We start from the raw sequence: 44,111 nt of genomic DNA, 5'->3' as shown, positions 1-44,111 counted from the left end.
CCCCTCCCCTGAAGGGGAGGGGCTTAGGAAACGTCAGCCGCCCAGTTTCACCAGCAGCGCTGCTGCCGCGGCCGTTTCGGCTTCCTGCTTGTTGCTGCCCTCGGCACTCGCTTCGGCCAGCTTGCCGATCGACACCTTCACCGTGAAGCGCGGCGCGTGGTTCGGGCCGGAGCGATCGACGATCTCATATTCCGGAGGGCGACGGTTGCGCGCGGCGGCCCATTCCTGGAGCGCCGACTTGGGGTGCTTGGGTGCCTTGGCGTGTTCGTCGATCCGGTTGCCCCATGCCTTACGTACGAAGGCGCGTGCAGCATCGAGTCCGGCCTCGCGATACCAGGCGCCGATCAGCGCCTCCATCACGTCGCCCAGCACATTGTCGCTGTCCGCGGCCCCGTCATCGCGCGCCTGCTTGCCGAGGCGGAGATGCGGCACCACGCCGAGCTCGCGCGCGACATCGGCGCAGACCGGGCCGGTGACCAGCGAGTTGAGCCGGCGCGACAGCGCGCCTTCCGGCTCCTCCGGAAACCGCTCGAACAGCCATTCGGCGATCACGAGCCCGAGCACGCGATCGCCGAGGAATTCGAGCCGCTGGTAGTTGCCGGCCGCCTGGCTGCCATGGGTCAGCGCGCGCTGGAAGGCAGGCAGGTCTTTCGCGGGGCGGCCGAACGTCTTCTCGACCCAGCCGCCCAGATCGGCGACGCTCAGAAGCCTTCTCCAATCCGGCTCCAGCGCGCCGCGGTGAACCAGGTCCAGGGAAGCAGCCAATTGGCGCTGCCGTCCGTCGACCAGAAGTTCACGACGGCCTTGCCCTCGATATTCTCGATCGGCACGAAGCCGATGCCCGAGCCATAGGGCGGTTGCTGGAAGCGGCTGTCGGTCGAGTTGTCGCGGTTGTCGCCCATCAGGAAGACATGGCCGGCGGGGACGGTGTACACCTGCGTGTTGTCCTGTGGCAGGTTGTCCTGGTCGAGCACGTTATATTGCTTGCCGTTGGGCAGCGTCTCGCGGAACTGCGGGATGCGGCAGATCGGCGCGCCCTTGGCATCGGCGGTCTGGAACTGCGTCGGGCAATGGGTGAAGTTCGGGGTGATCGGCAGCACGAAATCGGCGATGCGCTGCTTCGGCACCGGCTTGCCGTTCAGGATCACCTGGCCGTTGACCATTTCCACCGTGTCGCCGGGCAGGCCGATGACCCGCTTGATCCAGTCCTCGCCATTATGATTGGGCGCCTTGAACACCACCACGTCGCCGCGCGCGGGCGTGCCGGGGAAGATCCGGCCCGGGATCAGCGGCAGACTCCACGGCAGCGAGTGCTTGGAATAGCCATAGTTCCACTTGGTGATGAACAGATAGTCGCCGATCAGCAGCCGCGGCAGCATCGACTCGCTCGGAATGCTGAATGGCGAGAAGATGAAACTGCGCACCACGAACACGATCAGCGCCAGCTTCAGCAGGAACGTCGCGAGGTCGCGCCACTCCGACTTCGGCTTTTCCGGCTTGGCGGCAGGCACTTGCGCGGGATCGGGGCGCGTTGCGCCGGTTTCGGTCGAGGCGGGCGTTTCCATGGACACTGCTCTGCTAGGGCGCGGCGGGGAGGTCAAGCGGCGGAATGAGGCTGGAACGGGCCGGTGTGGGACGATAGGGGAACCCCTGCCACCAAGGAGATGAACATGGCCTTGCCCGACTGGACGCCGATCCAATCCCTCCCCGCCACCAAGCTGACCGACCTGTTCGCTGCCGACGCCGAGCGGCTGTCGCGGCTGAGCGTCGATGTCGCCGGCATCCATTTCGACTGGTCGAAGACGCATCTGACGCCGGAGGCGGTGTCGGCGTTCGCCGCGTTGGCCCAGCAGATGGACTTTGCGGGCAAGCGCGACGCGCTGTTCGCGGGCGAGGTGGTCAATGTGACCGAAGGCCGTGCCGCCGAGCACACCGCCGAGCGCTATGAGGGCGCACCCGACAGTGTCGCCCGTGCCCGTGGCCAGCACGAGCGCATGCGCGCGCTGATCGACGCGATCGAGGCGGAGGCGCTGGGGCCGATCCGCCACATCCTCCACATCGGCATCGGCGGTTCCGCGCTGGGCCCGGACCTGCTGGTCGACGCGCTTGGCCGTGACATGGACCGCTATGACGTGGCGATCGTCTCCAATGTCGACGGCGTCGCGCTCGAGAACGCGATGGATGTATTCGATCCGCAGGCGACGCTGCTGGTAATTGCCAGCAAGACCTTCACCACTACTGAGACGATGCTCAATGCGCAGAGCGCGCTCGCCTGGATGGCCGAGGGCGGGGTCGAGGATCCCTATGGCCAGGTCGTGGCGCTCACCGCCTCGCCCGACAAGGCCGTGGAATGGGGTGTCGACGAGACCCGCGTGCTGCCGTTCTTCGAGAGCGTTGGCGGGCGCTATTCGCTGTGGTCGTCGATCGGGTTCCCGGCGGCGCTGGCGCTAGGCTGGGAGGCGTTCGAGGAACTGCTCGAAGGCGCGGCCGAGATGGATCGGCATTTCCGCCTGACCGATCTTTCGCAGAACGCGCCCGCGCTCGCGGCGTTCGCGGACCTCTATTACACCCAGGCGCGCGGCTGCGAGACCCGCGCCACCTTCGCCTATGACGAACGGCTGAAGCTGCTGCCGAGCTATCTCCAGCAGCTGGAGATGGAATCGAACGGCAAGCGCGTCACGGCCGAGGGCGAGGTGGTGACCTACCCGACCGCGGCGATCACCTGGGGCGGCGTCGGCACCGATGCGCAGCATGCGGTGTTCCAGCTGCTCCACCAGGGCACGCACCTGGTGCCGCTCGAGTTCGTCGGCGTGATCGAGGCGGGCGATGCACTTGCGCCGGAGCACCACCGCCAGCTGCTGCTCAACATGTTCGCGCAGGGTGCCGCACTGATGGCCGGCAAGGGCCATGAGGATCCGGCACGCAGCTATCCGGGCGATCGGCCGTCGTCGACGCTGCTGCTCGAAAGCCTGGACCCGCGCACGCTGGGCGCGCTGATTGCGTTCTACGAGCACCGGGTGTTCGTGAACGCCGTGCTGCTCGGCATCAATCCGTTCGACCAGTTCGGCGTCGAGCTGGGCAAGGAAATGGCAAAGGCCGCGGACAAGGGCGGCCTCGATTTCGATCCTTCTACCAACGATTTGATTCAAAGGGCATTTGGCGAATGAGCGACGAAGAATATGTGTATGACGAGGCGAGCGGGGAGTGGATCCCCGCCGCTGAGGCCGCGGCTAATGCAGCGGCAGCGGACACGGTGGAAGTGCGCGACTCGGTGGGCAACCTGCTGCAGGACGGCGACCAGGTTACGCTGATCAAAGACCTGACCGTGAAGGGCGCTGGTCAGACGCTGAAGCGCGGCACGCTGATCAAGTCGATCCGCCTCACCGGCGACGCGCAGGAAATCGACTGCAAGTTCGACGGCATCAAGGGCCTGGTCCTGCGCGCGGAGTTCGTCCGCAAGCGGTGAGTCCTGCCTGCAGCCGTCATCCCCGCCTTCGCGGGGATGACGGTGGATCGGTGACGAGGCTCTTGTTTTGCCCGCTGACACCCTATCTTTGGCTCGACCCGTTCTTCCCGGCCCTCCCGCGCCGACACACCTCCGGAGTGACCCATGTCCGACTATGACTTCGACCTGTTCGTGATCGGCGCAGGGTCGGGCGGCACGCGCGCCGCGCGGATGTCGGCGGCGTACGGCGCCAAGGTCGCGGTGGCGGAGGAGTATCGCGTCGGCGGCACCTGCGTGATCCGCGGCTGCGTGCCCAAGAAGCTGCTGATCTTCGGCGCGCATTTTGCCGAGGACCTGAAGGACGCCCGCCGCTTCGGCTGGGACGTGCCCGATTGCCGGTTCGACTGGCCGACGCTGCGCGACAACGTCCTCGCCGATGTCGATCGCTTGAACGGCCTCTACACCCAGGGGCTGGAGAACAACGGCGTCGAGATCATCCTCGATCGCGCGACCGTCACCGGCCCCAACGAAGTGATGCTGGGGAGCGGCCGCAAGGTCACCGCCAGGACGATCCTGATCGCCACCGGCGCGCACCCGCATGTGCCGAGCTTCCCGGGCAGCGAGTTTGGCATCACCTCGAACGAGGTCTTCCACCTGGAGACACTGCCGAAACGCGTGCTGATCGCCGGCGGCGGCTATATCGCGAACGAGTTCGCCGGCATCTTCAACGAGTTCGGCTCCAAGGTCACGCTGGTCAACCGCACCGACGTGATCCTGCGCGGTTATGACGCGCAGGTGCGCGACCGGCTGCTCCAGATCTCGATGACCAAGGGCATCGAGTTCCGCTTCTTCGCCGAGTTCGAGAAGATCGAGAAGCAGGCGGACGGCAGCCTGCTCGTCTCGATGAGCGGGCACGATCCGATCGAAGTCGACTGCGTGCTGTTCGCCACCGGACGCGTGCCGAACACCAAGGGGCTGGGCCTGGAGGCTGTCGGCGTCGAACTCGACAAGGGCGCGGTGAAGGTGGATGCCGACAATCGCAGCTCGGTCGACAGCATCTATGCGGTCGGCGATGTCACCAACCGCGTGCAGCTGACTCCGGTGGCGATCCGCGAGGGCCAGGCCTTTGCCGACACGCTATTCGGCGGCAAGCCGCACCAGGTCGACTATCACTGCGTCCCGAGCGCGGTGTTCAGCCACCCGCCGATCGCGGCGGTTGGCATGACCGAGGGCGAGGCGCGCAACAAGCTGGGTTCGGTGAAGGTCTATACCTCGGACTTCCGGGCGATGAAGAACGTGCTCGCCGGCCGCCACGAGCGCGCGCTCTACAAGATGATCTGCGACGGCGTGACCGGCCGCGTCGTGGGCCTCCACATGATCGGACCTGACGCGCCGGAGATCCTTCAGGCGGCGGCGGTGGCGGTGAAGGCGGGGTTGACCAAGGACGCGTTCGACGCGACGGTGGCGCTGCACCCGACCATGGCCGAGGAACTCGTGCTGCTCAAGTAACCGACTGGAGGCGCCGCGCCACCCAGCGGGCGAGCAGGGGGCCGGCGCCGAGCACCGCGAGGAAGCGGAGCGTCTGCATCGCCATCACAAAGGGCTGGTCGACCGGTACCGAGGTGGCGATGATCGCCACCGAGTCCAGCCCGCCGGGGCTCACCGCCAGATAGGCGGTGACCAGGTCGAGATGCGTGAACCGCGCCAGCAGCAGCGCGAGCCCGGTCGAAAATCCGATCAGGATGGCGACCGACAGCAGCACCCGCGGCAGCGCGCGGGCGGCGAGGTGGAGCGTCTCACGGGTGAAGGCTAGGCCGATCCGCCAGCCGATCAGCGCATAGCTGCATGCGAGCACGGGTTCGGGGAGGCTGAGGCGGACGATGCCGGTCAGGTGCAGAGTGACGCCCAGCGCAAGCGGGCCGAGCAAGGCGGGTGCCGGGAGGCGGAGGGCCAGCGCACCGGCCACGCCCGCTGCTGCCACCGCCAGCGTCGCCAAGGTGGGGAGCAAAGGCGCCGGCGTCACCAGCGTGTGCAGCCACGATCCGCCGTAATGCGCGCCGAGCCCGGCCGCGAGCGCCGAGGTGGCACCCGCCACGCAGACGACGCGCGTATAGGTCATGAAGGCGACGAGGCGGGCATCGGCGCCGAACGCCTCCGCCATCACCACCATCGCGCTGGCCGCCCCGGGCATCGATCCCCAGATCGCGGTGGTACCGGGCAGCACCTGCCAGCGGCTCAGCCCATAGCCGAGGAAGCTGCTTGCCCCGAGTGTAGCCGTCGTAACGCCGAGGAACAGCGGCCATTCGCGCAGTACGGCGGTGAAGATCCCGGCCGAGAGCGTGCCGGCGATCAGGCAACCGATCACCGCCTGCGCGCAGAGGAAGCTCCAGCGCGGCAAACCAAGGCCTGACCCGCCGGCACCGAAGGCGATGCCGGCCAGCATCGGCCCCAGCAGCAGTCCGGCAGAAAGTCCGATCGTTTCCAGCAGCGCCGCCAGCAGCAGCGAGAGCAGCGCGAGCGCAGCCCAGCGCAGCGGCGTCGGGAAGGGGGTCTTCAATGGTTTGGCCTGACGTCCGTTTCCGCCGCCTTGGCGTTGCGCGACAGCCAGATCGTCGTCGCGAGATCCCAGGTGACGTTGCCGACGGTGCGCATGATGTCCGGCAGCGTTTCGACCGCGACGAGGAGGCCGAGTGGGGTGATCGGCGCACCGATCGTCGCGGCGACCGGCGAGATCGCGCTGACATAGCTCACCGTGCCCGGCAGGCTCACCGAGCCCAGCGAGGTCAGCGTCGCGACGATCGCGCCGACAAGCAGCGTGGTGGGGTGCAGCGGCACACCGAACCATTCGGCGACGTAGATCGCAACCGCGAAGTTCATCGCCGGCCCGGTCGCGCGAAAGATCGCCACTGCCAGCGGCAGAGTCACGCCCGATACCGCGACCGGCACGCCGACTTCCTCGGCGCCCTCGATCATCACCGGCAGCGTGGCGAGCGAGGACTGGGTGCTGATCGCGACCGCCTGGCTCGGCAGTGCGGCGCGCAGCATGCGGCCAAGCCCGATCCGGCCGCCGATCACCGCCGCCGGATAGGCGAACAGCGTGATCACCAGCCCGACCGAGGCGACGATCAGGATGTAGTGGAGCAGCGCGCCGAATGCGCCGGTGCCGGCCTTGGCGCCGACGCCCAGCGCCAGCGCGAATACGCCCAGCGGGCCGATCCACAGCACCCAGTCGATGACGATCAGCATGACGTCGCGCACCGCGACGAAGAAATCGGTGAGCAACTTTCGCGATTCCGGCGCGACGCGGGTGACCGCGAAGGCGAAGACCAAGGCGAAGATGATCAGCGAGAGGAAGGCGCTGTTGGCCGCGGCCTGCACGATGTTGGCTGGCACGATGGCGGCGAGGAACTCGCCCATCGGCGGCGACGGTCCGATCTTCTCGGCCCCGACCAGCGCCGCGCGCAGGCTGTCGGCCGAGCCTTGCGGCAACGGCGCGATCTTGAGGAACAGCGGCGTCAGCACGGCGGCGAGCAGCGCCGAGAGGAACAGGAGCGTTACGTACAGCGCGATCGCGCGACCCGCGAGCCGCCCGGCCTGCGCGGCCTCGGCGGTAGCGGTCACGCCGGTGATCAGCAGCGCCAGCACCAGCGGCACGATCGTCATCTGCAGGCCGTTGAGCCAGGCCTGGCCGACGGGCTGCGCCCAGGTCGCCGCGGTCAGCGCGCTTTGGGGCGACCAGGCGGCCAGCGCGGCGCCGGCTGCGAGACCGACCAGCAGGGAAAGAAGAATACGGGTAGGTTGCGACATGCTCGCCCTTTGAGAATTTCGCCGCTATCACGGCGCGCATACAACGCCACAAGGGCGCGAGATCGAGACGCATGGCAAGAAAATATTTCGGCACCGACGGCATCCGCGGCGCGACCAACCTCTCCCCGATGACTGCGGCGATGGCGATGAAGGTCGGCATGGCCGCCGGCGCGCATTTCCGCCGCGGCGATCACCGCCATCGCGTGGTGATCGGCAAGGACACCCGGCTTTCCGGCTATATGCTGGAAAACGCGATGGTCGCGGGCTTCACCAGCGTCGGCATGGACGTGGTGCTGGTGGGGCCGATGCCGACGCCGGCGGTGGCGATGCTCACCCATTCGATGCGCGCCGATCTGGGCGTGATGATCTCGGCCAGCCACAACCCCTATTTCGACAACGGCATCAAGCTGTTCGGGCCGGACGGGTTCAAGCTCTCCGATGCCGATGAGGAAGCGATCGAGGCGCTGATCGACGGTGAGGTGCCGCTGGCGCCCTCCGCCGATATCGGCCGCGCCCGCCGCGTCGAGGACGCACGCGGTCGATATATCCATTTCGCCAAGTCGACCTTCCCGTCGGACCTGACCCTCGACGGCCTCAAGGTCGTGGTCGATTGCGCCAACGGCGCGGCATACCAGGTCGCCCCCTCGGCACTTTGGGAACTGGGCGCGGAGGTCGTCTCGATCGGCGTCAGCCCCAACGGCAAGAACATCAACGACGGCGTCGGCTCGACCGCGCCCCAGGTGCTGAGCGAGACGGTGGTCGGCTCGGGCGCGGCGCTGGGCATCGCGCTCGACGGCGATGCCGACCGGCTGATCGTGGTCGACGAGACCGGCACGGTGATCGACGGCGACCAGCTGATGGCGCTGATCGCCACCGGCTGGGCGCGGCAGGGCAAGCTCGCTGGCGGCGGACTGGTCGCCACCGTCATGTCCAACCTCGGGCTCGAGCGCCATCTCGCCGCGCAGGGGCTCGGCCTGGTGCGCACCAAGGTGGGCGACCGCTATGTGCTCGAGAAGATGCGCGGGTCGGGCTACAATGTCGGCGGCGAGCAGAGCGGGCACATCATCCTGTCCGACTATGCGACCACCGGCGACGGGCTGGTCGCGGCGCTGCAGGTGCTGGCGGAGATCGTCCGCGCCGGCGCGCCGGCAAGCGAGGTGCTGCACCGTTTCGAGCCGCTGCCGCAGCTGCTCAAGAACGTTCGCTTCGCCGGCGGCAAGCCGTTGGAGGACGACCGCGTCAAGGACGTGATCGCCGCTGCCGAGGCCGAACTGAAGGGCCGCGGCCGGCTGGTGATCCGCGCGTCGGGTACCGAGCCGGTGATCCGTGTCATGGCCGAGGGCGACGACAAGGCGCAGGTGGAAGTGGTGGTCGACCGGATCTGCGACGCGGTGCGCGCGGCGGCGGCCTGATTCCGCTATCGCGAGCGCGTTTCGCTCGCGTTCAGCCATTGCGTCGGAAAAGGCTGGTCATGGATCGCTCTCCCCATATCCTGGGTGCCGCGTCGAACCTGCTCGGGATCGCGCTGCTCATCATTACCGGCCTGAAGCTCACCAAGATCGCCGACAAGACGATGGCGGACGAGGTGGCGGTGGGCGCGTGCCTGTTCTTCGCCGTCAGTTGCCTGCTCTCCTATCTCGCGATCCGCTCGCCCGAGGCGACGCGGACGGAGCACATCGCCGACAAGGCTTTTCTCTGCGGGCTGGGCGCCCTGCTGATCGCGGTGCTGATCGTAGCCTTCAATCCGCCGAACTGAGCGACGCTTGCCTCCCGCGGCCAGCTGACTAGAAGAGACGCGATGCTGGAGATGCGCCCCGACTGCGAACGCTGCGGCGTCGACCTCCCCGCCGATTCCGGTGGCGCGTTCATCTGCTCGTTCGAATGCACCTTCTGCGCTGAATGCGCGGACGACCTAGACGAGCGCTGCCCCAATTGCGGCGGCGAACTGCTCGACCGCCCCGCGCGCGTCGGCGATGCGCTACGACGACACCCCGCATCCACCGAGCGCAAGCACAAGGGATAAGGCCATGGGCGCACGCGTGCTGATCATCGCAGGCTCGGATTCCGGCGGCGGCGCCGGGATCCAGGCGGATATCAAGACCGTCACCATGCTCGGCGGCCATGCCATGACGGCGATCACGGCGATCACCGCGCAGAACACGGTCGGTGTCCAGGCCGTCCATCCGGTGCCGACCGACATGGTGCTTGCGCAGATTGATTCGGTGGTGCGCGACATCGGCGTCGATGCGGTGAAGATCGGCATGATCGGCTCCGCCCGCACCGCGCTCGCGGTGGCCGAGCGGCTCGACGAGCTGCCCGGCGTGCCGGTGGTGTTCGATCCGGTGATGGTGGCCACCAGCGGCGCCCGGCTGGCCGATGAGGCAACGGTCGCCGCGTTCGAGCGGCTGATGGACCGCGCGACGGTGGTGACGCCCAACCTGCCCGAGCTGGAGGCGCTGGGCCGCGACCCGCAGGAGATCGTGTCGGCGCATCGCTGTGCGGTGCTGGTCAAGGGCGGGCACGGCGAGGGCGTCGAGGTGGTCGACACGCTCTATTCCGCCGACCCGGAGGACCCGCCGCGGATCGAATGGCGCGATCCCAGGATAGACACCCCGAATACCCACGGCACCGGCTGTACGCTCGCTTCCGCCATCGCCTGCGGCCTGGCCTGCGAATGGGACCTGCCCGAAGCGGTCAGCCGGGCGCGCCGCTTCGTGCGCATCGCGATGCGCGAAGGCGAGGGGCTCGGCCGTGGCCATGGGCCGATGGCGCAGCAGGCGGTGCGGCTCGACCTCAATATGAGCTTTTTCGAGCCGATGCTGAACCAGGTGACGGTGCCGGCCAAGGACCTCGGCGCCAGCGAGCGCTTTTACCGGCTGCTTGGGCTGCGGCAGGTGGTGCGGGCATCGCCGCGCTATGCCCGGTTCGAGACCGAGGGCGGCGCGACTTTCTCGATCGCGACTGACGAGGCGTATACCGCGCCGGTCGTCTATTTCGAATGCGGCGATCTCGACGTGACGGTCGCCTATCTCCAGCAGCAGGGCTTCCGCTTCGAGCAGGAGCCCAAGGACGAAAAATGGGGCTGGCGCGAGGCGCGGCTGCGCGATCCTGCCGGCAATGCGATTCGTCTCTATCAGGCTGGCGAGATGCGCCGCTTTCCGCCATGGCGGATCGAGGACGATGCCTGACCTTTCCTACGAGACTCGCTATTTCCAGCTCCATGCCGGTCCGGTCGCCGGGGTGGACGAGGCCGGGCGGGGTCCGTTGGCCGGCCCGGTGGTCGCTGCCGCGGTGGTGCTGGACCCGGACTGCATTCCCGAAGGCATCAATGACTCCAAGGCGCTGACCGCGGCCAAGCGGGCGAAGCTGTGCGAGGAGTTGCTCGCCTGCGCCAAGGTGGGGGTGGGGATCGCCAGCGTCGAGGAGATCGACCGGCTCAACATCCTGTGGGCGACGATGCTGGCGATGACCCGTGCGGTGGAGGCGCTAGGCTTCCCGCCGGCCTTCGTGCTGGTCGATGGCAACCGCTGCCCCAAATGGGATCACCGAAGCGAGGCGGTGGTCAGCGGCGATGCGCTGTGCCTGTCGATCGCGGCGGCGTCGATCGTCGCCAAGCATCGCCGCGACTGCATGATGATCGAGCTGGATGCGCAATTTCCCGGCTATGGCTGGGCGTCGAACAAGGGCTATGGCGGCAAGGCGCATCAGGAGGCGCTGCGTGCCCTCGGCCCGACGCCGCACCATCGCCGCAGCTTCGCGCCCGTCGCGCAGGCGCATCTCGATTTCGGGCCGATCGCGGCGGAATAGGGCTCGCGGGCAATTCCCTTCGATCGTCATTCCGGCGGAAGCCGGAATCCATTCGCCACGCCGTTACAGCAGGAGCCGTGCCGTAGACCCCAATGGATCCCGGCTTTCGCCGGGATGACAGCGTTGGGGGCAGCTGAAGCTACCCACCTGCCCCGGCAAATTTTGCCTAGTGCGCCGCTCCAGCCCGCCATCGTCCTACAATGAAAGGATCGCAGCGGGAGGAGCTGGCATGGCATATTTGGGCAGCATGATACGGGGGCCGGTCGGCCGGTTCCAGCCGGCGACGCGCTTCGACCCGGTGCTGGCCGAACTGCTGCGCGAGGCGATCATCGGCCCGGCGAGCTTCCACGAAATGGCGGCGATGGTGCGCTATGCCGAACTGCGCGGACTGGGTGCGATCCGCTTCCGCTTCGACCACGGCGCCGCCCTGACCGACCCGACGCATCCGCTCCACGTCGCCTTTCTCGAGACACTGCGCGACCCCGTTCTGGCCAGCGACTATGCCGATCTGGGCGACCTCGCTCCCTGGCGTGCGCGGGCGCTGGCGGTGCGGTTGCCCTCCGACATGCTGGGTCCGCGCCCAAGCCGCAAGACGCTGCGCACGGCGATCCTGGCGAGCGGCACTTCGTGGGAAGTACGCGTCGCCCTGTGCGTCGCGGCGCGGATCCGATTCGCCGCGGATGCCGAATGGTTCGGCCGAGAAGCGCAGGCGCTCTACGAAATGGGTCTGTTTTCGCAGGCCCGTGCGCGGCTCGCGGCGAGCGTCGCACGCGGCGGCGAGGCGATTGCGATCGGCTGAATCGTTTGCGGAACGTTCCAGCTTATCCACAGGCCGGGAAAATTTTCACGAAAACGAAACTGAGTCTTTCGGGCCACACCTACCAGCGCTTGGGCCTGTGGATAACTTCTTGACTCAAGATATGGCGGGTGCCGAAATGTTCCGCCGCGCCAACCACCTGCTTCGGGTCACCACCCGGCGATCCCCCCTCTTGACGGAGGAGTCGCTCGGCCCCGAATAGGGATGCCTTTTGAGCGAAGGGGCAATGATTCATGGGCGTGCTGGAGAAGGTCAAACGGGCAGGTGCGCGCGTCGCGAAGCAGGCGCCGGCCGTGCTGCCGCTGGACACGATCCTGCGCCAGGATTGCATCGAGGCGATGCGCGGGCTGCCCGACAAGTCGATCGACATGATCTTCGCGGATCCGCCGTACAACCTGCAGCTGGGCGGCGACCTCAACCGTCCCGACGGCAGCCATGTCGATGCGGTGACCGACGAGTGGGACAAGTTCGACAGCCTCGCCGCCTATGACAAGTTCACCCGCGAGTGGCTGGCGCAGGCGCGCCGTATCCTGAAGGACGACGGCACGATCTGGGTGATCGGCAGCTACCACAACATCTTCAAGGTGGGTGCGGCGATCCAGGACCTGGGCTTCTGGATCCTCAACGACATCATCTGGCGCAAGGCCAACCCGATGCCCAACTTCAAGGGCACGCGGTTCACCAACGCGCACGAGACGCTGATCTGGGCGTCGAAGGGCGAGAAGTCTCGCTATACGTTCAACTATCGCTCGATGAAGACGCTCAACGACGAACTTCAGATGCGCAGCGACTGGGAATTCCCGATCTGCAGCGGGCAGGAGCGACTGAAGAAGAACGGCACCAAGGTGCATCCAACGCAGAAGCCGGAAGCGCTGCTGTACCGCGTGCTGCTGTCCTGCACCAAGCCGGGTGACGTGGTGCTCGATCCGTTCTTCGGCACCGGGACCACCGGCGCGGTGGCCAAGCGTCTTGGCCGGCGCTGGATCGGCATTGATCGCGAGGGCGTGTATGTCGAGGCGGCGATGGAGCGTATTGCCGCGGCGCTGCCGCTCGACGAAAGCGCGCTGCAGACCATGCAGGCCCCCAAGGCCGCCCCGCGCGTGGCGTTCGGCCAGCTGGTCGAGAATGGCTACCTCGCCCCCGGTACCGTGCTCAGCGACCACAAGTCGCGTTGGCGGGCGACCGTAGGGGCGGATGGTTCGCTTAGCTGCGAGGGGCAGGCGGGTTCGATCCACAAGCTGGGTGCGACGTTGCAGGGCGCGCCGAGCTGCAACGGCTGGACCTTCTGGCATTACGAGGACCAGGGCGCACTCAAGCCGATCGACGCGTTGCGCCAGACCTATCTGCTCGCGACGCAGCCATAAGCTTTTTCTCCTCCCCCTTGACGGGGGAGGATAGCGTAGCTTGGCAGCTTGCTGCCTAGCGAAGCTTGGAGAGGGTGAGCGGCGGCGCAGCCGCCGCGCGATTTGCGTCGCAAATCGCCCCCTCTCCCTCCCACTGCCTTCGGCAGCGGGCCGCTCCCTCCCCCGCAAGGGGGGAGGGGTGCGCTGGCGGCGAGGGCGCGCTTCCCTGGTCGGCGTTCAACCGGTAGCAGTCACGAATGCTCGACCTCCCCGCTACCACCCGCCTGTACCTCCGCCCAATCCAGTTCGTCGACACGCCCGTCGCCCGCGACGGCGAGGTCGCCCGGCTGGCCGGCGGGCTGCTGTGGTTCTCCGGCTATGAACTGATCGCCGTGGAGAATGGTCGGCGCATCCTCCAGCGCACCGTCTCCATCGCCGAAGCCGAGGCCGATCCCCGGCTCGCGCCCATCGCCGCGCGCGTCACTGCCCCCCGCACGCCGCTGACCCTCGGCACGCGCACGCTGCGCTTCGATCAGCCGCAGGTGATGGCGATCCTCAACATGACGCCGGACAGCTTCTCCGACGGCGGCAAGCATCTTGGCGATCCGGCCGCAGCCGCGCAGTCGGGCGTCGACATGAGCATCGCCGGGGCAGCGATCCTCGATATCGGCGGCGAGTCCACGCGGCCGGGTGCGGAGACGGTGTGGGAAGGCGACGAGATCGCCCGCGTCGTGCCGGTGATCGAGCGGCTGGCGGCGAGCGGCGCCGCGATCTCGATCGACACGCGCAAGGCCGCAGTGATGGAGGCGGCGCTGGCGGCGGGCGCACATCTCGTCAACGATGTGTCGGCCCTGCTCTACGACGATCGTGCGCTGGAGGTGGTGGTGCGCGCGGGCTGCCCGGTGGTGCTGATGCACGCCGCCGATCCCAAGCACGGCGCCAAAGGCAAGGGCGGCGCGGCCGACCCGCTGATCGAAGTGTATGACTGGCTGGACGCGCGGGTGGACGCGGTGGTCGCGGCTGGTGTCGAACGGTCGCGCATCGTGATCGATCCCGGCATCGGCTTCGGCAAGTCGCTGGCCGACAACCTCGCGCTGATGAACGGCCTGGCGCTGTTCCACGGCATCGGCTGCCCGATCCTGCTGGGGGCCAGCCGAAAGCGGATTGTCGGCGCGCTGGCCAACGAGGCACCGGCCGAGCAGCGGCTCGGCGGATCCTTGGCGCTGGCGCTGAAGGGCGTCAGCCTGGGCGTGCAGCTGCTGCGCGTCCACGACGCGTTCGAGAGCGTTCAGGCGCTGCGGGTGTGGCGCGGCATGCAGGATGCCGCGCTCACCGCGCCTCACGCGGCGGTCTGATCGATCCCCAGTTCGCCGAGCTTGCGATAGAGCGTCGACCGGCCGATGCCGAGCCGCCGGGCGACCTCGGTCATCCGGCCGCGATAATGGCCGATCGCGAGGCGGATCACGTCGGCCTCGATCTCGTCGAGCGGGCGGAGATGGCCGTCCGGGCGGAACAGGGTGATGCCGCCTGCGCCGCCCTGGCTCGTGATCGGCCCTGCCGACATCGGCCGCCCCTGCGCAATCTGTGCGATCTGCGGGAAGTCGTCGCGAGTCAGCCCGTCCTCGTCGCAGAGCACGGCTGCGCGGAACAGCGCGTTCTGCAGCTGGCGGACATTGCCCGGCCAGTCATAGGCGGTGAGCAGCTGCAGGGCATCCTCTGTGATGCTCAGCGCGCGCAGGCCCGGCTGCTCGGCGATACGGGCGAGCAGGTGCCGCACCAGTGCCGGGACGTCGCCCGCGCGCTCGCGCAGCGGCGGAATCGTGACCTGCACCACGTTCAGCCGATAATAGAGATCCTCGCGGAACCGGCCGGCCTCGACTTCGGCGAGCAGCGGCACGTTGCTCGCGGCGATGACCCGGACATCGACTTCGCGCGGGTGGCGCGCGCCGAGCGGCTGGATCTCGCCGGTCTGCAGCATGCGCAGCAATTTGACCTGCGCCTCGAGCGGCATCTCGCTGACTTCGTCGAGGAAGATGGTGCTGCCGTCGGCATCCTGCAGGCGCCCGATCTTGCGCTCGAACGCGCCGGTGAAGGCGCCTTCTTCATGGCCGAACAGTTCCGATTCGACGAGGTTGGCGGGGATCGAGCCGCAATTGACACAGATCAGCTCGTTGCGCGCGCGCGGCGAGGCGCCGTGGATCGCCTCGGCGACGACATGCTTGCCGACGCCGCTCTCGCCCTCGATCAGCACCGGCACGCGGGCGCGCGCGGCCTTGGCGGCGACCGCCAGCGCGGCGCGGAACTGCGGGGCGGAGCCGACGATCTCGTTGAAGCCGAGATTGGCGGTGAGCTTTTCGGTGAGCGGACGCAGCTCGCCGGCGGTGCTGCCGCCCATCGCGCTCTCCAGCGCAGCGAGCAGGCGTTCCGCGGCGATCGGCTTGACCAGGAAGTCGCTGGCGCCGGCGCGCATCGCGCCCACCGCGGCGGCGACCGAGCCATTGGCGGCGAGCACCAGCACCGGCAGGTGCGGCCGGCGGGCGCGCAGCTCGGCGATCAGGATCGCCGCGTCGGCATCCGAGGCGGGGTGATCGAGCAGGACTGCATCGGCGGCCAGACCGTCCGGCGTGCCGAGCGTGGCAAGCGCGCCCTCCGCATCATCGGCGAAGATCGTCCGCCAGCCACGACGGGAGGCGATGGCAGCCACCAGGCGCCGCTGCGCCGGTTCTGAATCGATCAGCAACAGAAGACGTTGCCCGTTGCGCGTCATGCCGACTCCAGTCCCCAATGTCCCGTTTCGAGCCGCATGCGTTAGAGCATAGGCGTAAAGTTCGGCTTAAGCCTGCACGAACCAGTTCTTGGGCAGCCGGGGTTGAGGGGAACCGAAGCAGCGGTATAAGACATTCGGCACCTTAGGAGAGGAGCGGGTCCATGGTTGAAACAGGTGAGAACGCCGGCGAGATCCAGACACATCTCGAAACCTTCCATGGTTTCACGGCATTGATGAAGTGGGGCACGGTTGCTGTGTTCCTCATCGCTGCTTTCGTCGTCTTCCTGATCGCCCGCTGACGTGAAGATCGCGGTACTGAAAGAGGCGGCGGTCGCCGAACGACGTGTCGCGGTTACGCCCGAGACCGTCAAGAAATTTATGAATGTGCAGGCTTCTGTCGCGGTGGAGACGGGGGCGGGACTTGCTGCCTCCTACACCGACGAGGCGTATCGCGCGGCCGGCGCGACGATTGCGTCGCGCGCGGAAGTGCTTGCCGATGCCGACATCATCCTGGCGGTGCAGGGGCCGGATCCCGACAGCCTTGCAGGGCTCAAGCCGGGGGCATGGCTGGTCGCCGGGCTCAATCCCTTTGGCGAGCGGGCGCGAATCGATCGCTATGCGGCGTTGGGGCTGGAGGCGCTGGCAATGGAGTTCATGCCGCGCATCACCCGCGCCCAGTCGATGGACATCCTGTCTTCGCAATCGAACCTTGCCGGCTACAAGGCGGTGCTGGACGCCGCGGCCGAATATGACCGCGCCTTTCCCATGATGATGACCGCCGCCGGCACGGTGAGCGCGGCAAAGGTCTTCGTGATGGGCGTCGGCGTTGCCGGCCTCCAGGCCATCGCCACGGCGCGGCGGCTGGGCGCGCAGGTCTCCGCCACCGATGTCCGCTCGGCGACCAAGGAGCAGATCCTGTCGCTCGGCGCCAAGCCGATCTTCGTCGAGAATGTCGCCGGGATCGAAGGCGAGGGATCGGGCGGCTATGCTACCGAGATGAGCGATGCCTACAAGGCGGCACAGGCCGAACTGGTCTCGGCGCACATCGCCAAGCAGGACATCGTCATCACCACCGCGCTGATCCCCGGCCGGGCCGCGCCGCGGCTGATCAGCGACGCGCAGATCGCGACGATGCGGGGCGGCAGCGTGATCGTCGACCTGGCGGTGGAGCAGGGGGGCAATGTCGAAGGTTCGTTGCCGGGCGAGATCGTCGAGCGGCACGGCGTGAAGATCGTCGGCCATCGCAACGTGCCGAGCCGGCTGGCGGCGGACGCCTCTGCCCTGTTCGCGCGCAACCTGTTCAACTTCCTCTCCGCCTTCTGGGACAAGGAGGCGGGCAGGCCGGTGCTCGACGAGGAAATCGGCAATGCCGTGCGGGTGACGCAGGGCGGCAAGGTGGTGCACGAGAGACTGCTGCAATAATGCCGGGGCGTCCCCCAATCTTCCCCGTTCCGGGGAGGATCTTTCCGCCCGGGCGCGCGCGGATCAGGAGTAGATCATGGACTTCATCTCGATCCTTTCGGTCTTCGTGCTGGCGTGTTTCGTCGGCTATTATGTCGTCTGGTCGGTCACGCCAGCGCTGCACACGCCGCTGATGGCGGTGACCAACGCGATTTCCTCCGTCATCATCGTCGGCGCGCTGATCGCGGCGGCGGCGGGTAGCGTCGGCAGCGCGGGGGAGGCCTCCAAATGGCTGGGGCTGCTCGCGGTGGTGCTGGCCAGCATCAACATCTTCGGCGGCTTCGCGGTGACCGCGCGCATGCTCGCGATGTACAAGAAGAAGGCGCGCTGAGCATGGAGAGCATCGCACAAAGCCCCTGGGCGGCCCTCGCCTATCTCGTCGCGGGCATCTGCTTCATCCTCGCGCTGCGCGGGCTTTCCAGCCCCAGTACCAGCCAGCGGGGCAACCGCCTGGGCATGATCGGCATGACGATCGCGGTCGTCACCACGCTCGTCACGCACTTCCCGCATGAAGTGGCGCGGACGGGGGCCTTTCCTGGCTCGGCGGTCTTCCCCGATCCTGTCGCTGCCGGGGAGATTTTCGTCGCCATCCTGATCGGCGCCATGATCGGCATCGTAACCGCGCGGCGCATCCCGATGACGGCGATGCCGCAACTGGTCGCCGCCTTCCACTCGCTGGTCGGCCTCGCCGCCGTGCTGGTTGCCTGCGCTGCGTTCCTCAACCCCGCCGCCTTCGGCATCGCCGATCTGGTCGTGCCGCTGATCGGTGCGCCGTTTGAATCGATCCACCCGGTCAGCCGAATCGAGATGGGGCTGGGCGTCGCGATCGGCGCGATCACCTTCTCCGGGTCGGTGATCGCCTTCCTCAAGCTCAACGGCAATATGGGCGGCAAGCCGATCCTCTTGCCCGCGCGCCACGTGATCAATTTGGGGCTGCTCGCCGCGATCCTCGGCTTGGTCGGCTACTTTACCCAGGACCAGAGCCCCTGGATCTTCTGGACCGTGACGGTGCTGAGCTTCGCCATCGGCTTCCTGCTGATCATCCCCATCGGTGGCGCGGACATGCCGGTCGTGGTCTCGATGCTCAACAGCTATTCGGGTTGGGCGGCGGCGGCGATGGGCTTCACGCTGCACAACTCGGCGATGATCATCACCGGCGCGCTGGTCGGCAGCTCGGGCGCGATCCTCAGCTACATCATGTGCAAGGCGATGAACCGCAGTTTCATCAGCGTCATCGCCGGCGGCTTCGGCGGCGATGCGGGTGGCGGCGCGGGTGCCGCTGCGGCCGTCGACCGGCCATGGAAGCGGGGCAGCGCCGAGGATGCGGCGTTCCTCATGTCCCAGGCCGAGCAGGTGATCATCGTCCCCGGCTACGGCATGGCGGTTGCCCAGGCGCAGCATGTGCTGCGCGAGATGGCGGACAAGCTGAAGGGGCATGGGGTACGGGTGAAGTACGCGATCCACCCCGTCGCCGGTCGCATGCCGGGGCACATGAACGTGCTGCTCGCCGAAGCCAACGTCCCCTATGACGAGGTGTTCGAGCTGGAGGACATCAACTCGGAGTTCGCCCAGACCGACGTCGCCTTCGTCATCGGCGCCAACGACGTGACCAATCCGGCCGCCAAGACCGACAAGTCCTCGCCGATCTATGGCATGCCGATCCTCGACGTGGAGAAGGCCAAGACCGTGCTGTTCATCAAGCGCAGCATGGGCGGGGTTGGCTATGCCGGCGTCGACAACGAGGTTTTCTATCGCGACAACACGATGATGTTGCTCGCCGATGCTAAGAAGATGGTAGAGGAAATCGTTAAAGCGCTCGATTGACGGGGGGACGGGTGATCGGATCGATTCTGGGCGGCGCCTTCCGCCTGTTGCGGCAGCATCCGCTGTCGGTGCTGGTCTGGTCGATCCTCTACCTTGTCGGCATCTTCGCGATCGGCATGCTGCGCATCCTGGCGCTGCCGGTCGAGCCGCAGGACCCCGTCACCTTCCTCGTCGCCGGGCTGGTGAGCCAGGGGCTCACTCTCGCGCTGATCGCCGTGCTGATTACCGCCGCGACGCGGGCGACGCTGCACCCCTATAAGCGCGGCGCCTGCTATCTGCGGCTCGGCGCCAGCGAAGGGCGCGTCTTCGTGCTGCTGGCCCTGCTGGCGATCGCGAGCGCCGTCGCCATGTTCCTGATGGTCCTCGCCAACGGCTTCGTACTGTCGCTGTTCGCCTGGCTGGTATCGGGCACCGTGGCAGTGTGGATCGGCGTGGCGCTACTGCTGGCAGAGGTGGCGGGGCTGGTCTTCGTCCAGGTGCGGCTGTCGATCGCGCTGCCGCTCACCTATCTCTACGAGGCGATCACCGTCGACGAGGCCTGGGCGCAGTCGCGCGGGCATTTCTGGGCGATCTTCGGCGCGTTCTTCACCATCGGGCTGCTGCTGCTCGTCGGCTGGGGCTTGCTGATCAGCGCCTTTTTCGCCCCCATCCTCGCCGACCTGTCCCGCACCGGCCTGCACGGCGAGGCGCTGGCGCAGACGCTGGTGATGATCACGATCGCCGGCCGCAGCTTGCCCGCGATCGCACAACTCGCGCTGATCACCGGATCGGTGATCCTCGCCGCGCTGGGATTCGTGCTCACCACCGCAACGCTGGCGAGCGCCGCACGCGAATTGCTGGGCCTGAAGGAGGGCCAGATCGAGGATTTGCGGCGGCGGCGTTGACCATCGCCTCCGGTTCGGAGCAAGGTGCCGTCCCCCGCGGTACATCCCTCCGGAACGGATCTAAAGTGACTCCGCCATTTCGGAGTGACGCGGCATCTTCGAGAACAGATGCCGAACCATAGGGGGAAGTATGTACGAGGCGCCAGTCGTAAGGGATGTTGCCACACTTCGGTATGACATCGATGTGCAGGTCGCGCTTGTCGTTGCGGAACCTGGAGATGCGCGAATCGAAGCTTGCCAGGCGGCGAACCGCGCGGGGTTTCGTCTTCGCGAAGCGGTCGGCGCGACCGAGGCATTATCGGATGCATCCATTCTCGATGGGGTGCGACTGCTGCTGATCGAAGGCGACGGCATCGCCGAGACGATGCTGGAACCGCTGCTGATCCGGCTGGGGGCCATCGCCGAAGACCGCCGCCTTCCGCTGATCGCCACGATGCTGCCCGAGCAGCTCGATCTCGCGGCAAGCCTGTTGCCGGGCCATGCCGCGTTGCAATGCAAGCCGTCCGAGGCGGACCGGGTCGGCGCGGCGATTTTCTCGCGCCCGATGAGCGCCCGGCTGTTCGACATCGCCGCCGAGGACGATGTGATGCGGATGCGCCGCTTCCAGGAGGAGGTCGCGCGGATCGCCGACTCGCTCGCGCGGCTGACGCGCGGCGCCGGTACCGATCGCACGGCGGGGCTCCGCAACGACGCCACCCCGTTCCGGACCGACACCGCCACGGCGGAAATCACCGCGCCGGAGCTCCGCCGAGTGATCCGTGCGCGCCGGCTTCGGTCCGAGTTCTTCCAGGGCGACCTGTTCGCGGACCCGGCCTGGGACATGCTGCTCGATCTGCTGGCAGCGGAACTGGAGGACCGCAAGGTGCCGGTTTCCAGCCTGTGCATCGCCGCGGCGGTGCCGCCGACGACCGCGCTGCGCTGGATCGGCACGCTCAACGAAGCCGGACTGTTCCAGCGCGAGGCCGACCCCAAGGATCGGCGGCGCGCCTATATCGGCCTGAGCGCCAAGGCGCGCGGCGGGCTGCTCGATTACATCGCGGCGGTGCGACGGGCGGGGCTGTCGATCGTGTAAGGCGATCCGTCCGCGCGCGGCAGTGACTGCCGCCCCCGGGGCAGCGCGCGGGCGGTTCACCGAGTCGGCAAAGCCTCTCGTTCACACCGAGAGAAACGAACACCGGTTTCGCGGGCGCCTTTCCGAAGACCGGAATCGCCTCCCTGCGAGCGCGCCGCGGCGCTGCTGGCCATGCGCGGGCCATTGCAGGGCGCGGATCGCGCGACAACCGCAACAAGGCAGAAGGCGGAGCCGCTTCGACGATGGCTCCGTCAGCGAGATTGTGCGCGCAGCATAGGCGCGGTAGTGCCACTGATCCTGCGGTAAGATATTGATTATATTGTCTTATATTCACTTATTCGCAACTCGGGGAGCAACTCCATGAATGACGCTGTCGAAACCGTCCTTGCGATCCTGATCATCGCAGCAATCGTGGGTGGTGCCCTGCTGTTCGCGGATGAAAAGGGGAAGTCGCGCACCTGCGCCGATTGCGGCTACCGTCCGGTGCGCGATGGCGAGCAAGTGTGTGAGCGATGCCTGGCGGACGACTGGACGTGAGCCTCGCCCGGTCGTTGTGCCGGCGACGGGAGATCGGGCCCCAGGCCTGCGCGCAATTCCGCAAAACGAGTGTTGACCCCGATCACAAATCGCGTACATCCGCCGCTTCCGGGCGACCGGGCGGTTAGCTCAGTTGGTAGAGCATCTCGTTTACACCGAGAGGGTCGGCGGTTCGAGCCCGTCACCGCCCACCATCCCGCGGCCCGCACTGGCACAACCTGATACTGGGATTCGCCCACCCTTAAAATGGGATTGAAAGCGCCGTTGAAGAGCCCGGTTCGCTCATCTTCAGGCGGCGTACTCCATTCCTCTCAGACGGTCGCCTTATCAAAGGCGGCGATCCGACTTCGGTTGACGGAGTGATTCGGCTCGATGCAGACATCCTGACGTGCTCCCCTGCAACTCCTCCAGTTTGAGGTAGAGTCCTCGATCAAGGAGGACGGAGATGAAGCGCAGCAGGTTTACGGAAGAGCAGATCATCGGGATACTGCGCGAGCAGGAGGCCGGCACGTCGACGGCGGATGTGTGCCGGAAGCACGGTGTAAGCAGCGCGACGTTTTACAAATGGAAGGCGACGTACGGCGGCATGGACGTGTCGCAGGCGCGCAAGCTGAAGGTGCTCGAGGACGAGAATGCGCGGCTGAAGCGGCTGCTGGCCGATGCGATGCTCGACAATGCGGTGCTGAAGGAAGTTGCCGCAAAAAACTGGTGAAGCCTGCCGCTCGGCGAAGGGCTGTCGAGGATGTTCGGCAGACCTTCGGCATCAGCGAGCGTCGGGCGGAGCAGCCCAAGGTTCCAGCGATGCGAAGCATCGTTGGAAAGGCTGCGGAGGGATGCGCCATTCTGAGCGTGGATCGGTCGTCGATGCGCTATGCGCATCGGCGTAGTGATGATGGCGACCTGCGGTCGCGGCTTCGCGAGATCGCGCTTGAGCGCCGTCGGTTCGGCTATCGGCGGCTGGGGATCATGCTCGCCCGCGAAGGCATCGTCATGAACCACAAGAAACTGCTGCGGCTGTATCGCGAGGAGAATTTGCGGGTGCGTCGTCGGCGCGGCCGCAAACGAGCGATGGGCACGCGGGCGCCGATGGCGCACCCGCAGGGGCCGAACCAGCGGTGGAGCCTGGACTTTGTGAGCGATACGCTGGTGTGCAGCCGGCGCATCCGCATCCTTGCCGTCGTCGATGACTTCACGCGGGAGAACCTGGCGCTGGTGGTGGATACCTCGCTGTCGGGCGCTCGTGTTGCTCGCGAGCTCGACGCGATCATCGCGGTGCGCGGCAGGCCCCTGATGATCGTCAGCGACAACGGGACCGAACTGACCAGCCTGGCGATCCTGCGCTGGGCGCAGGACCGGCAGATCGAGTGGCATTACATCGCGCCGGGCAAGCCGCAGCAAAATGGCTACATCGAGAGCTTCAACGGTCGCTTGCGCGACGAGTGCCTGAACGAGACGCTGTTCGCCTCGCTGAGCCATGCCCGCTCGGTGCTGAGCAACTGGCGAAACGACTACAACCATGTGCGGCCGCATAGCGGCATAGGCGGGCTGACGCCCGCCGATGCCGCCAAGCGCGTTGTGCAAACCCACCCGCCAGGGCATCCTGGCAGCCCCGGACTCTACTTATGAGTGGAGGAGAAAAGGGGAGCACGTCAAGCAATAGACCGAATAAATCTCGCATCGCTCGGGTTTTTACGAGCGTCCCACCAAAATCCTTCGATACGATAGCCGAGGAGTTGGCCTGAATCGGGTCTTTGATTCAGGCGGTGCCGGGGGGTGTCGTTGTCTGAAGACGAAGAGATTGCGCGGTCCGCAAGCGCCGACGCGAGCGGACAGGATCGCCTTGAGTCAGGATTGGCGTGCCTGACGCTGCTCCTCAATTTTCATCAGATTCCCGCCGATGAGGATCAGCTCCGCCACGCGCTTGGCGATATCCCGGCACCCGAGCCGTTCGAGTTTGTCCGACTAGCAAATCAGGCAGGGGCAAAGGCCCGCACGGTGAACGTCTTGCCGGGGAAACTTTCCAGACAGCCCCTGCCGGCGATCGCGCAAATGCACGACGATAGTTATCGCGTGATCGCGCGCATCGACGGTGACCAGCTTCTGATTCACCGACCCGTCGCGTGCGGTGCGGGTGAGGCCGAGATCCTGACGCTCGAGGCGTTTCGTGCGGAATGGCTCGGCGAAGGCGCTGCTCCAACCGCGCGTGGCGTTTTGCTACTGATGACGACCCGGGAGGCCCTGGCCGGTGGTCTGCGCAATTTCGATATTGCGTGGTTCATTCCCGCGCTGGTCCGCTACCGGCACCTCATCGGCCAGGTGCTGCTGGCCTCTTCTTCCTGCAGCTGCTCGCGCTGATTTCGCCGATGCTCTTCCAGGTCATTATCGACAAGGTGCTGGCCCATCGGACGCTCTCGACCCTGGACGTGTTGTTCGTTGCCTTCGTCACCGTATCGGTGTTCGAGTTTTTCATTGGCGCGGGCCGCACCTGGCTGTTCAGCCACACCACTTCGCGGGTCGATGTCGAACTCGGCGCTCGGCTCTATCGTCACCTTCTGGGGCTGCCGATGGCCTATTTTGCCGCGCGCCGCGTGGGCGACAGCGTAGCCCGGGTGCGTGAGCTGGAGACGATCCGGGAATTCCTCACCTCGTCATCGGTGACTGTGGTGATCGACGGCCTGTTCACCGTCGTCTTCCTTGTCGTGATGTACATCTATTCGCCAGTCCTGCTGTTGGTCGTCGTCCTCAGCCTGCCCTGCTACGTCGCGACCCTCTGGACACTCGCACCCGTCCTCAAGCGCCGGCTAGACGAAAAGTTTCAGCGCGGTTCTGACAACCAGTCGTTCCTCGTGGAATCGATCAGCAATATCGAGACGGCCAAGGCCATGGCCGTCGAGCCGGCATTTCAGCAGCGTTGGGAACGGCAACTCGCCGGCTATGTCAGGTCCAGTTTTCAGGCTCTCCAGATTGCGAACTGGGGTTCCGAAGGCGTCCAGCTCGTCTCGAAGCTGTGCAGCGCGACTCTCCTGTTCGTGGGCGCGAAGGCGGTCATGAGCGGCGAGATGACGGTCGGCGAACTGGTCGCCTTCAACATGCTTGCCGGTCGCGTATCCGGACCGGTGCTGCGTCTCGCCCAGCTCGCGCAGAGCTTCCAACAGGTGCGGATCGCGGTCGATCGGTTGGGGGACATCCTCAACACCCCGACGGAGCCGCAATTCGACCCGAGCCGATCGACTCTGCCCTCGATCCAGGGCGCGATCGCGTTTGACGGCGTCACGTTTCGCTATGCGCCCGGCGCGCCCGAGGTGCTGCGTGACGTCCGACTGACCATCGCCCCGGGCGAACAGCTTGGCATCGTCGGTTCGTCGGGTTCGGGCAAATCTACCCTGACGCGGCTTATCCAGGCCCTTCACACGCCCGATGGCGGTCGCGTGCTGGTCGACGGCATCGACCTCGCTCAGGTCGATCCGCGCTGGCTAAGACGCCAGATCGGCGTAGTCCTTCAGGAAAACCGCCTGTTCAACCGAACCGTGCGCGAGAATATCGCGCTGTCCAGTCCAGCGATCCCGATGGCGGCCGTGGAGCGCGCCGCGCGGCTCGCCGGCGCCCATGAATTCATCCTGAAGCTGGAGCGCGGTTACGATACGATGGTGGCCGAAGGTGGCCTCAGCTTGAGCGGCGGCCAGCGCCAGCGGATTGCGATTGCGCGGGCGCTGCTTACCAACCCCAGGATCCTGATCCTCGACGAGGCGACGTCGGCGCTCGACGCTGAAAGCGAGGAAATCATCCAGCGCAACCTCGCTGAGATCGCGCAGGGCCGCACGGTGATCATCATCGCGCACCGGCTCAGTGCGGTGCGCAGCTGCGATCGCATCGTTGCCATGGAGGGTGGCCGGATCATCGAAGAAGGAAGCCACGGCGAACTCCTCTCCCTAGGCGGTCGCTATGCCGAACTGCACGCAAAGCAGATGGGCCTGCAACCGCCGGTTCCGCGGGCAGCAAACGCATGAATGCGCTTTCCCACAACTGGCAGGTGCTGACGGCGAGTTGGGCGCTCGAGTCCCAGCGACGACGGGCCCGGCAGGCCGAAGCCGAGAACCACGCCTTCCTCCCCGCCGCCCTGGAGGTTCTTGAGCGCCCGCCGAGTCCGATCGGGCTCGCCCTCCTGTGGGGTATGCTCGCATTCGTCGCGGCTGCGTTCCTTTGGGCCTGTCTGGGCCGGATGGATGTCGTGGTGAGTGCTCCCGGCAAGCTCATTCCATCGGGCCATGTGCAACTGGTGCAGTCCGCGGATGGCGGCGTCGTCCGCGCCCTCCATGTCCGGGACGGCGAGCTTGTGCGTAAGGGCCAGCTTCTCGCCGATCTCGATCCCACGCAGTCGGGCGCGGAAGCTGCGCAGGCGCAGGCCGCCCTCGCCACGGCCCGCATGGATGCGGCCCGATCGCAGGCGCTGCTCCGCGTCGCGCGCGGAGAGCCCATGGCATTCGCGCCGCCGCCGGGAACTGATCCGGCCGTCGCGGCGACGCAACGCGCGCTGATCGATAGCCAGCTATCGGAGCTCCGCGGCAAGCTCGGCGACCTGGGCCAGCGGCGTGCGGAAGCGTTGGCCCAGGCGCGCGCATCGGAGCTGGAGCGCCGCCGTCTCTTCGACACGCTGCCGCTGTTGCGGGACCGTGTCGCGCGTCGCCGCAAGCTTACCGATCAGGGCCTTAATTCAAAGATCCAGCAGCTAGAGCTTGAACAGCAGCAGCTCGATCATGAGCGCAGCATCGGTGTGCAGGCCGAAGGGGTGGTGCGCTACGCCGCAACGGCAGGATCGCTCGCGCAACAGATGGACGAGGCACGCGCCGCCTTCGTCAAGGATGTCGCGACGGCGCTGGCGAAGGCCGAAGACGAAGTCCGCCTGCGCACCGAGGAGTTGCGCAAGGCAAATCAACGAAGTCGCCTGCAGCAGCTTCGCAGCCCGGTTGACGGAACCATCCAGCAGCTCAGCATACATACGATCGGCGCGGTGGTGAAGCCAGGCGACCCGATCATGGTGGTCGTGCCGGCGGCGGATGGTGTCGTCATGGAGGCACAGCTTCGAAATCGGGACGTCGGGCAGATCCACATCGGTCAGCCGGTGCAACTGAAACTCGAAGCCTTTCCCTTCACCCGCTACGGCACCGTTCCGGGCAAGTTGATCGGGCTCTCGCGCGACGCAATCCAGGACGAGAAGGCCGGCCTCATCTATCAGGCTCGGGTCGCCGTCGATCCGGCCTGGCGGCCAAACGGCGGCATCGTCCTTAGTCCTGGAATGGCTGCGACCGCGGACATCCATACCGGGTCGCGCCGGATCATCTGGTTTCTTCTCAGCCCGATAGCACGCCGCGCGCAAGAAGCGGGCAGGGAGTGGTGATCAACATGCATAACATCGATCCGCCGTTGCCAGAAAGAATGTGCTGAAGTGTCCATAGAGAAGGGAGCAGCGATCCATTCGTGGGGGGACAGGGATGGCGGATGAGGTCGAAAGCCTTTTCGAGAAGTACCGCCGTGACGCCGTTCTGCTTCATAGGCCCTATCCGCCGTATGAAGCGGCGAAGGGTCTTAGTAAGTTTGGCGGCCTCCCTTCGCTTCCCTCAAATTACGCGTGGCCGCGTACCCCGGAGGGATTGCCGCTCCATTTCCTTGCCCAAATTGATTGCCGGGACATCTCCTTCCCGACAATCCTGCCAGACCAAGGGGTTCTGTTCTTCTTTGGACGCTGTGACATGGAGCAGCTATGGGAAACTAACGAGCCGGACCGGAATTGCCGTGTGATTTTCGCCCCCGAGGGGGCGGCTGGAATACGCGAACGGCAGCCACCAGCCGATCTGCCGCCGATCGGCGGGGGCTATCCTCGGCCTCGATGGATATGCGGCGTTCCGCCCACCCAGGCGTCAGGACCGAACCAGCATTTCGAATGGCCGATCACCCCAATTCGAATTCACAGCTGGCCTGATCCGTCCGCTCTGCCCGCCGAAAATTGTCCCCCCCAGCCGTGGCGCGGCTTGGGTCTTTATGGTCTAGTTTACGCCGAGGATCTATATCCGGAGGAATGGAATACCTTCTGCGAGTACCATGACGATCAGCGACAGCTGCAAACTGCCTATAGACTCAAGCTCGAACAGCGGCGCGCGGAGTCGATCTACGCAGCGACGGGTCGTACGCCGACTACCCATGACAAGTGGGACATCCACCTGGACTTGTCGAAAGCGCTGATGGGCCATGACTTCGACGGGGGCATCTGCCCCTGGCGTTGGATCTACGTACGCTTCCTCTGCATGGCCTTGAGCGTAGAAACCGCCGATAGCCCCCTACCGCTCGCCGACCCTCACATCGTTGAGGAAGGCATTCACTACTGGCTCGATCGCGCCAATCGCGCGGATCCCGCGGACGCTCTCCCGGATGACGCCGGTCGGGAACTGAACAAATGGATCAAGAACATTCGAAGCGGCGGCAGGACGGAACGTCTCATCCTGGATGTCGTGGCCACTGCCATACGAAGCTTCGCGGGAACTCCGGAGCTGGCAAGGAAGATCGATCCTGTGATCTATGAGCTGGTGGCTCCTGTTTTCTGCGACAACACCATACCGGAGATGATGTTTTCTCAAATGCTTGGGCATGCACCTTCTGTTCAAACTGCAAAGTTCGTAGAAGATCGAAATATATGCCTGATCAATATTGCCAGCGAACGAGATAGCACCGGTTGGTCCTTTGGGGACCGTGGCTATTGTTCCTTTTGGATTTCCTTGCAGGATTTGTGGAATCGCAATTTCAACAACTCCTGGGGAACGATCATGGGAAGTTGAAGGCGTTCATGCGAGGATATCAAAAATTAAAATAGGATAATACATGTCAGAAAAATTTGAGAAACCGACGGAATATCTTCATGTCGGACCGCGGGCTTATGAGCCCGACACGTCGGGCCGTATTTTCTACGAGGTGATGCCAGACCCAGCCTTTGGGCGCCTCCCTTTTGAAATCATCGACGAAGTGGCGTTTCATTTTTCGAGACCGGGACCGCACCCCGGCGGGAAAGGGTTTCCGGATTATCAGGGCGTGCCGATTCTTCGGTTCGATCCCCGACGCAAGCGCGTTGCGGACTTGAATAAAAACGGCGGGCTCTGGATCGTTTCCGACCGAGCCAGGAAGCTCTTCGAGCGCGTCGATCCGGAAGCCTTCGAATTCCGGCCGGCCGAAGCGATCAGGTCAGGCAAGCCGTTGGAAGGCGATCCTTACTGGCTATGCGCACCGATCCGCGTGCTCGACGCGGTCGATGAAGATGGCTCGGAGATATGGATAGGTAGATTGGGAGATCATTATACATATCCCTCTCTGCATCTGACCAAAATGAAACTAAATGTTGTTGGACATGCGCACGCATTTAGTCCATTTCGTAGTAGTACTACCATAATATTTGATGATATTATGGTTTCAGAAATAAATCGCGCCGGGCTGACCGGGTTTGTCTATCTCGATCTACAGAGCATCGAGCGAACAAATCGTCTGCGCCCGCTTCATTCGCTTCCTCCTCTTGTCCTTTCGAATTGAGGAGTCGCCGCGATGCCTATTCCCGATCCGTTGCCAAAACAGCACCACGAGATCCCGCAGAAGGCGGCAAAACCACTCCAAGCAGGGGCCAAGGTCATGTCAGATTTCGCCGAGAAAGTAGTCAGCTATCTCCACGTTGGCCCGAAGGCCTACGAGCCTGACAAATCGGGTCGTAAATTCTATGAGGTCAAACCGGACGGGACTTTGGGACGCCTCCCTTTCGAATTCCTCAATGAGGACGAAGTAGACTTCTACAAGATTGGCCCTCATTTCGACGGGAAAGGTTTTCCAGACTATGAGGGGACGCCGGTTCTTCGATTCAATCCTCGGCGCAAACGCGTTTCGGATTTGAATAAATATGGCAGGCTCTGGATCGTTTCCGACCGAGCTAAGAAGCTCTTCGAGCACGTCGATCCAGAAGCCTTTGAATTCCGGCCGGTCGAAGCGATCAGGTCAGGCAAGCCGTTGGAAGGGGATCCTTACTGGCTATGCGCACCGATCCGCGTGCTCGACGCAGTCGATGAAGACGGCTCGGAAATATGGATCAGTAGACAGGGAGAGCATTATACATACGTTACGATTCATCTAACGAAGCTGAAACTCGATGTTGTCGGAGATGCGCACGAATTCAGTCTAATTCGTTACGAAAGTACTGTAATATTTGATGATGTAATGGTTTCTGAAATAAAGCGTGCCGGTCTGACCGGATTTATATATCTCGATCTACAGAGCGTCGAGCGAACAAATCGTCTGCGCCCGCTTCATTCGCTTCCTCCCCTTGTCCTTCCGAATTGAGGAGCCGCCGCGATGCCTACTCCCGATCCGTTGCCAAAACAGCACGACGAGATCCCGCAGAAGGCAGCGAAACCACTCCAAGCAGGGGCCAAGGTCATGTCAGATTCCGCAGAGAACGTAGTCAGCTATCTCCACGTTGGCCCGAAGGCCTACGAGCCTGACACATCTTGTCGTATTTTCTATGAGGTCCAACTGGACGGGACTTTGGGACGCCTCCCTTTCGAGATCATCGACGAAGCGGCGTTCAAGTTTTCGAGACCGGGGCCGCATCCGGGTGGGGCGGGCTTTCCCGACTATGAAGGCGTGCCGATCCTTCGCTTTAACCCAAAGCGAAAGCGCATTTCGGATTTAAATCAAAACGGCCGACTCTGGATCGTGTCCGACCGTGCCAAGAAACTGTTCGAGCGCGTTGACCCGGAAGCCTTCGAGTTCCGTCCGACTAAAGCGATTAAGTCAGGCAAGTCGCTGGAAGGGAATGTCTATTGGCTATGCGCTCCGATCCGAGTGCTGGATGCTGTCAATGAGGATGGCTCCGAAATGTGGATGAGTCGCGGCGAAACCCAATACACTTATGTATCTCTGTACCTTGTTTAAATGAAAGCGCAGAAAGTGGAAGAGGCGCATGCTTTCAGTCTCACGCGGGCATTATACATAAATATATTTGACGACATCCCGTTCAATGAGATCAGGCAAGCTGGACTGACTGGTTTTCTATATATCGACTTCCAGAGCATCAAGCGCGCCAATTGTTGCTGCGCTCTTCAGTCCCTTCCGCCGCTTTCTCTGTCGAATTGAGGAGCAGTCTCGGTCCAAGGTGCAATATCTACAAATAATCACAATGTTCTCCTACTTAACGTTGCGAGAGATACAGCAGAGGATTTTGATGTAAAAATTTTGGATACTGTTCCTTATGAAATTAAAAGGCTTATAAATTAAATAGATAATTAGGTGTATATTTAGGGGTGGCGTTAGAAATAATATTTAACTTAGGCTGATTGGAAAATCAAAAGGAGCGAAGAGGTGTCCGAAAAATTCGAGAAGGCGATCGAGTATCTTCATATCGGCCCAATGGCGTACAAGCCTGAAACTTCAGGTCGTAAGTTCTTTGAGGTTCGCGCTGACAGAACTATTGGGCGCCTACCTTTCGATGTCGTCAACGAGGAAGAAGTCGGCTTCTATAAACCCGGTCCTTACCCAGGTGGGATAGGCTTCCCAATATACCAGGGTGTACCGATCCTTCGATTCAACCCCCGAAGAAAGCGTATACCTGACTTGAACCAGTACGGCAGACTATGGATCGTCTCGGACCGTGCCAAGAATGTGTTGGCGCGGGTGGATCCGGAAGCCTTCGAATTCCGGCCGACTGAATCTGTTAGAGGTGGCAAGCCCTTGGAAAGAGATTCTTACTGGCTATGCGCTCCAATTCGCATACTAGATGCTGTGGACGAAGATCGATCCGAAATATGGATCGGACGACTTGGTGATAATTATACTTATCCGTCGCTGCATCTAGCGAGAATGAGACTAGAAGTAGTTGGTGATGCGCATGCATTTTGCCCGATGCGTTCTCTTTCATTAATCATATTTGATGAAATAATGGTTGATAAGATCAAGAGTGCTGAACTAACGGGCTTTATATATCTGGATTTACAAAGTATCGAACGCGCAAATCGCTTGCGTGCCCTTCATTCACTTCCACCTCTTTCCGCTTTGAACTGAGGATTCGCCGCGATGCCCACTCCCGATCCTCAGCCGCAGCAGCACCTGTCCGTTGCGCTGCGCGAGATCGGGCGGATCAAACGCTCGATCTTCATTTGCGACTGGCTGCTCGACACCAAGCTGCGCCGTCGATCGCACGCCATTCTCAACAAGGGCGAAAGCCGTCATGCCCTGGCGCGTGCCGTGTTCCTCCATCAGCTCGGAGAACTGCGCAACCGCGTCGCCGAGACGATGGCGTACCGCGCCTCCGGCCTCAATCTCGTCGTCAATGCGATCATCCTGTGGAACACTGTCTATCTCAGCCGCGCCGTCCGCTACGTCCACGACCAGGGCATCACCATCCCCGACGCGCTCCTCGCCCAGGTCGCCCCGCTACCCTGGAACCATATCGCGTTTACCGGCGACTATCTCTGGAACGAGATTGATCACCCCCTCGAACGCTACCGCCCAATCCGCGCCAACCGCTTCAATCCCAAAAACTTCCTGTTTCCTTAGCGTACACGGCTGTAGAAACTCCCACGGAGCCCCGAGATCAGTCGAAACTCTGTGGCGGACCGCGGTTTGCGAGGCCCAGTCCGTCACGTAGTTAGAGACGATCAGGGGAGGCTAATCCCATAATAAGGTTGTGCCCGTGGCCCGGCATTCTTCAATCGCGATGTTCGCTCAGGCGGACGGTCATGTTGCTCTGTGCGTCGCCACGCAGCGGGATAGCGGCCGGCTGGACGAGCATGCTGTAGGGCGGCACGTCGTCGAGCAGCCAGACATTGCCGCCGATCGTGCTGCCGCGGCCGATCGTCACCCGCCCGAGAATCGTTGCCCCGGCATAGATGATGACGTCGTCCTCGATGATCGGATGGCGGGCATATCGGCTGCGCGGGCCGGCCGGTGCGAGACCGAGCGGGCTGCGCGCGCCGAGTGTGACGTGCTGGTACAGCCGGACATTGCTGCCGATGATCGTGGTCTCGCCGATCACCACGCCAGTGCCGTGATCGATGAAGAAGCTGGGGCCGATCGTCGCCGCCGGGTGGATGTCGATGCCGGTGCGGGCGTTGGCGAGTTCGGAGAGGATCCGCGCGACGATCACCGCGCCCAGGCCGTGGAGCTGGTGGGCGATGCGATAGTGGAGGATGGCCAGCGCCCCGGGATAGCTGATCAGGATCTCATCGACGCTGCGCGCGGCGGGGTCGCCGACAAAGGCCGCGTCGACATCGGCGTCGAGCAGCGTGCGGATCTCGGGCAGCGCGGCGGCGAACAGGCGGACGAGCAGATCCGGCTGGTCGCTGTCGAACAAGGTGTCGTTGTGGAGCTGCCAATAATCGAGTTCGGCGGCAATCTGCGTGCGCAGGATGGCGAGGCCGCTGGCGAGCTGCTCGGCGACGAAATCATCCTCGCGCGCAATGCCGCCGCGAAAGCCGCCGAGGCGCGTGGGGAACAGCGCCGCGGCGATATGCGACAGGAAGCGGCCGAGCTCGGCCGGCGCCGGGAAGCGCGACAGGCCGCGATGTTCGGCGCGGCGTTCACGCCAGGCAGAGCGGACGCCGTTCAGCGCGGAGACCGCCTCGGCGATCTCCGCGGCGAAGGCATGGTCGGACACGGCGCTCCGCACGGGGTCAGGCCGTGACGACATGCGCGGGCGTTCCGAACGCATCGGGGGCGAGCAGGCCGCTCTGGCGGGCGACGATCGTCGGTACCAGCGCCTGGCCGGCGACGTTCACGGCGGTGCGGCCCATGTCGAGAATCGGGTCGATCGCCAGCAGCAAGCCCGCGCCTTCGAGCGGCAGACCGAGGGTGGAGAGGGTGAGGGTGAGCATCACCGTCGCGCCGGTCAGCCCCGCGGTCGCGGCCGAACCCACCACGGCAACGAAGGCGATCAGGCCGTAATCGGCAAGGTGCAGCGGCACGCCGAAGAACTGGGCGACGAAGATCGCCGAGACCGCCGGATAGATCGCAGCGCAGCCATCCATCTTGGTGGTGGCGCCCAGCGGGACGGCGAAGGCGGCATAGGCAGATGGCACGCCGAGGCGCTCGACCACCTCTTCGGTCACCGGCAGTGTGCCGACCGAAGAGCGGGAGACGAAGCCGAGCTGGATCGCCGGCCAGGCGGTGGCGAAGAAGCGCAACGGGTTGAGGCCGTTTGCCGCAAGCAAGGCGGGGTAGACGACCAGCAGCACCAGCGCGAGGCCGATATAGATGGCGGCGGCGAAGGCGCCGAGCGCCGACAGCGCGTCCCAGCCATAGCGCACCACCGCATCGCCGATCAGCGCCGCGGTGCCGATGGGGGTGAGCGCGATCACCCAGCGGAGCAGCCGGCGGAAGATGGCGAGGGCGGAGGCGTTAAACTGCAGAAAGGCGCTGCCCGCTTCGCCGACACGAACGGCCGCCGCACCGATCGCGATCGCGGCGACGATGATCTGCAGCACGTTGAACGACAGGCCGGTGGTGGCGGCGCCGTCCTTGAGGCTGGTCGAGGCGGTGAGGCCGAGGAAGTTCGCCGGGACCACGCCCTTGAGGAAATCGAGCCACGAGCCGGTGTTCGACGGCGCCTTCGCCGCGCTGGCGGCGACACCGGCGTGGAGGCCCGGTTGCAGCAGCAGGCCGAGCGCGATGCCGATCAGCACCGCGACAAGGGCGGTGGCAGCGAACCAGAACAGCGTGCGGGCAACGAGGCGCGCGGCATTGTCGAGTTCGCGCAGCGCGGCGATCGAGGCGACGATGGCGGTGAAGACCAGCGGCGGGACCAGCGCCTTGAGCAGCTGGACGAAGATCTGGCCTGTGGTGTGCAGGCCCTCGCCCAGGCCCGCCTGCCCCGTCGTCCGGACGACGAGGCCGAGTGCCAGGCCAGCGGCCATGCCGAGCAGCACTTGCCAGGCAAAGGGGACACGGAAACGGGTGAGGGCGGCATTGGCCATGCGCGGACAGCTCCTTTTCGAGCTGCCACGATATCCCATCGGCGTACTAGGAGAACAAAGTTTTGCTATCAGGCCCGCTGGTGGAGCTTGGAAGCCGGGGCATGCTGCCGGGCGGCGGGAGTCTGCCGCCCGGCGCGCCCGATCAGTTCGCCTTGAACGTGGGCTTGTCGCCGGTGAATGCGATCGTCAGATAGCTGTTGTCGCAGGCATTATAGCTCGACCACACCGCCGTGCTCTTGTCCTCGAAGGTTGCCCGCACGTCATATTTGCACTGGGCGCCCTTGTCGAAATGCACGGTGGTCTTGCCGCCGGGCTTCACCTTGGTGTCCTTCTTGAGCTCCGGATCCACCTTGTTTTCGGTCCAGCTGCCCGAGCCTGCCGGCGCGACTTCGATCTTCTCGATCAACTTGCCGGTGTTGTTGACCAGCATGAAATCCCAGTCGTCGGCCAACGCGGGGCTGGCGACGGCGAGGATCGCTGCGGATGCGACGAAAGCCAGTTTCTTCATGGTCTTTTCCCTCCTGTTGCGCAGCATTTTGCGCCGAACAGGTGCAGCGGGCAAGGGCGTAACAATGCCTATAGCGTGCGGATCAGACGCACGGCGACGGCGATCCAGGCCGGGCCGGTCACCACCTGCTGGCGGCCGCCTGCGCCGGGGGGCAGCAACTGCAACCGGTCGCCCTCCCGGCCGATCAGCCGGCCGAACACGAAGCGTCCCGCGGGGCGCGGCACCAGCACATCGCGGTTGAGCGCGCGGCCAAAGTCTTCCGGGGCAAGCCGTTCGCACCAGATTGCGTCGCCGGTGCGATACTCGCCGATGCTGGCCTCGACCGTAACGGCGACCGTGCCGGCGTCCGGGCGCGGCGGCACCTGGGTTGCCGGGCGACGGGGCGCATGGGCGCCGTCTGCCTCGAGCAAGGCGGCGACGGGCACGTCCGGGCGATCGGGCAACTGGACGAGATCGGCAGCGTCCACCTCCAGCGCGGCGGCGATGCGGTTGAGCCAGGCGACCGACACCGTGCGGGTGCCGGTTTCCAGCCGACCGATCGTCTGCGCCGTCGTCGGCGGCACGCAGCGACTGGCGACGTCGTCGAGGGTCAGGCCCTTGGCGCGGCGGACTTCGCGAATGGCGGTGATCATGGCCTGCTCCTAACCAAATCGGTTTTCCACTTTCCTACAGATGCGCCGTGATGGCAAGAGGGGTGCGGTGGAACAAAAGGAGATTCGGTGATGCGTCAGCTGGTGGAACGAACGACCGAGCGGGGACGGAGCGTGACGGTCAATGTCGCCGAGTCGCCGCTCGCATGGCTGCGCGCGCGCGGCCATGTCGACGCGCGGCAATTCGAGGCGGGTGAGCGGCTGCGCGGCGATTACGAGATGGCGGCGCTGGGACCCCGCGTCACGATGCGGTGGGATCCCGCACCGCGCGGCGACGGGCGGCGCGCGGCACCCGAGCCGCTCGACCCGACCCTGGCGCAGATCGCCGCCAAGCGCCGCTTCGATGCGGCGATCGCAGCGGTGGGCGGGGGCCTTTCCGATATCCTGTGGCGGGTGGTCTGCGCCGGCGAGGGGCTGAGCGCAGCGGAAAAGGCGCTGGGCTGGCCCGCCCGTGCGGGCAAGCTGGTGCTCTGCCTCGCGCTCGACCGGGTCGGCGATCATTATCGGCTCAGGTGACGGGCGGCGGCTCGGCCGGGCGGGCGAGGAAGCGGCTATAGCCCCAGCCGATCGCGATCAGCGCGACGCCCAGGCCGAGGAACGACAGGATGCGCAGCAGCCCGTCCAGCGCGGCGGCGTCGACCAGGAACACCTTGAAGGTGGTGACCGTCAGCAGGCCGAGCCCGGCCAGTCGCAGGTCATGGCGCCCCGCGGTGATCCCGCGCCACAGCCAGGCCAGCGCGAGGACGAGCAGCGCGGCCGAGTAGCCGCCATTCTCGAGGCTGCGGATCGGGCCGGTGAGCAGCACGCCATGGGCGAGCCAGCGCACCGCGGCGAGTGCGGCGATGATGCTGAGCAGGGCGGCCGGGACCCGCAGCCGCGGCAGCGTCCAGCACCAGAAGGCGGCGGCCCCCAGATGCAGCGCCAGCAACGGCCCGGCGCGCTGCGCGACGATCGCAGGATCGAGGAGGAGCAGGTCGAACCAGACCAGGCGGCCGAGGCCCAGCACCAGCAACGCGCGGGCCACGCTCGGCAGCCGGCCCTGGCGGCGCAGTGTCCAGCCCGCGGCGATACAGGCCTGGGTGAGCAGGGCGCGCTCGACAAAGCCCCAGGCGAGGAAACGCTCGGGCGTGGCGATCGCCAGCGGCTGCTTGGCCAGCGCGTACACCAGCAGCAGGGTGAGCGTTGCCGTGATGGCGGCAGCGGGGCGTTGCCATCGGCCGAACGCGCGCGGGTCGACCAGGAAGGCCAGGGCCGCGATGGCCGGTGCGGCGAACGCCTGGAGCAGGTCCGCGACCGGGGGCAGCCCGGCATAGGGCAAGTGGTCGCCCGCCAGCGCTTCGCCGACCATGCCTGCGATCGCCACGAGCTTTTCGAAACTGGCGACCAGGGTCGCAACCAGCGGCACCATCGGCAGCGCGAACAGCGCCGGGGCCTGCACGCGCCGCGCCCAGAATACCAGCCCGCCGAGTGCCAGCGCCAGCGGCACCGACAGCCAGTGCGGCGGCAGGGCCGTCGCAAGCGCGACGGTGCCGAGCAGCGCGGTGATGGCGGTTGCGCCGGTCAGCGCCGGATCGTCGCGCTCGCCGGCGAGCTGCTGGGCGAGACGCGCGCACGCCATCGCGGCCAGCAGCTCGGCGAGGCTCCAGCCCCAGCCGGGCAGCAGTTCGCCGGCAAAGCCATGGGCGACCAGCACCGGCCCGCCCGCGCCGAGCAGCGCCAGCGCGACCCAGTGGCGGTCGCGGCGCCAGAGCAGCTGGCCGGGAACGGCGAACAGGAGGGTTGCCACCACCGCAGCGGGCGGCGCGGCGCCATGGTGCGGCCCGGCGAAAGCCAGGCCCTCGAGCGCGAGCAGCAGCACGAGGCTGGCCAGCGCGCCGGGGAGGTAGACCGGATCGCGCCAGGCCAGCGCTATCGTCGCGGCGGCGAGGACCAGGTAGAAGCTCCAGGCGAGCGGCCCGAAATCGAGCCCCGGCGCGATCGCCACCAGCTGCAGCAATCCGACCAGCAACGGCGCGAGGCGCAGCCAGCGATTGCGGATGCCGGCTACCGGCAGCGCCGCCGACGCACCGCCCGCCACCAGCATGGTGAACCCGCCGACTGCGGCAAGGCTGCCCTTGCCATCGACCACCGCGATCAGGAACTGCGCCCAGGCGAGCCCGGCAAAGCTCGCCGCGAACGCCAGCCATGCCCAGCGGTGATGTACCGCCAGCCCGAACAACGCGGCGACGAACAGGCCGAGATAGACGAGCAGCGGGGCAATGCCCGCGGCATCGAAGCCCGCGACCAGCGGCGCCGCGAACCCGCCGACCAGCGCCATGATCGCAGTGGGCGGGCCGTGGCGCAGCGAAAGCCCCATGGCGGCGAGCGTCACCAGCACCACAGCGCCAAAGGCGGTGGACGGCGCGATGAGGTGGTACAGCGCCGCGGCCATGTAGAGCGTGCCATAGAGGCTGGCGATCCCGGCGCCGGCGAGCGCCTGTCCCAGCCGGGCATCGTCGCGCGTGGCCGGCAGGTGGCGCGCCGCTTCGCCGGCGCAGACGAGCGCGCCGCCGAACAGTGCTGCGATCAGGGTCCGGGCGGCGGGGCCGAGCAGGCCCTGCTCGATCGAGTAGCGGACCAGGAAGATCCCGGCGAGCACCAGCGCGACGCCGCCGATCCAAATCGGCAGACGCCCGCCGATCAGCGTTTCGACCCGGAGCGTGGGGAGGGCCCAGCGCCGGGTAGGTTCCTCGGGGGCAAGAGGCGGCGCTTCCGACGGAAGCTCCTCGGCCACGGTTGTGGGCGGCGCGACCGGTTGCTCCAACGGCGCCGGGCTAGGCGCCAACGCGCCGCGTGCTTCGAGGCGTTCGACCTGACGCTCCATCGCTGCCAGCGCCCGGGCGAGATGATCGATCCGCGCTTTGAGCAGCGCGAACCCTGCCGCGACGGCACTGGCGAGCAACAGGAAAAGCAAGGCCATCATCGGCGGCAGCGTGGCAGAAACCTTGGCCGCTGTCGCGCAAAGGTCGCGCCACCGCGCACAAAATCGGCTATGCTGCAGGCCATAAGCGGGAGGAATGCCGATGATCGTCTATGGTTCAACGATTTCGCCGTACGTGCGCAAATGCATGGTGTTCGGGGCCGAGAAGGGCCTCGCGCTGGAGCTGAAGTTCGCCGGCCCGGGCAGCCCGGATCCCGAATTTCGCGCGGTCAGTCCCTTCGGCAAGATGCCGGGCTTCCGCGACGGCGACTTCACGATCTCCGACTCCACCGCCATCGTCACCTATCTGGAAGCCAAATATCCCGAGCCCAACCTGATCCCAATCGAGCCCCAGGCCCGTGCGCGGACGATCTGGTTCGACGAGATGGCGGATACGCTGATGATGGCGGCGGCCGGAGTCGTGTTCGGGAATCGCTTCGTCAAGCCGCGGGTGATGCAGCTGCCCTGCGACCATGTCGCCGCCGACCAGGCCGAGAACGAGCAGCTGCCGCCGATCCTCGCCTATCTGGAGCGGACGATCCGCGAAAGCGGGTTCCTGGTCGAGGATCGCTTCACCCTGGCCGATATCTCGGTTGCGAGCCCGCTCGCCACGCTGGGCTGTATCGGCGTGTGCGTCGATCCCGCCCGCTACCCGCGCACCGCCGCCTATGTCGATGCGATCCACGCCCGGCCGAGCTTCGCCGAGATCATCGCCCGCGATCGCGCGCAGGTGGCGGCGATGGGCGGCGGGGTCGATCGCGCGGCATAGCCAAAGCGCCGTCCCTTCCCTAGATGGGGCGGCATGCGCATCGCCTTCACCAAGTGCCATGGTTCGGGAAACGACTTCCCGCTGATCGACGCCCGTGCCCTCACCCTGGGCGAGCCGGAATGGGCGACGCTCGCCCGCCTGCTCGCCGACCGTCGCGGACCGGTCGGCGGCGACGGGCTGCTGGCGCTGGTGCCCGGCGACGACACCCACGCGTTCGGCATGCGGATGTGGAATTCGGACGGGTCGGAGGCGGAGACCTGCCTCAACGGCCTGCGCTGCACCGCGCGGCTGGGCTTCGACCTGCTCGGGATCGACGCGGCGCAGGTGAAGCTGAAGACGAGTTCGGCCAGTGTCGCGCGCGATCCCGCGATCGCGCCCGGCGTCGCGACGATCCGCACGCTGGTCGGCCCCAATTCGACGCGCAGCGCCGATGTCGGGCTGGTCGGCGCACCCGAGACGGTGATCGACGCGCCGGTCGACGGGCTGCCCAACCCGCGCGCGTTCACCGCCGTGGCGATGCCCAACCCGCATCTGGTGACCTTTGTCGACAGGGTCGACGACGACGAGTTGGTCGCGCTGGGCCGCTGGTGCGAAAGCCGCCCGGCGCTGCTGCCGGCCCGCGCCAACGTCTCCTTTGTCGAGCAGCGCGGGCCGGCCCGGCTGTTCGTCCGCACCTTCGAGCGCGGCGTCGGGCTGACCGACAGCTGCGGCAGCGCCATGGCGGGATCGGTGCTGAGCGCAGCGCTGACCGGCCGGGTGCCGTTCGGCACGCCGATCGAGGTGTTCAACCGCGGCGGCATGGTACGCGGCCAGGCCGAGGCGGACACGCGGGTGATGCTCTCCGGCAATGCGACGTTCGAGACGGAGCGGGTGGCCGAGGTGGATTTCGCCACCGGCACGTTGGACGCGGTGGAAACGCTGCACGCGCGTGACGACGAGCGTGCAGCGTGGGACGCGATGGTGGCGGGGCTGAGCGCGTAAGTGTGCGCCTCTCCACACGCCGCCTCCTGATGTCGTCTTAGAACGTAAACCGCAGCCCGACATCGATGTTGCTGCCGCGGAGCGTCCGCGTCGCCTGCTCGCCGCGCGAGTCGACGCCATGGAAGGTCCCGCTGTCCAGCCAGCGATATTGTGCGGAGAGTATGAGGCGCCGGGCGACCGGCACGCTCAAGCCCGCCATCGCCTGATAGGCGAAGCGAGTATCCTTGACGTCGAGCAACTGGGCGGGCGGCGCCGTCGGCGCGCGCGCCGGCGCGGCGAAGGTCGTGAAATGACCATGCGCCGCGCCGATCCCGCCCCCGATATAGGGACTGACGCGCCAGCGTCCGCGGAACGGCGCGACATAGGCATTTGCCATGTAGCGGATGGTCCGGTTCTTGCCGTCCTGCGGCACCGTAACCGAGATTGGCCGTACCGCCGAATAGCTGGTCGAATGGTTGGACGTGTAGCCGATCTCCGCCTCGATCCGGAACGCGCGCAGCTCGTATCCGACCGCGCCTTCGCCGCCCCAGCCGAAGTCGATGTCGTTCACAACGTAGAGTGTCGAGCCCGGCATGGGGGCATTGGCGATGGTCTGGTGCGGCTTTTCCAATGCCGAGCCGCTCACGCTGGCGGCAATATACCACTGCCCTGGCGCCGCGTGCGCTGGGATCGTTCCGCCGATCGTCGCGAGCAACCCAAGAACGATGCATTCCGGGCGCACGCTATCAGCCGCGAAAACACGGTTCATTGACAACCCCCTTTGAATGTCACTAGAGTATCCTTATGGCACTAATGGGACATAAAGACACGTGAGTCAAGATGGGTCGCGCGAACGGACCAACCAAAAGGCGCGCACACGTACGGATCTGCTCCAGTCGGCAGGCGCGCTGATCAGGGCCGGCAAACGGCCGACGGTGGAGGAGGCAGCGCTGGCGGCGGGCATATCGAAGCGCACCGCCTATCGATATTTCACGTCCCAGGATCACCTGCTGGCGGACGCCGCGCTTGAGACCCTGCGTCCGCATATGGAGGCGGTCCTCACGTCGGTGGCCGAACCGACCGACGTGCACGCGCGCGTTCGGGCACTCGCGATCGCGCTTCGCCAACTGTCGGAACGGCATGACCCGGAACTGCGGGAGATGATCCGCGCGTCGCTCGACCGAGGCGCAACATTGACGCGCGACGCCCCCCGGCAGCGCGGCGGGCGGCGGCTGGAATGGATCAGGATGGCGCTCGACCCGCTTCGCGAGACGCTGTCAACGGACCGCTTCGAGGCGCTGACCAACAGCCTCGCCGTCTGCCTCGGCATCGATGCCTGGCTGGTGCTCAGCGATGTTTGCGGGATGACCGGCGAACAGGCTGAGCAGCTGACCGTCTGGATGGCCGATGCGCTGCTCGACCGAATGATCGCCGAAAACGCGGAGGAGCGACGATGAGGGCGGGTGCGATCCCGGTAGGCGCGCCCAAAGATCGACAGGGCGTCTGAAACAAACCCGCTCGATGTACCAAATAGGATAATTTTGCTTGACATCGTCACGCTCCTGTGGCACAAAACAGGAACGCTGAAGAATTGCGAGTCGCTGAGGGCGGCGCTGCTGGGACGGGCCGGGCACGGTGGTGCTGCGGCCCGTTCGCGTTTCGGGAGAGGTGCCATGACGGACGTGATCGGCAAGGGGACCAATCGTCGCTTCCAGAAGCGCAAGCTGCCTGCCCATGCCTGGAACAAAAAGCAGGAGCGCGCCTTCCTGGAAATGCTGGCGGCAACCTGCAACGTGGTCCGGTCGTGCCGGCACGCCAAGGTGGATCATCGCTCCGCCTATCGCCGCCGTCGCGAAAATCCCGTGTTCGCCTCGGCTTGGCGGGCGGCGATTCTCATTGGTTATGAGCGACTGGAGGAGCAGCTGCTCGCCCAGCTGGCGGCGCCGCACCCGTTCGAGGAGGACGGAATCGACGACGCGCCGCCGGCAACCGGACCGTTCGATCCCAAGCTGGCGATGGAACTGCTGCGCATGCATCGCGCGACGGTGGAGAACCGGCCGCAGACACCGCGTGGCCGGGTGGTGCGGGTCAGCCGTGAGGAGGCGGAGGCGGCGCTGAACAAGAAGCTCGACGCCCTCGCCAAGCGGCTCACCGAGGAACGCGGAGGGCAGCCATGACCCCGGCCAACGCCGACGATGCGCTGGCCCGGCTGGCGTTGGCGCCGCGCGACGAGCGGGTGCGGATGATCCGGAAGATGCCGCGCGCGCATGTGCGCTTCTTCAACGAGGCGTGGTGGCGCTGGGCCCATGACGGCCAGTTCTGGCCCGAGGGCGACTGGCGGATTTGGCTGATCCGTGCCGGTCGTGGCTTCGGCAAGACGCGCGCGGGGGCGGAATGGGTCAGCGAGATGGCGCGCGAACGCGCCGGGGCGAGGATCGCGCTTGTCGGCGCCACGGTGGATGAGGTCCGCCGGGTTATGGTGGAGGGGCCGGCGGGGTTGCTGGCGGCGGCGCGGGAGCAGGAGCCGATCGCCTGGCATTCGACGCGAGGCGAGCTGGTATTTGCCTCTGGCGCACGGGCGTTCGTCTATTCGGCCGAGGCGCCCGAGAAATTGCGCGGGCCCGAGCATGACTTCGCTTGGTGCGACGAACTGGCGAAGTGGCGCGCCGGAGCGGCGGACACGGCTTGGGACAATCTGATGATGGGCATGCGGCGGGGCGAGAAACCGCGGGTGGTGGTGACGACGACGCCGCGGCCGGTGAAGCTGATGCGGCGGGTGATGGCGATTCCGCGCCCGGCCCTGCACGAGACGCGGGGGCGGACGCGCGACAATATCCACCTGCCGCGCAGCTTCGTCGAGGCGATGCTGGCCGATTATGCCGGGACGCGGCTGGGGCGGCAGGAACTCGATGGCGAGATGATCGACGACGTGCCCGGCGCCTTGTGGCCGCGCGCGCTGATCGAGCGGCAGCGGCGGGCGGCGGTGCTGCCGCTGGCGCGGGTGGTGGTGGGCGTCGATCCGCCGGCCGGCACCGAGGGCGATGCGTGCGGCATCGTCGCGATCGGGCTGGGCGCCGACGGCCATGGCTATGTGCTCGCCGATGCCAGCGTGGCGGGCCTGCGCCCCGAAGGCTGGGCGACGGCGGTGGCGGAGTGTGTCGGGCGGTTCGAGGCCGAGTGTGTGGTGGCAGAGAAGAACCAGGGCGGCGCGATGGTAGAAAGCGTGCTCAAGGCCGCCGACGCCGCGCTGCCGATCCGGTTGGTCCATGCAAGCCGCGGCAAGGTGGCGCGGGCCGAGCCGGTGGCGCTGCTCTACGAGAAAGGCGTGCTGTGGCACGCCGAGGTGTTCGCCGACCTGGAGGCGGAGCTGGCGGGGCTGCAGGCAGCGGGGGGATATCAGGGCCCTGGGCGCTCGCCGGACCGCGCCGACGCGCTGGTGTGGGCAGTGCACGAGCTGATGCTCGGCCGACGGGGCAAGGCAGCGGTGCGGATGGTGTGAAAATCTAGCT

At 65.9% G+C, this 44,111-nt stretch carries 45 protein-coding genes and 1 tRNA gene; 35 read left to right on the top strand and 11 right to left on the bottom strand.

Going from position 1 to position 44,111, the window contains the following annotated elements; genetic code table 11:
* Positions 1-33 precede the first annotated feature (33 nt).
* A complete protein-coding gene (gene rnc / locus SAZ01S_RS18585; RefSeq protein ID WP_084583774.1) occupies positions 34-690 on the bottom strand; it encodes a ribonuclease III in 657 nt (218 codons plus the stop codon).
* Positions 691-701: 11 nt separating this feature from the next.
* On the bottom strand, positions 702-1,565 hold the full coding sequence (lepB, locus tag SAZ01S_RS18580) for a signal peptidase I (protein ID WP_084583769.1): 864 nt from the start codon (positions 1,563-1,565) through the stop codon (positions 702-704).
* A gap of 105 nt (positions 1,566-1,670) precedes the next feature.
* Between lepB and pgi the strand changes: the two genes are divergently transcribed.
* From pgi to gorA, 3 genes are all read left to right on the top strand, one after another.
* Complete coding sequence (pgi, locus tag SAZ01S_RS18575; protein ID WP_084583773.1) at positions 1,671-3,167, top strand: glucose-6-phosphate isomerase; 1,497 nt, start codon at positions 1,671-1,673, stop codon at positions 3,165-3,167.
* Positions 3,164-3,466 (top strand): alkylphosphonate utilization protein, encoded by a 303-nt coding sequence (locus SAZ01S_RS18570; protein WP_084583768.1) that lies wholly within the window; start codon positions 3,164-3,166, stop codon positions 3,464-3,466. The genes pgi and SAZ01S_RS18570 overlap by 4 nt, the downstream gene beginning before the upstream one ends.
* Positions 3,467-3,610: 144 nt before the next feature.
* Complete coding sequence (gene gorA / locus SAZ01S_RS18565) at positions 3,611-4,954, top strand: glutathione-disulfide reductase (protein ID WP_084583767.1); 1,344 nt, start codon at positions 3,611-3,613, stop codon at positions 4,952-4,954.
* Here gorA and SAZ01S_RS18560 read toward each other — a convergent pair.
* Together SAZ01S_RS18560 and SAZ01S_RS23805 are read right to left on the bottom strand one after the other, a co-directional pair.
* Positions 4,947-6,002 (bottom strand): AbrB family transcriptional regulator, encoded by a 1,056-nt coding sequence (locus tag SAZ01S_RS18560; RefSeq protein WP_139810139.1) that lies wholly within the window; start codon positions 6,000-6,002, stop codon positions 4,947-4,949. The genes gorA and SAZ01S_RS18560 overlap by 8 nt on opposite strands.
* On the bottom strand, positions 5,999-7,252 hold the full coding sequence (locus SAZ01S_RS23805) for a dicarboxylate/amino acid:cation symporter (RefSeq protein WP_139810138.1): 1,254 nt from the start codon (positions 7,250-7,252) through the stop codon (positions 5,999-6,001). Before SAZ01S_RS23805 ends, SAZ01S_RS18560 begins: the two co-directional genes overlap by 4 nt.
* 71 nt (positions 7,253-7,323) lie before the next feature.
* On the opposite strand from SAZ01S_RS23805, the gene glmM reads away from it, so the two are divergent.
* From glmM to folP, 8 genes are all read left to right on the top strand, one after another.
* Complete coding sequence (gene glmM / locus SAZ01S_RS18550; RefSeq protein WP_084583764.1) at positions 7,324-8,664, top strand: phosphoglucosamine mutase; 1,341 nt, start codon at positions 7,324-7,326, stop codon at positions 8,662-8,664.
* Between the two features lie 59 nt (positions 8,665-8,723).
* On the top strand, positions 8,724-9,008 hold the full coding sequence (locus SAZ01S_RS18545; protein ID WP_218018120.1) for a hypothetical protein: 285 nt from the start codon (positions 8,724-8,726) through the stop codon (positions 9,006-9,008).
* A gap of 42 nt (positions 9,009-9,050) precedes the next feature.
* Positions 9,051-9,275: a DUF1272 domain-containing protein gene (locus SAZ01S_RS18540; protein ID WP_084583763.1), complete on the top strand. Its 225-nt coding sequence runs from the start codon at positions 9,051-9,053 to the stop codon at positions 9,273-9,275.
* A 4-nt stretch (positions 9,276-9,279) separates the two neighbouring features.
* Positions 9,280-10,440, top strand: a complete 1,161-nt coding sequence (gene thiD, locus SAZ01S_RS18535; RefSeq protein WP_084583762.1) for a bifunctional hydroxymethylpyrimidine kinase/phosphomethylpyrimidine kinase — start codon at positions 9,280-9,282, stop codon at positions 10,438-10,440.
* A complete protein-coding gene (gene rnhB, locus SAZ01S_RS18530; RefSeq protein WP_084583761.1) occupies positions 10,433-11,059 on the top strand; it encodes a ribonuclease HII in 627 nt (208 codons plus the stop codon). The genes thiD and rnhB overlap by 8 nt, the downstream gene beginning before the upstream one ends.
* A 229-nt stretch (positions 11,060-11,288) precedes the next feature.
* On the top strand, positions 11,289-11,858 hold the full coding sequence (locus SAZ01S_RS18525; RefSeq protein ID WP_084583760.1) for a hypothetical protein: 570 nt from the start codon (positions 11,289-11,291) through the stop codon (positions 11,856-11,858).
* Between the two features lie 251 nt (positions 11,859-12,109).
* Entirely contained in the window at positions 12,110-13,240 is a 1,131-nt protein-coding gene (locus tag SAZ01S_RS18520; RefSeq protein WP_084583759.1) for a site-specific DNA-methyltransferase, read from the top strand.
* Between the two features lie 236 nt (positions 13,241-13,476).
* Entirely contained in the window at positions 13,477-14,574 is a 1,098-nt protein-coding gene (folP, locus tag SAZ01S_RS18515; protein ID WP_084583758.1) for a dihydropteroate synthase, read from the top strand.
* On the opposite strand, the gene SAZ01S_RS18510 is transcribed toward folP, so the two are convergent.
* A complete protein-coding gene (locus tag SAZ01S_RS18510) occupies positions 14,559-15,986 on the bottom strand; it encodes a sigma-54-dependent transcriptional regulator (protein WP_084583757.1) in 1,428 nt (475 codons plus the stop codon). The two genes, folP and SAZ01S_RS18510, sit on opposite strands and share 16 nt — an antisense overlap.
* Positions 15,987-16,147: 161 nt before the next feature.
* Here SAZ01S_RS18510 and SAZ01S_RS18505 point away from each other — a divergent pair, with 161 nt between their 5' ends.
* The 18 genes from SAZ01S_RS18505 to SAZ01S_RS18430 all read left to right on the top strand — a co-directional run bounded on the left by SAZ01S_RS18505 (position 16,148) and on the right by SAZ01S_RS18430 (position 32,342).
* Positions 16,148-16,285, top strand: a complete 138-nt coding sequence (locus tag SAZ01S_RS18505; protein WP_084583756.1) for an aa3-type cytochrome c oxidase subunit IV — start codon at positions 16,148-16,150, stop codon at positions 16,283-16,285.
* 1 nt (position 16,286) lies between these two features.
* Positions 16,287-17,408: an NAD(P) transhydrogenase subunit alpha gene (locus tag SAZ01S_RS18500; RefSeq protein WP_084583755.1), complete on the top strand. Its 1,122-nt coding sequence runs from the start codon at positions 16,287-16,289 to the stop codon at positions 17,406-17,408.
* A gap of 76 nt (positions 17,409-17,484) precedes the next feature.
* Complete coding sequence (locus SAZ01S_RS18495) at positions 17,485-17,778, top strand: proton-translocating transhydrogenase family protein (RefSeq protein ID WP_084583754.1); 294 nt, start codon at positions 17,485-17,487, stop codon at positions 17,776-17,778.
* A 2-nt stretch (positions 17,779-17,780) separates the two neighbouring features.
* Positions 17,781-19,271, top strand: a complete 1,491-nt coding sequence (locus tag SAZ01S_RS18490; RefSeq protein WP_084583753.1) for an NAD(P)(+) transhydrogenase (Re/Si-specific) subunit beta — start codon at positions 17,781-17,783, stop codon at positions 19,269-19,271.
* Positions 19,272-19,282: 11 nt separating this feature from the next.
* A complete protein-coding gene (locus SAZ01S_RS18485; RefSeq protein ID WP_084583752.1) occupies positions 19,283-20,155 on the top strand; it encodes a hypothetical protein in 873 nt (290 codons plus the stop codon).
* Between the two features lie 322 nt (positions 20,156-20,477).
* Positions 20,478-21,227 (top strand): winged helix DNA-binding protein, encoded by a 750-nt coding sequence (locus SAZ01S_RS18480; RefSeq protein ID WP_245825004.1) that lies wholly within the window; start codon positions 20,478-20,480, stop codon positions 21,225-21,227.
* Positions 21,228-21,587: 360 nt separating this feature from the next.
* Positions 21,588-21,764, top strand: a complete 177-nt coding sequence (locus SAZ01S_RS24110) for a hypothetical protein (RefSeq protein WP_167693207.1) — start codon at positions 21,588-21,590, stop codon at positions 21,762-21,764.
* A gap of 118 nt (positions 21,765-21,882) precedes the next feature.
* A tRNA-Val gene (locus SAZ01S_RS18475) sits at positions 21,883-21,958 on the top strand.
* A 251-nt stretch (positions 21,959-22,209) separates the two neighbouring features.
* Positions 22,210-23,390, top strand: a protein-coding gene (locus SAZ01S_RS18470; protein ID WP_139810137.1) for an IS3 family transposase whose coding sequence is annotated in 2 segments (ribosomal slippage) — positions 22,210-22,462 and positions 22,462-23,390 — 1,182 coding nt in all. Because the reading frame shifts where the segments join, the coding sequence is not laid out codon by codon here.
* A 153-nt stretch (positions 23,391-23,543) separates the two neighbouring features.
* Positions 23,544-24,119 (top strand): cysteine peptidase family C39 domain-containing protein, encoded by a 576-nt coding sequence (locus SAZ01S_RS24610; protein ID WP_281252167.1) that lies wholly within the window; start codon positions 23,544-23,546, stop codon positions 24,117-24,119.
* Between the two features lie 8 nt (positions 24,120-24,127).
* Positions 24,128-25,771: a type I secretion system permease/ATPase gene (locus SAZ01S_RS18465; RefSeq protein WP_281252166.1), complete on the top strand. Its 1,644-nt coding sequence runs from the start codon at positions 24,128-24,130 to the stop codon at positions 25,769-25,771.
* Entirely contained in the window at positions 25,768-27,159 is a 1,392-nt protein-coding gene (locus tag SAZ01S_RS18460) for an HlyD family type I secretion periplasmic adaptor subunit (protein ID WP_084583750.1), read from the top strand. Before SAZ01S_RS18465 ends, SAZ01S_RS18460 begins: the two co-directional genes overlap by 4 nt.
* Before the next feature lie 94 nt (positions 27,160-27,253).
* A complete protein-coding gene (locus SAZ01S_RS18455; protein WP_084583749.1) occupies positions 27,254-28,591 on the top strand; it encodes a DUF1963 domain-containing protein in 1,338 nt (445 codons plus the stop codon).
* A 43-nt stretch (positions 28,592-28,634) separates the two neighbouring features.
* Entirely contained in the window at positions 28,635-29,333 is a 699-nt protein-coding gene (locus SAZ01S_RS18450; protein ID WP_084583748.1) for an imm11 family protein, read from the top strand.
* Positions 29,334-29,345: 12 nt separating this feature from the next.
* On the top strand, positions 29,346-30,128 hold the full coding sequence (locus tag SAZ01S_RS18445; protein WP_084583747.1) for an imm11 family protein: 783 nt from the start codon (positions 29,346-29,348) through the stop codon (positions 30,126-30,128).
* Between the two features lie 12 nt (positions 30,129-30,140).
* Positions 30,141-30,722, top strand: coding sequence for an imm11 family protein (locus SAZ01S_RS18440; protein WP_084583746.1), 582 nt, complete (start codon positions 30,141-30,143; stop codon positions 30,720-30,722).
* 426 nt (positions 30,723-31,148) lie between these two features.
* On the top strand, positions 31,149-31,847 hold the full coding sequence (locus SAZ01S_RS18435; protein WP_084583745.1) for an imm11 family protein: 699 nt from the start codon (positions 31,149-31,151) through the stop codon (positions 31,845-31,847).
* A 12-nt stretch (positions 31,848-31,859) separates the two neighbouring features.
* On the top strand, positions 31,860-32,342 hold the full coding sequence (locus SAZ01S_RS18430; protein WP_439951237.1) for a Tn3 family transposase: 483 nt from the start codon (positions 31,860-31,862) through the stop codon (positions 32,340-32,342).
* A 151-nt stretch (positions 32,343-32,493) separates the two neighbouring features.
* Here the strand turns inward: SAZ01S_RS18430 and epsC are convergent, their stop codons facing one another.
* From epsC to SAZ01S_RS18410, 4 genes are all read right to left on the bottom strand, one after another.
* Complete coding sequence (gene epsC, locus SAZ01S_RS18425; RefSeq protein ID WP_084583771.1) at positions 32,494-33,474, bottom strand: serine O-acetyltransferase EpsC; 981 nt, start codon at positions 33,472-33,474, stop codon at positions 32,494-32,496.
* The gene (locus SAZ01S_RS18420) at positions 33,458-34,756 is read right to left on the bottom strand and encodes a dicarboxylate/amino acid:cation symporter (RefSeq protein ID WP_084583744.1); all 1,299 of its coding nucleotides are present in this window, start codon (positions 34,754-34,756) and stop codon (positions 33,458-33,460) included. Before SAZ01S_RS18420 ends, epsC begins: the two co-directional genes overlap by 17 nt.
* 142 nt (positions 34,757-34,898) lie before the next feature.
* Positions 34,899-35,264: a hypothetical protein gene (locus SAZ01S_RS18415; RefSeq protein WP_084583743.1), complete on the bottom strand. Its 366-nt coding sequence runs from the start codon at positions 35,262-35,264 to the stop codon at positions 34,899-34,901.
* Positions 35,265-35,332: 68 nt separating this feature from the next.
* Entirely contained in the window at positions 35,333-35,896 is a 564-nt protein-coding gene (locus SAZ01S_RS18410; protein WP_084583742.1) for a helix-turn-helix domain-containing protein, read from the bottom strand.
* A 90-nt stretch (positions 35,897-35,986) separates the two neighbouring features.
* Here SAZ01S_RS18410 and SAZ01S_RS18405 point away from each other — a divergent pair, with 90 nt between their 5' ends.
* Positions 35,987-36,430: a DUF6456 domain-containing protein gene (locus SAZ01S_RS18405; protein WP_084583741.1), complete on the top strand. Its 444-nt coding sequence runs from the start codon at positions 35,987-35,989 to the stop codon at positions 36,428-36,430.
* On the opposite strand, the gene SAZ01S_RS18400 is transcribed toward SAZ01S_RS18405, so the two are convergent.
* A complete protein-coding gene (locus SAZ01S_RS18400; protein WP_084583740.1) occupies positions 36,423-38,876 on the bottom strand; it encodes a DUF2339 domain-containing protein in 2,454 nt (817 codons plus the stop codon). The two genes, SAZ01S_RS18405 and SAZ01S_RS18400, sit on opposite strands and share 8 nt — an antisense overlap.
* 100 nt (positions 38,877-38,976) lie before the next feature.
* On the opposite strand from SAZ01S_RS18400, the gene SAZ01S_RS18395 reads away from it, so the two are divergent.
* The gene (locus SAZ01S_RS18395) at positions 38,977-39,642 is read left to right on the top strand and encodes a glutathione S-transferase family protein (RefSeq protein ID WP_084583770.1); all 666 of its coding nucleotides are present in this window, start codon (positions 38,977-38,979) and stop codon (positions 39,640-39,642) included.
* A 33-nt stretch (positions 39,643-39,675) separates the two neighbouring features.
* Positions 39,676-40,623 carry a diaminopimelate epimerase gene (gene dapF / locus SAZ01S_RS18390; protein WP_084583739.1) on the top strand — a complete coding sequence of 316 codons (948 nt, stop codon included), beginning with the start codon at positions 39,676-39,678 and terminating at the stop codon, positions 40,621-40,623.
* 37 nt (positions 40,624-40,660) lie between these two features.
* Here the strand turns inward: dapF and SAZ01S_RS18385 are convergent, their stop codons facing one another.
* The gene (locus SAZ01S_RS18385) at positions 40,661-41,371 is read right to left on the bottom strand and encodes an outer membrane protein (protein ID WP_084583738.1); all 711 of its coding nucleotides are present in this window, start codon (positions 41,369-41,371) and stop codon (positions 40,661-40,663) included.
* Positions 41,372-41,432: 61 nt separating this feature from the next.
* Here SAZ01S_RS18385 and SAZ01S_RS18380 point away from each other — a divergent pair, with 61 nt between their 5' ends.
* The 3 genes from SAZ01S_RS18380 (at position 41,433) to SAZ01S_RS18370 (ending at position 44,101) form a co-directional block, all read left to right on the top strand.
* Entirely contained in the window at positions 41,433-42,059 is a 627-nt protein-coding gene (locus SAZ01S_RS18380; RefSeq protein ID WP_084583737.1) for a TetR/AcrR family transcriptional regulator, read from the top strand.
* Positions 42,060-42,275: 216 nt separating this feature from the next.
* Positions 42,276-42,779 carry a hypothetical protein gene (locus tag SAZ01S_RS18375; RefSeq protein ID WP_084583736.1) on the top strand — a complete coding sequence of 168 codons (504 nt, stop codon included), beginning with the start codon at positions 42,276-42,278 and terminating at the stop codon, positions 42,777-42,779.
* Complete coding sequence (locus SAZ01S_RS18370) at positions 42,776-44,101, top strand: DNA-packaging protein (RefSeq protein WP_084583735.1); 1,326 nt, start codon at positions 42,776-42,778, stop codon at positions 44,099-44,101. Before SAZ01S_RS18375 ends, SAZ01S_RS18370 begins: the two co-directional genes overlap by 4 nt.
* The last annotated feature ends 10 nt before the right edge of the window (positions 44,102-44,111 follow it).

The organism is Sphingomonas azotifigens NBRC 15497 (assembly GCF_002091475.1).
Classification (GTDB): domain Bacteria; phylum Pseudomonadota; class Alphaproteobacteria; order Sphingomonadales; family Sphingomonadaceae; genus Sphingomonas; species Sphingomonas azotifigens.
This window is presented reverse-complemented; position numbering and strand designations above follow the sequence as displayed.

What these genes read in the sequence shown, in the direction of transcription:
- lepB (WP_084583769.1), bottom strand. Translation starts at nt 1,565, where the DNA reads ATGGAAACGCCCGCCTCGACCGAAACCGGCGCAACGCGCCCCGATCCC.
- pgi (WP_084583773.1), top strand. Translation starts at nt 1,671, where the DNA reads ATGGCCTTGCCCGACTGGACGCCGATCCAATCCCTCCCCGCCACCAAG.
- SAZ01S_RS18570 (WP_084583768.1), top strand. Translation starts at nt 3,164, where the DNA reads ATGAGCGACGAAGAATATGTGTATGACGAGGCGAGCGGGGAGTGGATC.
- gorA (WP_084583767.1), top strand. Translation starts at nt 3,611, where the DNA reads ATGTCCGACTATGACTTCGACCTGTTCGTGATCGGCGCAGGGTCGGGC.
- SAZ01S_RS23805 (WP_139810138.1), bottom strand. Translation starts at nt 7,252, where the DNA reads ATGTCGCAACCTACCCGTATTCTTCTTTCCCTGCTGGTCGGTCTCGCA.
- glmM (WP_084583764.1), top strand. Translation starts at nt 7,324, where the DNA reads ATGGCAAGAAAATATTTCGGCACCGACGGCATCCGCGGCGCGACCAAC.
- SAZ01S_RS18545 (WP_218018120.1), top strand. Translation starts at nt 8,724, where the DNA reads ATGGATCGCTCTCCCCATATCCTGGGTGCCGCGTCGAACCTGCTCGGG.
- SAZ01S_RS18540 (WP_084583763.1), top strand. Translation starts at nt 9,051, where the DNA reads ATGCTGGAGATGCGCCCCGACTGCGAACGCTGCGGCGTCGACCTCCCC.
- thiD (WP_084583762.1), top strand. Translation starts at nt 9,280, where the DNA reads ATGGGCGCACGCGTGCTGATCATCGCAGGCTCGGATTCCGGCGGCGGC.
- rnhB (WP_084583761.1), top strand. Translation starts at nt 10,433, where the DNA reads ATGCCTGACCTTTCCTACGAGACTCGCTATTTCCAGCTCCATGCCGGT.
- SAZ01S_RS18525 (WP_084583760.1), top strand. Translation starts at nt 11,289, where the DNA reads ATGGCATATTTGGGCAGCATGATACGGGGGCCGGTCGGCCGGTTCCAG.
- SAZ01S_RS18520 (WP_084583759.1), top strand. Translation starts at nt 12,110, where the DNA reads ATGGGCGTGCTGGAGAAGGTCAAACGGGCAGGTGCGCGCGTCGCGAAG.
- folP (WP_084583758.1), top strand. Translation starts at nt 13,477, where the DNA reads ATGCTCGACCTCCCCGCTACCACCCGCCTGTACCTCCGCCCAATCCAG.
- SAZ01S_RS18510 (WP_084583757.1), bottom strand. Translation starts at nt 15,986, where the DNA reads ATGACGCGCAACGGGCAACGTCTTCTGTTGCTGATCGATTCAGAACCG.
- SAZ01S_RS18505 (WP_084583756.1), top strand. Translation starts at nt 16,148, where the DNA reads ATGGTTGAAACAGGTGAGAACGCCGGCGAGATCCAGACACATCTCGAA.
- SAZ01S_RS18495 (WP_084583754.1), top strand. Translation starts at nt 17,485, where the DNA reads ATGGACTTCATCTCGATCCTTTCGGTCTTCGTGCTGGCGTGTTTCGTC.
- SAZ01S_RS18490 (WP_084583753.1), top strand. Translation starts at nt 17,781, where the DNA reads ATGGAGAGCATCGCACAAAGCCCCTGGGCGGCCCTCGCCTATCTCGTC.
- SAZ01S_RS24110 (WP_167693207.1), top strand. Translation starts at nt 21,588, where the DNA reads ATGAATGACGCTGTCGAAACCGTCCTTGCGATCCTGATCATCGCAGCA.
- SAZ01S_RS18465 (WP_281252166.1), top strand. Translation starts at nt 24,128, where the DNA reads ATGCTCTTCCAGGTCATTATCGACAAGGTGCTGGCCCATCGGACGCTC.
- SAZ01S_RS18460 (WP_084583750.1), top strand. Translation starts at nt 25,768, where the DNA reads ATGAATGCGCTTTCCCACAACTGGCAGGTGCTGACGGCGAGTTGGGCG.
- SAZ01S_RS18455 (WP_084583749.1), top strand. Translation starts at nt 27,254, where the DNA reads ATGGCGGATGAGGTCGAAAGCCTTTTCGAGAAGTACCGCCGTGACGCC.
- SAZ01S_RS18450 (WP_084583748.1), top strand. Translation starts at nt 28,635, where the DNA reads ATGTCAGAAAAATTTGAGAAACCGACGGAATATCTTCATGTCGGACCG.
- SAZ01S_RS18445 (WP_084583747.1), top strand. Translation starts at nt 29,346, where the DNA reads ATGCCTATTCCCGATCCGTTGCCAAAACAGCACCACGAGATCCCGCAG.
- SAZ01S_RS18440 (WP_084583746.1), top strand. Translation starts at nt 30,141, where the DNA reads ATGCCTACTCCCGATCCGTTGCCAAAACAGCACGACGAGATCCCGCAG.
- SAZ01S_RS18430 (WP_439951237.1), top strand. Translation starts at nt 31,860, where the DNA reads ATGCCCACTCCCGATCCTCAGCCGCAGCAGCACCTGTCCGTTGCGCTG.
- epsC (WP_084583771.1), bottom strand. Translation starts at nt 33,474, where the DNA reads ATGTCGTCACGGCCTGACCCCGTGCGGAGCGCCGTGTCCGACCATGCC.
- SAZ01S_RS18420 (WP_084583744.1), bottom strand. Translation starts at nt 34,756, where the DNA reads ATGGCCAATGCCGCCCTCACCCGTTTCCGTGTCCCCTTTGCCTGGCAA.
- SAZ01S_RS18415 (WP_084583743.1), bottom strand. Translation starts at nt 35,264, where the DNA reads ATGAAGAAACTGGCTTTCGTCGCATCCGCAGCGATCCTCGCCGTCGCC.
- SAZ01S_RS18410 (WP_084583742.1), bottom strand. Translation starts at nt 35,896, where the DNA reads ATGATCACCGCCATTCGCGAAGTCCGCCGCGCCAAGGGCCTGACCCTC.
- SAZ01S_RS18405 (WP_084583741.1), top strand. Translation starts at nt 35,987, where the DNA reads ATGCGTCAGCTGGTGGAACGAACGACCGAGCGGGGACGGAGCGTGACG.
- SAZ01S_RS18400 (WP_084583740.1), bottom strand. Translation starts at nt 38,876, where the DNA reads ATGATGGCCTTGCTTTTCCTGTTGCTCGCCAGTGCCGTCGCGGCAGGG.
- SAZ01S_RS18395 (WP_084583770.1), top strand. Translation starts at nt 38,977, where the DNA reads ATGATCGTCTATGGTTCAACGATTTCGCCGTACGTGCGCAAATGCATG.
- dapF (WP_084583739.1), top strand. Translation starts at nt 39,676, where the DNA reads ATGCGCATCGCCTTCACCAAGTGCCATGGTTCGGGAAACGACTTCCCG.
- SAZ01S_RS18385 (WP_084583738.1), bottom strand. Translation starts at nt 41,371, where the DNA reads ATGAACCGTGTTTTCGCGGCTGATAGCGTGCGCCCGGAATGCATCGTT.
- SAZ01S_RS18375 (WP_084583736.1), top strand. Translation starts at nt 42,276, where the DNA reads ATGACGGACGTGATCGGCAAGGGGACCAATCGTCGCTTCCAGAAGCGC.
- SAZ01S_RS18370 (WP_084583735.1), top strand. Translation starts at nt 42,776, where the DNA reads ATGACCCCGGCCAACGCCGACGATGCGCTGGCCCGGCTGGCGTTGGCG.